Here is a 54,253-nt window from a genome sequence, read left to right on the forward strand (position 1 = left end):
CCGGCCGGCGGCGCGGGCGCCGGCGCGGGGGCGCTGCCGGCCGCCGCCCAGGTCTGCTCCTGCAACGCGGTGACCCGGGCCGACCTGGACGCGGCGATCGCCGGCGGGGCGACCGACGTGCCGGCGTTGAAGGCGTGCACCCGGGCCGGTACGAGCTGCGGCTCCTGCGTGCCGATGCTCAAGCAGCTGCTGGACGCCGCCGGGGTGCGCCAGTCCACCGCGTTGTGCGAGCACTTCGACCTGAGCCGGCAGGAGCTGTTCGACCTGATCCGGGTGCGGGGCATCCGCACGTTCTCCCGGCTCGTCGCCGAGCACGGGCGCGGGAGCGGCTGCGACATCTGCAAGCCGGTGGTGGCCTCCATCCTGGCCTCGCTCGGCGCCGGTCACGTGCTCGACGGCGAGGCGGCGTCGCTGCAGGACACGAACGACCACTTCCTGGCCAACCTGCAACGCGACGGCAGCTACTCGGTGGTGCCCCGGATTCCCGGCGGGGAGATCACCCCGGAGAAGCTGATCGCGATCGGCGAGGTGGCCCGCGACTTCCAGCTCTACACGAAGATCACCGGCGGGCAGCGGATCGACCTGTTCGGCGCGCGGGTCGACCAGTTGCCGCAGATCTGGCGCCGGCTCGTCGACGCGGGCTTCGAGTCGGGCCACGCGTACGGCAAGGCGCTGCGTACCGTGAAGTCCTGCGTCGGCGACACCTGGTGCCGCTACGGCGTGCAGGACTCGGTCGGGCTCGCCGTCGCGCTGGAGCTGCGCTACCGGGGGCTGCGCGCGCCGCACAAGCTCAAGTCCGCGGTCTCCGGCTGCGCCCGCGAGTGCGCCGAGGCCCGGAGCAAGGACTTCGGCGTCATCGCCACTGAGGGCGGCTGGAACCTGTACGTCGGCGGCAACGGCGGCTTCCGGCCCCGGCACGCCGACCTGTTCGCCACCGACCTGAGCACCGCCGAGCTGGTCACGCTGATCGACAGGTTCCTCATGTACTACATCCGCGCGGCCGACCGGTTGCAGCGCACCGCCGCCTGGATCGAGGCGATGGACGGCGGCCTGGACCACCTCCGGTCGGTGATCGTGGACGACTCGCTCGGCCTCTGCGCCGACCTGGACGCGGCGATGGCCCGGCACGTCACGAGCTACTCCGACGAGTGGCGCGACGTGCTGGAGGACCCGGACCGGCTGCGCCGCTTCACCTCGTTCGTCAACGCGCCCGGCGTGCCCGACCCGTCCATCTCGTTCACCCGGGAGCGGGGCCAGCCGGTACCGGCCCGGGACGCCGGGCACCGCCGCCAACCCGTCGCGCTCGGACTGCCGGAGGTACGCCGATGAGCCCCGTCGTCACGCTGGACTGGACGCCGGTCTGCCCGCTGGACCGGCTCGACCTCGACCGGGGCGTGGCCGCGCTCGTCGACGGCGTGCAGGTGGCGGTGTTCCGCACCGCGCACGGCCTGTACGCGGTGGACAACCTCGACCCGGTCGGCGGCGCGTACGTCATGTCCCGCGGTCTCGTGGGCAGCCGGGGCGGCGTGCCGACGCTCGCCTCGCCGCTGCACAAGCAAGTCTACGACCTCACCACCGGGCGGTGCCTGGACCTGCCCGGCGTGACGTTGACGCGGCACCGGGTGCGCTGCCGGGACGGCCAGGTCGAGGTGCGGTTACGGCAGGAGCAGTGATGCGCGACGAGCTGGCCGGTTTCACCATCGGGGTCACCGCGGACCGGCGGCGCGACGAACTGGCCGCGCTGCTCCAGCGGCGCGGGGCGCGGGTGGTGCTCGCCCCGGCGCTGCGGATCGTCCCGCTCGCCGACGACACCGACCTGCGTGAGGCCACCCGGGCCTGCCTGGAACATCCGCCGGACGTGCTGATGGCCAACACCGGCATCGGCATGCGGGGCTGGCTGGAGGCGGCCGAGGGCTGGGGGCTGGCCGAGCCGCTGCGCGCCACGCTCGCCCGCGCGTACGTGGTGTCCCGGGGCCCGAAGGCGACCGGGGCGATCCGCGCCGCCGGACTGCGCGAGCACTGGTCGCCGGGCTCGGAGAGCTGCGACGAGGTGGTGGAGCACCTGGTCGCGCGCGGCGTGGCCGGCCAGGTGGTGGCGATGCAACTGCACGGCGAGCGGCAACCCGAGTGCACCGACGCGCTGGTGGCGGCCGGGGCCACGGTGATCGAGGTGCCGGTCTACCGGTGGGCGCCGCCGGCCGATCCGGCGCCGCTGCACCGGCTCATCGACCTGGTCGCCGGGCGGCTCGTCGACGCGGTCACGTTCACCTCGGCTCCGGCGGCCGAGGCCCTGCTGCGGGCGGCCGGGGACCGTACCGAGACGGTGCTGGAGGCGCTGCGCGGCGACGTGCTGGCCGGGTGCGTGGGCACCGTCACCGCCGAGCCGCTGGTCCGGCGTGGGGTGCCGGTGAGCGCGCCGAGCCGGGCCCGGTTGGGCGCGCTGGTCCGCACCATCGTCGAGGAGCTGCCCCGGCGCACGGTCTCGGTGAAGGCGGCCGGGCACGTGCTGACGCTGCGCGGCCACGCCGCGGTGGTGGACGGGGAACTGCGCCAGCTCGCGCCGGCCCCGATGGCCGTGCTGCGGGCGCTCGCCGCGTCACCCGGCAAGGTGCTCTCCCGCACCGCGCTGCTGCGTACGCTGCCGCGCGGCGCCGACGAGCACGCCGTGGAGATGGCCGTCGCCCGGCTGCGGGTCGGCCTGAAGGCGCCCCGCGTGGTGCAGACGGTCGTCAAGCGGGGGTACCGCCTGCGGGTCGACTGACCCGCAGGCGGTCAGCCCACCGAGGCCGGGTAGCCGTGCTCGGCCTGGAGGCGGAGCATCGCGTGCTCGACCACTGTCACCAGCACCTGCTTGACCGAGTCGCGCCGACGGGCGTCGCACAGGACCATCGGCACGTCCGGGGAGATGGCGAGCGCCTCCCGGATCTCCTCCATCTCGTAGTGCGGCGCGTCGTCGAAGCGGTTCAACGCCACGACGTACGGCAGCTTGCGGTTCTCGAAGTAGTCCAGCGGCGCGAACGCGTCGGTGATCCGCCGGGTGTCCACGAGCACCGCCGCGCCCACCGCGCCCCGGATGATCTCGTCCCACATGAACCAGAAACGGGTCTGGCCCGGGGTGCCGAACAGGTAGAGGATCAGGTCCTCGGCCATGGTGATACGGCCGAAGTCCATGGCGACCGTGGTGGTCTCCTTGCCCGGCACCTTCGACGGGTCGTCGATGCCCACGCCGGCCGCGGTCATCAGCGCCTCGGTGGTCAGCGGCTGGATCTCGGAGATCGCACCGACCAGCGTGGTCTTGCCCACGCCGAAGCCGCCCGCGACCACGATCTTCGCGGAGATGATCTCCCGGCCGCGGTTCACCCCGTCGGGGTCATAGTTCGCGAAGTCCACTTAGCACCCTTCCAAGCAGGTTCATCCGCGCCGCGAAACCCGTCGCGGGAGCGGCAGTGTGTAGCGTCAGCAGGCCCTCGGCCACCATGTCGGCGACCAGCACCCGGGTGACGCCCAGCGGCATCCGGGTGTAAGCGGCGATTTCCGCCAGCGACTGTGCCCGGCCTTCACAGACCGAGGAGATGCGGTACTTGTCGTGCCCGGCGAACCGCGCCTCGGCCGACTGCGTGGGCGTGCTGGACAGCACCGCCTCGAGCGCGATGTTCTGCAACGGCTCGGTGCGGCCCCGGGTGACCGCGTACGGTCGCACCAGCGCGCCACGCGGATCACGTCGCGGTTCCATCTCGCGATCACCTCCCCTCGTACGGAGCGCAGCGGCTCCGGCTCATGTCGGCGGGCCCGGTCAGGACCGGACGGCGTCCCTCGGCAGCGGGACCAGCGCCTGCCCGACCCGTTCCACGAGCAACGCCATCTCGTAGCCGACCTGGCCCACGTCGCAGCTGCGCGCCGCGAGCACGGCCATCGACGAGCCGTCGCTGATGGACATCAGGAACAGGTAGCCGCTGTCCATCTCGATCACGGTCTGCAGCACCCCGCCGGCGCTGAACATGCGCGCCGCGCCCTCGGTCAGGCTCACCACGCCGGAGGTGATCGCGGCAAGCTGGTCGGCCCGGTCCCCCGGCAGATCCCGGGAGGAGGCGAGCAGCAGCCCGTCCGCGGAGACCGCCACCACGTGGGCGATGCCCGCCACGCTGTCGGCGAAGTTGGTGAGAAGCCAACCCATGTCCTGCATGGCCGCCGGCCTGTTCATCGGTTCGTCTCCTTGGTCGAGGTGCTGTTCAGGTCGGCGCCGGCCGTACGGCCCCGCTGGACGCCACGGTGGTAGGCGGAGAGCAGCCCCCGGACCTCGTCCGGCGTGCGCCGGCTGCGGTCCCGGCCGCTCTTCGGCTCTATCCCACCAGGCACGAGCTGGGCCTGCGGCACCCGCTTGGGCAGGCCGGAACGGGTGGTGCCGCCGGTGGTGGGCTCCGCGGCCCGGCTGGCCCGCGTCCAGCCCTCGTCGGCCGCCGTACGCCAGGCGCTCGGGTCGATGGCGGGTGCGGGCTCGGCGGCGGGTGGCGGCGCCGGGGCGGCCGGTGGCGGTGCCGCGGCGGCCGTGGGCGGCGACGCGACGGCGGGGGACGACGGGGCGGCGTCCGCGGGTGACGCGGACGGCACGGCCGGTGCGTGGTACGCGGCCGGCGTGCTCAGCCCCGACGCCTGGGCGCCCGGGGTACGGGTGGGCAGGGGCGGGCGAGCCGACGCCGCGGGCGGCGGCACGGCCGGCTGGGCCGGCGCGGGCGGCTCGTCGAAGGTGGGCCGAGTGAAGATCGTGGTCTCGTCCTCTCCGTGCGAACGGAACCAGACCGCCTCCATCTCCCGGAATATCGGGGCCTCGGCCCGCTGCTCGGGACGGGCCACCACGGGCGTTGCCGGGGTGGTCTCCACCGCCGGCGCCGCGGCGAGCGGCTGGTAGGCCGGAGGTGCGACCGGCTGGGCGGCCTCGACGCCCGGCGACCGCTTGGGCAGCGGGTCCAGCGCCGGGTACGCCACCGTCGGCCCGCCGGCCGACCAGCCCGCCCCGGAGACCGGGGCCGGCGTTGCCGGAGGCGCCGGGACCGCCGGCAACGTGCCGGTCGCCCCGCCCAGTTGTACGGCGGGAGTGGTGTCCCGCGCCTCGGCGGGCGCCTGCCACCTGGCGGGCGGGGCGGTGGTCGCCCCGCGCCACCCGTCGGCGAGCGTCGCGGTGGCGGCGCCCCGGCCGGCGCCGGCAAGCGCGTCGGCGACGCCGACCTGGCTCAGCGGTGACTGCTCGACGGCCAGCGGCTGGCGCGGCCGGGTCAGCGGGGCCTGACCACGGTTGGCCGGCAGCACCACTGTCGAGTTCGGCAGCGTGACCTGGGCGACAGTGCCGCCCTCGACGTTGCGGCGCAGCTCGACCCGGATGCCGTACCGGGAGGCGAGCCGGCTCACCACGGCCAGACCCATCAGCCGGAACGCGGCCACGTCGACGGTCGGCGGCGCGGCCAGTCGCCGGTTGAGCGAGTCGAGCTGTTCGTCGCTGAGGCCGAGCCCCCGGTCCTCGATCTGGATCAGCACGTAGTCGCGGATCCGGCGGCCGTCGGCCACCACTGAGGTGTTCGGCGGCGAGAACCGGGTGGCGTTGTCGAGCAGTTCCGCGACCAGCCGGACGACGTCGTTGACGGCGTGGGCGGCCACCGAGATGTCGGTGTCGACGGTGCCGAACTCGATCCGGTTGTAGAGCTCCACCTCGGACTGCGCGGCGCGCAGCACGTCGACCAGGAGCGCGTCGTCGCGACGCGGCACCGCCGAGTCGGCGCCGGCGAGCACCAGCAGGTTCTCGTCGTTGCGGCGCATCCGGGTGGCCAGGTGGTCCAGCTCGAACAGCTGCGCGAGACGCTTCGGGTCCTCCTCGGACCGCTCGATCGCGTCCAGCTCGCCGATCATGCGGTCGACCAGGCTCTGCGAGCGGCGGGCCAGGTTGAGGAACATCGCCGAGACGCTCGTGCGCAGCGCGGCCTGCTCGGCCGCCACCCGCACCGCCTCCCGGTGGACCACGTTGAAGGCGACGGCCACCTGGCCGACCTCGTCGCGGTTGGTCAGCTTGATCGGGTCCCGGACCTGCTGGACGATCTCGTCCACGCCGCCGTCGCCGATGGCGTTGACGTTCTGCAGCCGGCTCACCGCGTCCGGCAGGTCGTGGTTCGCCACCGCGAGCGCGCCCTCACGCAGCCGGCGCAGCGAGTCGTTCAGCGACCGGGCGAGCACCACGGCGAGCGTCACCGCGACGGCCAGCGTGATCAGCACCAGCAGGCCCTCCACGACCGCCTGCTGGATCACGTCGGCGCGTACCTCGTCGGCGTCGGCGAGCAGGTCGTCCAGGAGCTGGATCTCCGCCCACCGCATCAGCTCGTCGACCGCGCCGATGGCGTCGGACGCCTCCTGGCGGGTGACGAGCGCGGGCCGCCCGACCGAGCGGGACAGGTCGGCGGCGACCCGGTCGGCGAGCTGGACCGCGTCACCGGACACGGTGCGGTCCACCAGGGCCCGCTGGGCCGGCGTCGCGGACCGGGAGAACGTGAGCAGCGCCTCCTGCTGACCGGTCAGGGTGGCCACGAAGGAGGAGAACTGCTCCTCGTCGATCCGGCCGGCGCCGAGCGCGGTGAAGGCGACCGCCTGTTCCTCGGCCACCTCGGCCTTGGCGTGGGCGAACGCGGCCACCGCGCGGCGGGCGTCGGCCAGGCTCTCCGCGCCCGGCTGCTGGGCCAGCGCGTCGCTGTACGCGACCAGGTCGTCCAGGACGATGCCGTAGCGCAGGCTGGCCTCGGCCACCGGCATCTGCGACCGGTCCAGCACCTCCTGGCGCGTGCCGTTCAGCGTGGACAGGTGGGCGTCGATGACCTTGAGCTGGCTGCTCACAGCGCCCGGCACGTCGCCGAGGCGGCGCCGCTCCTCCTGGTACGCCGCGATCCGCTCGTCGGTCTGGCGCACCCGCAGGTTGTACGCGTCCGGCTTCTCGTCCGGCTTGGCCAGGAAGACCGCCGCGGCCATCCGCTCCTTGTGGAGGTCCTGGGTGAGCGCCGAGATGTCGACCGACACGGCCGTCAGCGACCGGACCCGGTCCGCCTCGTACGCGCCCTGCCCCACCGAGACGAGTCGGATAGTTGCCAGTGCGATGACAGCCGCGACCGGAACGACCAGGATGAGGGCGAGTTTCGAGCGGATCCGCGCGTCGCGCAGCCTCGGCAGGCGCCGTCGCCGGTTCCGCTGTTCGGCGTTGGGGCTCCCGGGCAGGGTCGTAGGTCCGGTGCTCACGACATCGCCTCCGTCGTTTCTTCCACGCGCGACCCACTGACCCGTGCCTGGTGCAGCGGCCAGCGCCACGCGCGGCACGGCCGCGATTTCATCAGACGAGATCGTGTTTGGGAAGCCGCAGGGAGGCAGGAAACGGTCGGGGTCGGCGCAACCCGTGATCCGATCACCTAATACCTTCTTTTCTCCAACCCCCTGATCAGGGGATGTCACTCCAGAGTGGTCACACGCTTCTGTGCAGTAATTGTCAGTTAATGTTCCGTGTCCCCAGCATGTGGGATGGCTGTCCCGAAACAGCACTCGAGATCCCGGCTTGACCACAGGCCCCGGCATTGGCAAGGTTTTGCAGGCTTCGCGCACACCGTACGGCACACCAATCCCGTTCCTCCACTGAGGACGGACTAGCGGCGGTGATCGGGCGTCGGCCCGCGCCGCACCTGGAGGACTGAGTTGAGCCCCATCCGCTCCGCGAGCATCGCGGCGCTCGCATCGGCCGTGCTGGCCACCACGCTCACCGGCTGCGGGATCGGCGGGGAACCGCAGGACACCAGCCCCATCGTCATCGCCGCCGACCTGGAACTCTCCGGCGCGTCCGCGCCGGTCGGCAAGGTGTACCAGCGGGCGCTGGAACTGAAGGTCGAGCAGTTGAACTCGTCCGGTGCGCTGGGCGGCCGGAAGATCGATCTGCGGGTCAAGGACAACCGCTCCGACGCTGCGGAGTCCTTGCGGAACATCAATGATTTCAGCGGCGACTCACGGGTGAGCGCCGTCATCATGGGCGGCTGCAACGAATGCGCGGTGGGCGCGGCCCGCACCATCGGCGAGAAGCGCATTCCGACGATCGCACTGGCCTCCTCGAGCGCGGTCACCGAACCGGTGGGCGAACGGCGATATGTCTTCAGGCTCGCCCCGAACGCCGCCGACAGCGCCGCCGCGCTCGCCACCGAACTGGACCGGCGCGACATCCGCAAGGTCGCGCTGCTGCACAGCGCCGACGGTTACGGCCAGGAAGGGCTCACCGCGCTGCGCCGGGAACTGGAAAAGACCACGGTGCGGCTGGTCGGCAACGAATCGGTGCGGCTCACCGACACCGAGGTCGGCACGCAGGTCAACGAATTGATCGCCGCCAAGCCGCAGGCCCTGATCCTCTGGACCACGCCGGAGCAGGCGACGCTGGCCGCGACCACGGCCCGGCAGAGCAAGTTCCGCGGGTCGCTGTTCTTCGACGCCGCGGCCGCCGGCGACCTCTTCCTGGGCCCGTCGGCCCGCTCCACCGAAGAGGCCACGCTGATCTTCACGCAGACCATGGTGATCGACGACGTGATCGCCACCACACCGGCCAAGGCGGCGCGCCGGCAGTGGTTCCAGGAGTACACCGCCCGCTTCGGCGGCTACAACGGCTTCTCCTCGTTCGCGGCCGACGCGGTCCAACTGATCGTCGACGCCGAGCAGCGCGCCGGTGGCGAACCGGGCACTGTCGACCGGGACGCGCTGCGCGACGTGCTGGAGACCTCGCAGCTGGACGGGCTGTCCGGGCCGATCCGGATGACGCCGGACAACCACTCCGGGTTGATGCCGCAGGCGTTGACGACGCTCGTGGCGCGTGGTGGGCGTTGGCGGCTCGCTGGATAGTCGCTGTGGGGGGTGTCGCCCCCGGCACAACCGGCTCCGGGCGGTCAAGCTTGATCCCTGCGCCGGTTGCGCCGGGGGCGACACCTTCGTGGTCGGCTGCGACCCGTGGGTTGAGGTTTCCTTCTGGGTTCTCGGCCGACGTCGGGTTACCTGGTTGTGGTCAGCGGGCTGAGGTGGTGGCCTTCACCCAGGGCAGGGCCAGGCGCTCGACGAGGCTGAGGGCGGCGTAGAGCGCGATGCTCATCAGGGCCACCAGCACGATCGCCGCCCAGGCGGTGGCGGTGTCGCCGACGCCGTTGTACTGCAGGATCTGGTAGCCCAGACCGGGACGGTCCGAGTAGAACTCGCCGATCACCGCGCCGATCGCGGCCAGCGGCATGGCCACCTTGAGCCCGACGAAGATCTGCGGCAGCGCGGACGGGAAGCGCACCTTGCGGAACGACTGCCACCACGAGGCGTTCAGCGACCGGCTCAGCTCCGCCAGGTCCGCCGGCGTGGTGGTCAGGCCGGTGGCGGTGGAGAGCACGATCGGGAAGAAGCAGAGCAGGAACACCATGGTCAGAATGGGTTTCTGACCCCAGCCGACGGCCACCACCAGCAGCGGCCCGAACGCGATCTTCGGGACCGCGTTCACGGCCACCAGCAACGGCGCGAACATCCGCTCGACCCGGCGGGACGCGGCCAGCGCCATCCCGATCAGCACCCCGGCGGCCGACGAGAGCAGGAAGCCGAGCACTGTCATCCAGGTGGTGATGCCCAACGCGGGCAGCAGCACGTCGGTGGCGTTCGCGAGGGACTCCCCCACCGCCTGCGGCGGCGGCAGCGCGGCCGGGTGCACCAGGTTCAGCCCCGAGGTGACCAGCCACCAGCCGGCCACCGCGATCACCAGGCCGAGCGCCGGCAGCCCGACCGCGGCCGGACGTACGGCGAACCCGCGCCGGACCGCCGGGCGCGGCTGTGGCACCTCCGGCCGGGCCTCGGTCAACTGTGTCAACGTGTCCTCCTCTCTGCGCCGGTCGATGCGACCGGCACGGGAAGGGGGTGCGCCCCGCCGGGTGTCCGGCGGGGCGCACCCCCGTTGGCCCGAGCGGACCGGTCAGGCCTTCGGCGCGAGGTCGAAGTCGATGATCTGGTCCGGGGTGAGGTCCTGCTTGAGCGCGCCCGCGCCCTTCAGCAGGGCGATGCTCTTGGCCACCCGGCCGCTGTCCAGCGTGCCGATCGCGGTGCCGGAGTTGCTCGACCGGACGTACGCGGCCATCAGCTGAAGCTCGGCGGAGGCCGCGGCCGGGACGGCGGCCGGCACGTTCTTCTTCAGGATCTCGGCGGCCTCGTCCGGGTTCGCCAGCGAGTACTCCAGGCCCTTGAGCAGCGCGGCGGTGAACTTCTTCACCATCTCCGGCTTCTCCTTGGCGAGCTTCGTGGAAGTGATCAGCGCGTTGCCGTAGAGGTCCTGCATCACGTTGCTGTACGGCAGGATGACCGGCTTCTTCTTGGTCACCGTCTCCACCGTCGGCTGGCCGACGACGAACTGGCCGATGCCGTCCACCGAGCCGGAGCCGAGCATCGGCATCAGGCTCTGCGCCTCACCGTTGACCCAGGTCACCTTGCTGCCGTCGATGCCGGCGAGCCGCGCGTACGTGGGGAAGAGGTTGCGCACGACGGAGGAGGGGGTGTCCGCGAGCTTCTTGCCCTCGAGGTCCTTCGGGGTGGCGATGTTCTTGCCCTCGACCGTGACGATCGCGGCCATGGTGCGCTGCTGGATCGCGGCCACCGCCACGAAGTCCTTCGCCAGGCCGTTGCCGAGCTGGAGGATGCCACCGGTCAGGTCGATCGGGCCGAACTGGGCCTGCCCGCCGGTGATGGTCTGGATGACGGAGCCGGTGCCCTGGCCGGGCTTGATGTCGACGTCGAAACCGGCCTCCTTGAAGAAGCCCTTGTCCTTCGCCACCCAGGCGTAGGAGTCACGGCCGAAGTTGCCGAACGAGGTGAGGTACGTCACCTTTTCCAGCGCGCCGCCGTTTCCGCCGCCGCTCTCGGACTTGTCCGAGTCGCTGCTGCAGCCGCCCACGAGGGCGAGGGCGGTAGCCAGAGCCGCGGCGGCGACCGTACGGGTCAGCCTTCTCATCAGTGCACCATGTCCTTTCCGACCAGGACTTTCTCGCCGGTCGGGTCGTGGGTCCGACGGGGCCGGCAGGAGGGTTGGGCCGACTGGACCGTCGTGAGGGGACTCTTCGCGCGCAACAGCGTACGAGAAGGCGGATGGCGCGCTCCCTCCGTCCCGGTTGCGGAACGGAAACGAAGTTGCGTGACGGAAAGCGGACTGACGTCCACCCCGGACAGTGCTATAAGCACCGTCCGCTACGCTAGCCCGGCTCGCATTAGGGACGACGTGGAAGGGAGCCGGCGGGAGATGATCCGACTGTCCGGGGTGTCCCGCACCTTCGACGGCCGATCCGGGCAGGTGGAGGCGCTGCGCGGCATCGACCTCGACGTCGCCGAAGGCGAGTTCGTCGCCGTACTCGGCCGGTCCGGCTGTGGCAAGTCCACGCTCCTGCGCATGATCGCCGGCCTGCTCCCGGTCAGCGGCGGCGAGATCACCGTGGCCGGTACGCCGATCACGAAGCCCCGCCGCGACGTGGCCATGCTGTTCCAGCGGCCGGCCCTGCTGCCCTGGCGCACGGTGCTGGACAACGTGCTGCTGCCGGTGGAGATCTTCGGCTGGCGCCGGGCCGAGCACCGCGACCGCGCCCGCCAGCTGCTGGAGATGGCCGGGCTGGGCGGCTTCGAGAAGCGGCTCCCGCACGAGCTGTCCGGTGGCATGCAGCAGCGCGTCTCGCTCTGCCGGTCGCTCATCGGCTCACCCCGGGTGATGCTCATGGACGAGCCGTTCTCCGCGCTCGACGCGCTCACCCGCGAGGAGCTCTCCGGCGAACTCCAGCGGGTGCACATGGAGACGAAGGCCACGATCGTCTTCGTCACCCACTCGATCGACGAGGCGGTGCTGCTCGCCGACCGGGTCGTCGTGCTCAGCCCGCGCCCCGGCCGGATCCGCGAGGTGGTCGAGGTGAACGTCCCCCGGCCCCGCACGCTCGGCCGGCACGAACACCTGGCCGATGTCGCGCGGATCAGCGCCGAGCTGCACGAACTGCTGATGGAGCGGGACGCCCCCGGCGTACCCGTGGGAGGACGGTGACCATGCGGGTCTCGGTCTTCACCGAACCCCACCGCGGAGCGGACTACGACGACCAGCTCCGGTTCGCCCGGCTGGTCGAGGAGACCGGCTTCGAGGGCTTCTTCCGGGCCGACCACTACCGGGCGATGGGGGACGAGCCGGCGCTGCCCGGCCCCACCGACGCCTGGCTGACGCTCGCCGCACTGGCCCGGGAGACCTCCCGGATCCGGCTCGGCACGCTCGTCACGTCCGCCACGTTCCGGCTCCCCGGGCCGCTCGCCGTCATGGTCGCCCAGGTCGACCGGATGAGCGGCGGCCGGGTCGAGCTGGGCATCGGCGCCGGCTGGTACGAGCGCGAGCACACCGCGTTCGGCATCCCGTTCCCGCCGGTCAGCGAACGCTTCGACCGGCTCGCCGAGCAGCTGGAGATCGTCACCGGGCTGTGGCGCACCCCGGCCGACGAGACGTACAGCTTCACCGGCGAGCACTACCGCCTGGTCGACGCGCCGACGCTGCCCAAACCGGTGCAGCAGCCCGGCCCGCCGGTGATCGTCGGCGGCCGGGGACCGAAGCGCACGCCCGAGCTGGCCGCCCGCTACGCCGACGAGTTCAACATGCCGTTCAAGAGCGTGGCCGAGACCGCCTCCGCGTACGACCGGGTCCGGGAGGCGTGCGACCGCACCGGCCGGGACGCCTCCGGCCGGGCCCCGCTGACACTCTCCGCCGGCATCGTCGTGGCGATCGGACGCACCGACGCCGAGGCGCAGCGCCGGGCCGCCCCGCTGCACGTCACGAGCGCGCTGCCGCCGGAGGACCCGGTGGTCGGCTCCCCCGCCCAGCTCGTGGACCGGATCGGCGAGTTCGCCGCGATCGGGGCCACCCGGGTGCACCTGCGCCTGATCGACTTCGACGACCTCGACCACGTGGAGCTCATCGCCGCCGAGGTGCTCCCCCGACTGGACGGACCACGATGACCGAACTCTCCGCCGACCTCGAACTCGGCCCGGTGGGCCAGGAGATCGTGTACGAGAACGACCGGGTACGGGTCTGGCACATCCGGCTGGAGCCGGGTGAGCGGCAGCCGCTGCACCGCCACGACCACCCGTACCTGGTGGTGGCGGTCCAGGGCGCAAAGAACGTGGTGCAGACGATCGACGGCACCACCATCGACGCCGACGAGCCGACCGGCGGCGTCGTCTACCGGGATCCGGGCGCGGTGCACATGCTGACCAACGTCGGCGACACCACCTACCTCGCCCGCCTGGTCGAGCTGAAGTAGCCACGCCGGCAGGTTCGCCGCGCCGCGCGGCGGCAAGGTGGCGATCGGGGGCACCGGGCCGTAACGTGCCGGACATGGCCTTTCGGACGTGGGGCAGGCTGCTGCTCACGGCGCTCGGAGTGAGCGTACTGGCCGGGGCCGGCCAGTTGGGCATCGCGTACGGCTTCGGAGTCGTCCGCCTCGACGGCGCGTTCGTCGACGCCTCGGTGAACAGGTGGCCCGCCCAGCTCGTCTGGGTGGGCTGGTTCGCCGTGGTCGCCACGGTCGCCGGAGCCGTCCTCACCGAGCGCTTCGCCCGCCGCGACGACCTCCCCGGCGGCACCACCGAACTGCTCTCCATCGCCGGCGTCAGCGCGCTGGGCGCGACGGTGGTCGCCCCGCTGTGCATGCAACCGGCCCGCGCGGCCGAGCTGGCCGGATCCGTCGACCCGGTCTGGGCCGCCGGTGTCTGCGCCGCGCTCGGCGCGGTGGTCGGCGCGGGCGCGGCGATCGCCGTACTGCTGAAGCCGCCGTTCGGCTGGGGTGTGGCGATCACCGCCGGGATCGTCTGGCTGCTGGCGCTGCTGTCCGTCGCGCCCACCATCGTCTCGGACCGCCCGCTGGCATCCGTCCGGCTCGGCGTCCTCGAACCGTCCTGGCTGGACCCGGCGGCCGCGCAGCGCCTGTCCATGCTGCTGCTGCCCACGCTGGCCCTGCTCGCCGGTGGCGCGGTCGGCGTGCTGGCCCGCCGCGCCGGATGGCCGCCGCTGGTCGGTGGCGCGGCCGGCGCGGCCGGTCCGGTGCTCGTCGCGTTCGCCTACCTGACGGCCGGGCCGGGCGCCGCGACCGACAGGTACCAGCTCGCGCCCTACTACGGCGCGCTGATCGCTGTCGTCGCCGGTGCGCTCGGCTCGACCGCCACCACGATGCTGCCCCGGCCGGTCACCGCCGACGGCGATCCCGACGCGGTCGAGGCCACCGACATCCTCGCGCCGCTGCCGCACTCGGCCGCTCCGGGCGTCCCGGCCGCCCCGCCCGCGCCGCCGGTGACGAGCGGCGCCGCCGCGCCCGCGCACTGGAACTGGCCGGAGCCCGGCGGCTCGGCCACGGCGACGGCTCCGGCCGGTACCGATCTTCCCGCCGCCGGCCGGCCGGCCCTCGCGGATCTGCCCGCCGCCGATCTGCCGACCGCTGCGGAACGGCCGGCGGGTGAGCGCCCGGCCGTCGCCGACACGAGCCACGGCCAGCCCATGCCGGGTCTGCTGCCCCCGGGGCGCCGGACCTCGGCCATCGACGTCCTCGCCGCGGGCCGCCCCGACCCGGTCGCGGGTCCGGGCACGGTCACGGGCACGGGCACGGGTCCGGGCACGGCCCACGCGGACAGCACCGGCGAGGCGGCCACCACGGACCGTCCGGCCGCTCCCGACCCGGCCGCCGGTTCCGAAGCCGCCGATGGAGCGTCCGGGCAGGCCACCGGCATTCCGGCCGACAGCGAGACCGCCACCGCCACCGGCACCGGCACCGGCACCGGCACCGGCACGGACGATGCCGCACCGGCGCCGGAAGCGGCGGCGACCACGCCACGGGTGACCCGGCCGCGCCGCACCCGCGCGGGCCGGTCCAGCGGGACTACCGACGGGCCGGTGTCATCCGCCGACGGCACAGCACCCCGCCCCGGAGACGTCACCACTCCCAGCGCCGGCGCGGGCACCACCGCGAAGGACGCATCACCGGCCACCGCCGACAGCCACGTTCCCGGCCCGCGTACGGACAGCGGCGCCCTCGCCGGGCCGGTCACGGCCGACGCGGGCAGTGACGCCCCCGCCGCGCCACCGGCCGAAGCCCCCGGAGACACCGGCGCGGCCGGCCGCGCCGCCCGCCCCCGGCGTACCCGCACTCCGAAGGCGCCGCGCGCCACCGGTCCGGCCTCCCCCGGCCCGGCCGACACCGCGCCGACGACACCGGGCGGCCGAACCGAAGCTGCGCCGAGCGGGGGAGCCGACGCCGAGCCGACCCCCCAGGCCACGAACCCGGACCGGGACGACACGAGCACCGACTCGAACGTGGTGGCGCCGACCGGGCGCAACTTCTTCTTCGACGACCCGGCGCCCGCCCCGTCGACCCGGCCGCGGTTCGCGATGTTCGAGGACGTGACCGGGCAGCCCGGCGAGGTGCGCCCGGCCTGGCCGATCACCCCGGCGGGCCGGCCGCACCGCGCGACCGCCGAACCGGACACGCCGGACCGGGACGCCGCGGACGCGGTCGCCCCGGGCGAGCCGGCGCCGCGTCCCCGGCACCGTGGTCTGCCCGAGCCGGGTGCGAGCACCGGTTGGGACGCGCTCGCCACGAACGCCCGCCCGGCGGGGCCGCTCGCCCGGCCGGAGGCGGGGATGCCGCTCGCCCGGCCCGAGGCGGCGACTGCCGTACCGGGCGAGGCGGGTGCCGCGCTGCCGGAGGCCACGGAGACGGAGGCGGACTCCCGGCGCGGGCGGCACTCCGGACCGGACGACGCCGACGCGCCCGCCGGGAAGTCGAAGGCCCGGCGTGGCCTGTTCCGGCGCAACCGGGCCAAGGATGAGCCGGAGCCGGCCGAGCGTACGGCCGAACCGACCACCGCGGCCGACGACGAGTACGTGGACTGGGTCGCCGGTCTCGCCTCGGACGACAACGCCGACGACGCCCGCTCGCTGCGTACCGGGCGGCACCACCGCGACTGAACGAGCACCGGGGCGGGCCGGGACACCAGGCCCGCCCCGGCTCCGGTCACGCCAGTGGCAGGTAGACCCGTGACCCGCCGGCGACGAACTCCTCCGACTTGTCGCGCATGCCCCGCGCGGCGTACTCCTTCAACTCCTGCGTGATCTTCATGGAGCAGAACTTCGGGCCGCACATCGAGCAGAAGTGCGCGGTCTTGGCGGGCTCGGCGGGCAGCGTCGCGTCGTGGTACGCCCGTGCGGTCTCCGGGTCGAGCGCCAGGTTGAACTGGTCTTCCCAGCGGAACTCGAACCGGGCCTTGGAGAGCGCGTCGTCCCACGCCTGCGCGCCGGGGTGCCCCTTGGCCAGGTCGGCCGCGTGCGCGGCGATCTTGTACGCGATCACGCCCGCCTTCACGTCGTCGCGGTCGGGCAGCCCGAGGTGCTCCTTCGGGGTGACGTAGCAGAGCATGGCGGTGCCGAACATGCCGATCATCGCCGCGCCGATCGCCGAGGTGATGTGGTCGTACGCGGGCGCGACGTCGGTGGTCAGCGGCCCGAGCGTGTAGAACGGCGCCTCGTGGCACCACTCCTGCTGGAGGTCCACGTTCTCCTTGATCTTGTGCATCGGCACGTGCCCGGGGCCCTCGATCATCACCTGGACGTCGTACTCCCAGGCGATCTTCGTCAGTTCGCCGAGCGTGCGCAGCTCGGCGAACTGCGCCTCGTCGTTGGCGTCCGCGATGGAACCGGGGCGCAGCCCGTCACCGAGGGAGAACGTCACGTCGTACTTCGCGAGCAGCGAACACAGCTCCCGGAAGTTGGTGTAGAGGAAGTTCTCCTCGTGGTGCGCCAGGCACCAGGCCGCCATGATCGAGCCACCCCGGGACACGATGCCCGTCACCCGGTCCACCGCCAGCGGCACGTACGGCAGCAGCACCCCGGCGTGCACGGTCATGTAGTCGACGCCCTGCTCCGCCTGCTCGATGACGGTCTCGCGGAACACCTCCCAGCTCAGCTTCACCGGGTCACCGCCGACCTTCTCCAGCGCCTGGTAGATCGGCACCGTGCCGATCGGCACCGGCGCGTTCCGCACGATCGCCTCGCGCGTCTCGTGGATGCGCTTGCCGGTGGACAGGTCCATCACGGTGTCCGCGCCCCACCGCGTGGCCCAGGTCAGCTTCTCCACCTCCTCGGCCACCGACGAGGTGACAGCCGAGGTGCCGATGTTCGCGTTGACCTTCACCAGGAACGCCTTGCCGATGATCGCCGGCTCGCACTCCGGGTGGTTCACGTTCAGCGGCAGCACGGCCCGCCCGGCCGCGATCTCGTCCCGCACGAACTCCGGCGACACCGACTCCCGGATCGCCACGAACTCCATCTCCGGCGTGACGATCCCGGCCCGCGCGTACGCGAGCTGGGTCGGACGGGTTCCGGCCAGCGGCGTGCCGGCGCCGCGTACCGGGGCGACGTCACCGCGCTCGGCGATCCACGGCCCGCGCAGCGCGGGCAGCCCCACCTCCGGGTCGGAGCCGGGACCGGAGGTGTCGTAGAGCCGTACCGGTGGGTTGTCCCCGGTCAGCGGCACCTCGGCGAACGGCACCCGGATGTCCGGGCGCGACCCTTCCACGTACACCTTGCGACGTGCCTGCATGACAGCCTCCCTGTCGCTCATGCGGACCAGCCGAAGTGGTCCAGCGGGCCGCGTCCCGCGCCCAGCTCCCAGGTCCGCGCGCCGGTCAGCGCGCGGGTGACGTACTCTTTGGCGGCCGCCACCGCGACCGGCACCGCGTCACCCGCGGCGAGCCGGACCGCGACGGCGGCCGAGAACGAACAGCCGGTGCCGTGGTTGTGCCGGGTGTCCACCCGGGGCGCGCGCAGCAGCCGAGTGGTTCCGCCGCCCGACAGGACGTCCACCGACTCGCCGTCGGCGTCCACGTCACCGCCGGTCACCACCACGAACGCCGGTCCGCGCGCCGCCAGCGCCTCGGCCGCCGCCACCATCTCCTCGACCGTGCCCACCGGGCCTCCGGTGAGGGCCGCGGCCTCCGCGCAGTTCGGCGTCGCCACTTCCGCGTACGGCAGGAGCCGCTCGACCGCCTCCACCACGCCGAGCCGGTGCCCACTGGTGGCGACCAGCACCGGGTCGACGACCAGGTGTGGCAGCCGCCCGGCCCGGGCCGCCTCGGCCACCGCGTCGGCGACCGCCGGGGTACCGAGCATGCCGCTCTTCACGGCCCGCACGTCGAAGTCGCCGAGCACGCTGTCCATCTGGTCGCGCACCGTTTGCGGGGGCAGCGGCAGGACGGCGTCCACGCCCCTGGTGCTCTGCGCGGTGACAGCGGTGAGCACGCTCGTGCCGTACGCGCCGAGCGCGGCGAACGTCTTGAGGTCGGCCTGGATGCCTGCTCCTGCTCCGGAGTCGGATCCGGCGATCGTGAGGACTGTTCTCGGCGTCACTGGTCTTCTCCGGTGGTTTGACGGCTGCGGCCGACAGTGGTTGCGGTTCGGGGCTGCGGCCGACCGTGCCCACTCCGGGCGGTCAGGCTTGATCCCTCCGTGGGCACGGTCGGCCGCAGCCCTGTCGCGTGCGGGCTTGCGTCGGATCGCGCGGGGTGGGTGCGCGCCAAGTGGGTGGCCGCCTCCTGGAAGGCTCTGCCCAGCGTGGTGGCGGTTTCTCTCGGGTCGTCCGCGCGCATGATCGCGCCCAGCACGGCTACTCCGGCGGCGCCCGCCTCGACGCATGCGTGGACCTGGTCCGGGTTCTCGATGCCGCCCAGCGCGAGGACGGGCACGGGGCTGACCGCGATCAGCTCGCTCAATCCGCCCGGTCCCAACACAGGGCCGTAGCCGGGTTTTGTCTTTGTCTCGTAGAGCGGGGACAGGGTGGCGTAGTGCTCGGTGGTGAGGCGGGCCAGCTCGGCGGTGTCGTGGCAGGAGCGGCCGACCAGGCCGACGGCGGGCGGCGGGTACGGGCCGGCAGCCGGTAGGTGCACCGCGTCCCCGTCGAGCGGGTCGGGTCCGGCGACGACGAGCGCGCCGCCCGCGTCGGCGAGGATCGCGCGCAGGTCGACGGCGAGCGCGAGGCGTTCGGCGCGCGGCAGGTCCTTCTCCCGCAGCACCACCCACCGCACTCCCCCACCCACGGCAGCCGCGACCACGTCGACGAGCGCCCCCCGGGCCACCCGCCGATCGGTCAGCAGCACGACCCCGCTCGGCCCGCCCTGGATCTTGGTACGCGGCCGCCCCTCCGAGGGCGCCTCCGTACCAAGATCCGCTACGCGTGAGGCGGTCACAGGTCGGGCCGTCCCTCGTCGGGGGTGGACGGCAGGGCGTGGAAGCGGCGGGTGATGCGGCCCGCGCCGTACGCCAGGCGGCCGGCCTCGACCGCGTAGCGCATCGCCGTGGCCATCGCGACCGGGTCGGCGGCCCGGGTCACGGCGCTGGCGAGCAGCACCGCGTCGCAGCCCAGCTCCATGGCGAGGGCGGCGTCGGAGGCGGTGCCGATGCCCGCGTCGAGCACCACCGGCACGTCGACCGCCTGCCGGATCAGCCGGATGTGGTGCGGGTTGCCGATGCCCAGCCCGGAGCCGATCGGCGACCCGGCCGGCATCACCGCCGCGCAGCCCACGTCGGCCAGCCGCCGCGCGAGCACCGGATCGTCCGACGTGTACGGCAGCACGGTGAACCCGTCCGCGACCAGCTCCTCGGCGGCGCGCAGCAGCTCCACCCCGTCGGGCAGGAGCGTGCGCTCGTCGCCGATCACCTCAAGCTTCACCCAGTCGGTGTCGAACGCCTCCCGGGCCAGGTGCGCCGTCTTCACCGCCTCCACCGCGGTACGGCAGCCGGCGGTGTTCGGCAGCAGCCGTACGCCGCACCGCTCCACCAGGTCGAGCAGGCCACCCGACCCGCCGGGCGTGGTGTCGACCCGGCGCAGCGCCAGCGTCACCAGCTCGGTGCCGGACGCGCGGATCGCCGCCTCCAGCACGTGCAGGTTCGCCGCGCCACCGGTGCCGAGGATGAGCCGGGAGCCGAACCCGACCCCGCCGATCTCAAGCGTGGACATCCTGCTCACCCGCCCTGGGTGGCGCTGAGCACCTCGACCCGGTCGCCGTCGCGCAGGACGCTCGCCGACCAGCCGCCGCGCGGCACCACCTCGCCGTTCACCGCCACGGCGAGCCCGCGCTCCCGGTCGGTGACGGTGCGGACCACCTCGGCGACGGTGACGCCCTCGGGCAGCGTCCGGCCGGTGCCGTTGACGATCAGTTCCACGTGCGCTCCTTCCCGAAGCGGTCCGGGGTGAAGGGGGCGAGCGCGGGATCCGGCTCGCCGGTGACGATCAGCTCGGTGACCAGGTCGGCGGTGACCGGGGTGAGCACGATGCCGTGCCGGTGATGTCCGGTCGCGGCGAGCACACCCGGCTGCCCGGGCAGCGGCCCGATGATCGGCGCGTTGTCCGGCGTACCGGGGCGCAGCCCGGCGACTGCCTCCACCAGCTCGTACTCGACGAGTTCCGGCACCAGCTCCGTGGCGGCGCGCAGCAGTGTCAGCACGCCACCGGCGGTGACAGCGGTGTCCGCGCGCTCCTCGACCGTCGCCCCGACCACGACCTCGCCGCTGTCCCGGGGCACCAGGTAGACCGGCTCGCTGTCCGCGTACCCCCGGATCACGTGCCGGAAGCCCGGCGGACCGCCACCCGGCGCGCGCAGCCGCAGCACCTGGCCCTTCACCGGGCGGACCGGCAGGCCGGTCAGCGCCGCCGCGCCGCAGCCGGCCGCGACCACAGTGACCCGCGCGTCCACCTCGGACAGCGCGCCGACGCGCGCCGGGCGCAGCTCCACGCCGGCGCGTTCCGCGGCCGTGCGCAACGCGGCGACCAGCCGCCGCGGGTCGACCTGGTGATCACCGGGGGCCACCGCGCCGCCGCGCACGCGCGGCGCCAACGCCGGCTCGCGGTCGCGCAGCTCCGAGGGACGCAGCGGCGTGATCGGCAGTTCCAGGCCCTGCTGGTACGACCACAGCCGCCTCGCCTCGGCCAGGTCGTCGGCGGTGAGCCCGACGACGAGCGTGCCCTCGGTGCGGTAGCCGATGTCGACGTCGCTCGCCTCGGCCAGCTCGGTCGCGAAGCCGGGCCAGCGGGCGGCGGACTCGACGAGCAGCGCGGTGAGTTCGTGCTCACCGAAGTACGCCTCGGCGACCGGCGACAGCATCCCGGCGGCCACCGACGACGCGCCCGACCCGGGCCGGTCGTCGTGCACCACCACGCGCAGTCCACGTTGCGCGCACCGCCACGCGATCGCCCACCCGACAGGCCCGCCCCCCACCACCGCCACGTCGTTAAGGAAGGGCCCCCTGTTAACGCCTCCGGTAGAGGAAGGGCCCCCTGTTAACACGTCAGGGCCCGCAGCAGCTCGGCGGTGGCGTGCGCGGGATCGGCTGCCCCGCTGAGCGCGCCGACCACCGCCACCCCGTACGTCCCGGCGGCCCGCAGCTCCGGCACGCTTGAGGCGGTCACCCCGCCGACCGCGATCACCGGCACGGTCACCGCTTCGGCGACCGCGCGTATCCCCTCGGGGCCGATCGGTTCCGGCAGGCCGGACTTGGTGGTGGTGACGTGGCACGGGCCCACGCCCAGGTAGCTCGCGCCCGCGTCCACCGCGGCCCGGGCGGTCACCGGTTCGCGGGCGGTCGCCCCGAGCACCGCGTCCGGGCCGAGCACCCGGCGCGCGGCACGCACCGGCAGGTCGTCCGCGCCGACGTGGCCACCGGCGGCGTCCACCGCGAGCGCCACGTGCAGCCGGTCGTTGACCAGGCACTGTGCTCCGTACGGCCGGCAGGCGTCGACCACCAGCCGGGCCAGATCGTACGCCTCCCGGTCGGTGGCGTCGTCCTCCACGCGCACCTGCACGACGAGGTCTGCGCCCGCCACGGGCAGTGCGGCACGCAACACGGCGAGCGGGTCACGCCCCGGCCGGGTGTCGGTGATGAGATGCAGTCGTCCCAGGGACAGCACGGCAACGCTCCTCCCTGCGCCGGCATTACCCGGATCAGGTTCGACGGTCGGGGGCTCCCAGCCCCCCTCTCAGCCCGGTCCGCACCGGGCTCCCGTGGGTCACTTGCGGCCTACCGTACGACGCCTCCCGCCCGTACGGAAGCCCGGGTGAGGTTTTTCCCAGGAACCAGCCGTCCGCCGGATCGGGGCAGCGGGTGACCGTCCCGTCACGACACGCTGCCTGGGTGTCCGTTCCCGCCCGTGTTCCCCGCCGCCTGGCGGTCCTGCCGTTCCGGGGCAGCGACGCCGTCTCCGAAGGGCTACTCACCTGGACGATGCTGCGCGGGCAGACCTGGATCCGCCTGCTGCCGGACGTGTACGTGCACCGCGACGGGTACCGCGCCGACGACCACCGGATGTGGTGCGAGGCGGTGGCGTTGCGCCTGCCGCCGGGGGCCGTGCTGGCGGGGCGCAGCGCCGCGTGGTTGTTCGGCGCGGACGTGCTCCCCCGCGACGCGCCGGTGACAGTACTGTTGCCGACTGCTGCGCGGCTGCGACCGCACCCACGGTTGCGGTTGGTCCGGTCACCGCTGCCGGAGCGGGACCGCACCCTCGTCGGCGGGCTGCCGGTCACCACGCCCCTTCGCACGGCGTTCGACCTGGGCCGGCAGGGCTCACTCGCCGAGGCGTTGGTCGCCGTCGAGGCGCTGCTGCGTCGCCGGGCCGTGAAGCTGCCCGCCCTGCGGGCCTACGCCGCCGCCCGGCCGGGCTGGCCGGGCGCTCCGCTGTTGCGTGAGGTGCTGGCGCTGGCCGAGCCGTTGAGCGAGTCCCCGATGGAGACTCGCCTGCGGCTGCTCCTGCTCGACGCCGGCCTCGGCCCGCTCACCGCTCAGCACGAGGTACGCGCCGGTGGACGCTTCGTGGCCCGGGTGGACCTGGCCTGGCCGGCGCTCCGCCTCGCGGTCGAGTACGACGGCGACCACCACCGCGAACGGGCTCACTTCCGCCGTGACGTGGCTCGCCTGAACGCGCTGCGCGCGGCCGGGTGGCTCGTGCTCCGCTTCACCGCCGACGACGTGCTACGCCGGCCCGACGCCACAGTGGCCCTGGTGCGCCAGGCCTTGGCAGAACGTCGTGCCACCGAGGCGAACCACTGATCCGCGCCCGCCGCCACGAGCCTCACCCCGCTACGCCCCCGGCCCGCCACACGTCACCGCTGGCCCCCATTTCGCCACCTACCACCCACCGGACCACCCACCACCCACCGGGCCCCCATTTCGCCGCCCGCCACCCGTTGGGTCCCCGGCTCGCCACCCGTCGAGCCGCCCGAGACACCACGGGCGTCAGAGGCCCGCCCGCAAACACCCATCGCGTTCCACTCGTCGCCAGATCCAGCCCCGAGTGGAACGCCATGGGTGTCTCAAGGCCCTTATGACACCCATGGTGTTCCACTCGTCGTGAGCGCTGCCTGTGGGTGGCACGCCATGGGTGCCTGACGCGTGGGCGAGCCTTGATGGGGCGCAGGCCGCGCGGGCGCACCCCCAACCGAGGGCGCACAGTCCACGTGCGGGCGGAGCCGAACGCGTGGGTGAGCTGAGCGCGCGGGCAGCCCGGTGTGCGCAGGCCCAAACGGGTGAGCACACGCCCCGACGCACACACCCGACACACGAGCACACGCCCCGACGTGCAAACCCGAGCGCGCCAGCACACGCCCGACGTGCAAGCCCGAGCGCGCGGGCGCGGACAGTCAGAGGATGGCGTCCAAGGCGGCCAGGTCCTCGTCGGACGGCTGCCACGTGCCGGCTTCGGCGTTCGCCTTCACCTGGTCGGGAGTGGTGGCGCCGGCGATCACGGACGTCACCGCGGGACGGGCCGCCAGGCCGCCGATGGCCACGTGCAGCATGCTGATGCCGCGCTCGGCCGCGTACGCATCGATCGCCTCGATGACGTCCCAGCGCGCGGCGGCCAGCCGCTCGGCGTACCGGCCGCCGCCGGCCAGCCGGCTACCGGCCGGGGGCGCCTCGCCACGCTTGTACTTGCCGGTGAGCAGCCCGTTGGCCAGCGGGAAGAACGGCAGCATGCCGAGGCCGAACCGCTCGCACGCCGGGATCACCTCGGCCTCCACCCCGCGTTCCACCAGCGAGTAGTGGTTCTGCGCGGAGATGAACCGGGTACGCCCCTGCGACGACGCGGTCCAGTCGGCGTCGGCGATCTGCCAGCCGGCGAAGTTGGAGTTGCCCAGGTAGCGCACCTTGCCGGCGGTCACCAGGTCGTCGAGCGCGGCGAGCGTCTCGTCGATCGGGGTGCCCGGGTCTGGCTCGTGCATCTGGTACAGGTCGATGTGGTCGGTGCCGAGCCGGCGCAGCGACGCCTCGACGGCGCGGGCGATGTAGCGGCGGGCGCCCCGGGCGTCGTGGTCCGGCCCGTTCGCGCCGTGCATGTCCATGCCGAACTTGGTGGCCACCACCACGTCGTCGCGGCGGCCTTTGAGCGCCTGGCCGAGCAGTTCCTCGGAGGCGCCCTGCGGCTCGCCGTAGATGTCGGCGGTGTCGAAGAAGTTGATCCCGGCGTCGAGGGCGGCGTCGACCACCGCCCGGGTGCCGTCGAGGTCGAGTTTGCGGCCGAAGTTGTTGCAGCCGATGCCGACCACTGACACCACGAGCCCGGAGTCGCCCAGCCGGCGATAGGTCATCTCACTCACGAGATCCACCCTATGCCCGCTCCCCGGGGCCCACCCGGGGAGCGGCTCAGGCCACGTCCCAGACCGGCGCCGGCGTCTCCACCACGTCACCGTCGCCCCGGAACAGCACGAACCGGTCGAAGGTACGGGTGAACCACCTGTCGTGGGTGACCGCGACGACAGTTCCCTCGAACGCGGTCAGCCCGGCCTCCAGCGCCTCGGCCGAGGCCAGGTCGAGGTTGTCGGTGGGCTCGTCCAGCAGCAGCAGCGTCGCGCCGGACAGTTCCAGCAGCAGCACCAGGAAGCGGGCCTGCTGACCGCCGGAGAGCGTGCCGAACCGCTGGTCGCCCTGCCCGGCCAGCTCGTACCGGGACAGCGCCGCCATGGCGGCGTGCCGGTCCATGCCGGCCCGGTGCTCGTCGCCGCGCCACAGCACCTCGACCAGCGTCTTCGCCATCAGCTCGGGGCGGTCGTGGGTCTGCGAGAAGTGCCCGGGCCGCACCCGCGCGCCGAGCCGGACCACGCCGCCGTGCGCGACCGGCGCGAGCGCGGCGGCGCCGTCGACCGGGGTGTTGCCGGGCTCCGGGTCGGTGCCGCCGCGGGCCAGCAGGCGCAGGAAGTGCGACTTGCCGGTGCCGTTCGCGCCGAGCACCGCGACCCGGTCGCCGTACCAGAGTTCCAGGTCGAACGGGTACGTCAGGCCGTCCAGCTCCAACTGCTCGGCGATGACCGCGCGCTTGCCTGTCCGCCCGCCGGTCAGGCGCATCCGGATGTCCTGGTCCTTCGGGGGTACGGGCGGCGGCCCGGCCTCCTCGAACTTGCGCAGCCGGGTCTGCGCGGCCTGGTAGCGGGACGCCATCCCGTCGTTGTACGCGGCCTTCTGCTTGTACATCAGCATCAGCTCGCGCAGCTTCTGGTGCTCCTCGTCCCAGCGTTTGCGCAGCTCGTCGAGGCGGGCGTGCCGGGCGACCCGGGCGTCGTGCCAGCTCGCGAAGCCGCCCGGGTGCACCCAGGCGCTGCCGCCCTCCACCGCGACGACCCGGTCGGCGGTCTGGGCCAGCAGTTCCCGGTCGTGTGAGACGTACAGCACGGACTTGGCCGACTCGCGCAGCCGCCCCTCCAGCCAGCGTTTGCCGGGTACGTCGAGGAAGTTGTCCGGCTCGTCGAGCAGCAGCACCTCGTCCGGGCCGCGCAGCAGCAGTTCCAGCGCGAAGCGTTTCTGCTGGCCGCCGGAGAGCGTGCGCACCGGCCGGTCCCGGGCGCTGTCCCACGGCAGGTCCAGCACGATGGTGGCGACGGTGTCGAAGAGGACCTCCGCGTCGTAACCGCCGGTCTCGCCCCAGGCGGCGAGCGCCTCGGCGTACGCGAGCTGGGCCTTGGCGGCGGCGGAGCTGTACTTGCCGCGGACCTCGGCCGCCCGCATGGCCGCCTCGGTCTCGGCGAGCCGCCGCCCGGCGTCGCGCAGCGCGGGCGGGGCGAGGGAGAGCGCCAGGTCGGCGAGCGTGGACTCGTCGCCGATCATGCCGATGAACTGCCGCATCACGCCCAGCCCGCCGGAGCGCGCGATCGCGCCGGTCTTCACCGGCAGGTCACCGGCGACCATCCGCAGCAGCGTGGTCTTGCCGGCGCCGTTCGGGCCGACCAGCGCCACCTTGGCACCCTCACCGACCCGGAACGAGACGTCGCTGAACAGCTCACGCCCGTCCGGGAGGATGTGCCCGACCGCTGCCACGTCCACGTATCCCACGCGGGCATCCTGCCCGAGCCGGGCCGCTGGACGACACCGGATTACCGGGTGACGCGCAGCACCCGGTAGCCCTTCTGGCTGGCGTGCCGCTCGACGGACCAGCCCTGCTCGACCAGCCAGCGGTGCAGCGAGTCGCCGCCGAGGTGCCGGGCGACGACGAGCCAGGCCACGCCGTCCGGGGCGAGCCGGGGCAGCCAGCGCAGCAGCAGGCCGTGCAGTTCCGGTTTGCCGATGTGGATGGGCGGGTTGGACCAGATCTGGGTGAAGGTGACGTCGTCCGGCAGCTCGTCGGGCGCGACGGCGCGTACCCGGTCGGCGGCGCCGACCCTTGCCGCGTTGGCGGTGGTGAGGGCGCGGGCCCGCTCGTTGACGTCCACGGCCCAGACGGTGGCCTCCGGCGCGACAGTGGCGAGGACGCAGGTGATCGGGCCGAAGCCGCAGCCGATGTCGAGCAGCGCGCCGGTGACGTCGGCGGCCGGCAGGTCGGCCTTGCGCAGCAGCACGGCGGTGCCGGGGTCGAGCCGGTCGGCGGAGAAGACGCCACCGGCCGAGCCGAGCGTGTAGTCGCGCCCGGCGACTGTGAACTCGACCTCGCGCGGGCGGGCCGGGCCCGAGGGCTCAGCGGTGAAGTAGTGGTCGCCGGTCACGCAGGCATTCTCGCACCGGGCCGGGGCGGTTCCGGCAACGGTGTCAGGGGCGGAGCCGGACGCCACTCCGCCAGATTTTCCCGATATTACCCCTGAAAGGGACAATCAGTCCTACTCTATGCCACATGGTGTACCGGTACGAGTCCGATGAGGACGCCTTCCTGGAGTACCCGAAGCCCGGGTCGGCCCCGCACGGGCCCGCAGCCACGACGCCGCCGCCCGCGGGTCCGTCACGCTCCCGGTTCCCCACGCCGTCGCTGCCCCCGCCGCCGCGCCCGCAACCGGCGCTGCCGCCGGCCGGCGCGGCCGGGCAGGACGACCCCGACGGGCAGGCGGTGGCGGACGACACCCGCGCACCCGTTCCGGCGCCACCGGCCCCGGCGCCGACACCGGGACGGCCCGCGCCACCACGGGAGCCGTCCCCGGTGCCGCAGCCCGCGCCACCCATGCCCGCGCCCGTACCGGCGGCGACGAACCGGCCGACAGTGCCGATCCCCGCCAACCCGACCGCCCGCGCCGGCGACGTCTCCGAACTGCCCCGGGCCCGGCGCGCCGACCGCCGCAACGGCGGCAGCCGGTTCTGGCAGGCGCTCGTCGGTGGCGCCGCCGTACTGCTGCTGCTCTCGCTCACCGGGCTCGCCGTCGCGGCGCTGCTGGACGAGCGGACGGCCACGCCGTCCGCCGGCCAGCCGACCCCGCAGCCGAGCGAGTCGAGCACCCCGGCCGGCGGCACCGACCTGGACTCCCGGGACACCGACCAGGCGACGCTCACCGCCAAGGAGGTCTTCCCGACCAAGGACCTGGTGCTCACCGACGGGAAGCCGGCGTACCGGGTGCTCAAGACCCAGGCCAGTACGAAGTGTCAGGTAGCGGCCACCGGCGAGATCGCCGACCTGCTGGTCCGGCTCGGCTGCAACCAGGTCGTGCGGGGCACGCTCCGCTCCCCCGACGGCGACCACCTGATCACCGCCGGTCTGTTCAACCTCACCGACGTGGCCACCGCCCAGCGGGTACGCGACCGCATCCGGCCGCTGCTCGACGCGCGCCAGGGACGGTTCCGTGGCATGGCGGCGGGCGACGACACCGAGGTGGTGGAGAAGGCCGCGGCCCGGGTCGCCTGGCAGGTACGCGGACACTACGTCGCCTACTGCCTGGTCACGCGCGCCGACGGGGAACGCATCCCCAGCGACGACGCAGCCGCCCGCGAGATCATGTACGACATGGTCGAACTGCACCTCAACCGGGCTGTGCTGGACCGTCGTGCGGCGGCCGGAACGGCCGGGCAGCCCGACGCGGAGTCGGCCGGGGACAGCGCCGGTCAGCGGGGCACCGACTGACCTCCGGTCAGCCCTCGGCCACCGGCACCCGCAACCGGCGGGTCAGATCGGCGCGGCGGGCGTACTCGGCCGGGTCGGCCGGGTAGCCCACAGCGACCAGGGCGAGGCCGTGCGCGGGCGCCACTGTCACCTCGCTGGAGCGCTCACGCCGGGTCAGCAGGCCGGCCGGCCACTGCACCGGCCGCCGCCCGTCCCCGGCCACCAGCATCGCCCCGACCAGGCTGCGCACCATGTTCTGGCAGAACGCGTCGGCCTGGACGGTGGCGACCAGGATCCCGTCCGGGTCGCGCCGCCAGTCCAGCCGGGTCACCTCGCGCAGCGTGGTGGCGTTCTCCTTGCGCCGGCAGTACGCGGCGAAGTCGTGCTCGCCCACCAGCCCGGCCGCGGCGGCGTTCAGCGCCGCGAGGTCCAGCGGCTTCGGCCAGGCCAGGGTGTGCCGGCGGCGCAGCGGCTCGGCGCCCCACGGGGCGTCGGTGACCCGGTACTCGTAACGCCGGAACGTGGCCGAGAAGCGGGCGTCGAAGTCGGCCGGCACCTCGGTCATGGCGCGTACCCGCACATCCGGCGGGAGGAGCCGGGCCAGCCGGCGCAGCAGCCGCCCCTCGTGCTCCCGCCACACCGCGGCGGGCAGGTCGAGGTGGCAGACCTGCCCGGTGGCGTGCACCCCGGCGTCGGTACGCCCGGCCACCGTCAGGCCGGTCGCCGTGCCCGCGCCGAGCACCAGGTCCAGCGTCTGCATGAGCACGCCGGCCACGGTGCGCCGGGTCGGCTGGGGCGCCCAGCCGGAGAAGTCCGTGCCGTCGTACGAGACGTCCAGCCGCAGCCGGATCCGCTCGTCCACCTCGTACCTCCTGTCGACGGCGACGGGCCCGGCACCCCCGAGGGGATGCCGGGCCCGGTCGAGCCTGATCTCAGGCCTTGTCGTTCTCGGTGGCCTCGTCGCTGTCCTCGCGGGCGGCGGCGGTGTCACCCGACGCGGAGACCGGGGCCTCGGCGTCCTGGTCGCCCTCGCTGGAGCGCGGCTTCTCCTCGGCCGGGGCCAGGGCCTCGACCTTGTCCTGCTGCGCGGCCTTGCGGGCGGCGGTCTTCTTGTTCGCCTTCGGCTCGGCGACCTGAAGCTCCTCCACCAGCTCGATGATCGCCATCGGAGCGGCGTCACCCTTGCGCGGACCGGTCTTCACGATCCGGGTGTAGCCACCGTTGCGGTTGGCGTACCGGGGCGCGATCTGGTCGAACAGGGCGTAGACCACGTCCTTGTCCTTGACGACGCCCAGCACCCGGCGACGCGAGGCGAGGTCGCCGCGCTTGGCCTTGGTGATGAGCTGCTCGGCCAGCGGACGCAGCCGCCGGGCCTTCGTCTCGGTGGTCTGGATCTTGCCGTGCTGGAACAGCGCGGTGGCCAGGTTGGCCAGCATCAGCCGCTCGTGCGCGGGGCTGCCGCCGAGGCGGGGGCCCTTGGTGGGCGTGGGCATGCTTGGTGCTCCTCAGGTGTGGCGGCAGCGCGGACTAGAGCTGCTCGGTCTCGCGGTAGTCGTCGGTGTCGTAGTCCGCCTCACCGAAGGCGTCCACGACGTGCGCCGGGTCGAAGTTCGGAGCCGAGTCCTTCAGCCCCAGGCCCATCCCGGCGAGCTTCATCTTGACCTCGTCGATCGACTTCTGGCCGAAGTTGCGGATGTCGAGAAGGTCGGCCTCGGTACGCCCGATGAGCTCACCAACGGAGTTGATGCCCTCGCGCTTGAGGCAGTTGTAGGAGCGGACGGTCAGGTCCAGCTCCTCGATCGGCAGGGCCAGGTCGGCCGCCAACTGGGCGTCCTGCGGGGACGGCCCGATGTCGATGCCCTCAGCGGTCTCGTCCAGCTCACGGGCGAGCCCGAACAGCTCCACCAGCGTCGAGCCGGCCGAGGCCAGCGCGGTACGCGGGCCCATCGACGGCTTGGTCTCGACGTCGATGATCAGCCGGTCGAAGTCGGTCCGCTGCTCGACACGGGTCGCCTCGACCCGGTACGTCACCTTGAGCACCGGCGAGTAGATCGAGTCGACCGGGATCCGGCCGATCTCGGCGCCCGCCTGCTTGTTCTGCGCCGCGGTGACGTAGCCGCGACCCCGCTCGACGGTCAGCTCCATGTCGAGCCGGCCCTTGCCGTTGAGGGTGGCGAGCTTCAGGTCCGGGTTGTGCACCGAGACACCGGCCGGGGGCTGGATGTCACCGGCGGTCACGTCGCCCGGGCCCTGCTTGCGCAGGTACATGCTGACCGGCTCGTCGTGCTCGGAGCTGACGCACAGCTCCTTGATGTTCATGACGAGCTCGACCACGTCCTCCTTGACCCCGGGGATCGTGGTGAACTCGTGCAGCACACCGTCGATCTTGATCGAGGTGACCGCCGCACCGGGGATGGAGGACAGCAGCGTACGCCGCAGCGAGTTGCCCAGCGTGTAGCCGAAGCCGGGCTCCAGCGGCTCGATGGTGAACCGGGAGCGGGTCTCGTTGATCGACTCTTCGGAGAGAGACGGTCGCTGGCTGATGAGCATCTTTTCTCTTCTCTTCCGGGGCGCCCGCTATTTGACGCCCACGACACAACTGTTCCGGTGGCCCGCCCCGGAGGACGGGCCACCGCAACGAGCCCTTACTTGGAGTAGAGCTCGACGATCAGCTGCTCCTGGACCTGGGTGTCGATCACCTGGCGGGCCGGGAGCGAGTGCACGAGGATCTTCAGCTGGCTCGGGATCGCCTCCAGCCACGCCGGAACGGTCCGCGAGCCGGCCTCACCCTGCGCCACGAGGAACGGGGTGAGCTCCTTGCTCTTGGCACGCACCTCGACGATGTCGTGCTCCTTGACGCGGTACGACGGGATGTCGACCTTCTTGCCGTTCACCGTGAAGTGGCCGTGCTTGACCAGCTGGCGGGCCATGTCCCGGGACTTGGCGTAGCCGGCCCGGTAGACCACGTTGTCCAGCCGCGACTCGAGGATCTGCAGCAGGACCTCGCCGGTCTTGGCCTCCTTGCTCACGGCCTCTTCGTAGTAGCCGCGGAACTGCTTCTCCAGCACGCCGTAGACACGACGGGCCTTCTGCTTCTCACGAAGCTGGAGCAGGTACTCCGTCTCCTTCGTGCGGCCGCGGCCGTGCTGCCCGGGCGGGAACGGCCGGGACTCGAACGGGCACTTCGGGCCATCGCACTTGCTGCCCTTGAGGAACAGCTTCATCTTCTCCCGCCGGCAACGGCGGCAGTCAGCACCGGTGTAACGAGCCATCTCTCTCTAACCTCTCAGACCCGGCGACGCTTCGGCGGACGGCACCCGTTGTGCGGCTGCGGCGTGACGTCGGAGATCTGCCCGACCTCGAGGCCCACTGCCTGCAGCGAACGGATGGCGGTCTCCCGGCCGGAGCCGGGGCCCTTGACGAACACGTCGACCTTGCGCATGCCGTGCTCCATCGCGCGGCGCGCGGCGGCCTCGGCGGCGAGCTGCGCGGCGAACGGAGTCGACTTGCGGGAGCCCTTGAAGCCGACCTGGCCGGAGGAGGCCCAGGAGATGACCGCACCGGTCGGGTCCGTGATGGACACGATGGTGTTGTTGAAGGTGCTCTTGATGTGCGCCTGCCCGTGGGCGACGTTCTTGCGTTCCTTGCGCCGGACCTTCTTGACGGCGGCTCCGGCACGAGCCTTCGGTGGCATAAGTCTGTGCGCTCCTAGTTACTTCTTGCCGGGCTTCTTCTTGCCGGCCACGGTCCGCTTCGGGCCCTTCCGGGTCCGCGCGTTGGTCTTGGTGCGCTGGCCACGCACGGGCAGACCGCGGCGGTGCCGGATACCGGCGTAGCAGCCGATCTCGACCTTGCGGCGGATGTCAGCGGCGACCTCGCGGCGCAGGTCGCCTTCAACCTTGTAGTTGCCCTCGATGTGGTTCCGGAGCTCGACGAGCTCCTCGTCCGTGAGGTCCCGAACGCGCTTGTCCGGCGAGATGCCGGTCGCGGCGAGCGTCTCCAGGGCGCGGGTGCGACCGACCCCGAAGATGTAGGTGAGCGCGATCTCCATCCGCTTCTCGCGGGGGAGATCCACGCCGACTAGACGTGCCATGTGCGGGCGTACTCCTCGTGATGTTGTGGCGGAGGTGTGGACCCGTCCCACCCCGCTACCCGACCGTCCCTGTCCTTCCGGCGACGAACGCCGGCGACCGGGACGGGTCGCTGCCCGAGCGGGCCCCGGCCTCCGACCGGGGGTCAACCACGAGGGGGTACGCGCTGCGCGCCCGACCGCGGCTGGGACGAGTTGGTGATGTGTGGGGCGTCAGCCCTGGCGCTGCTTGTGGCGCGGGTCGGTGCAGATGACCATGACCCGGCCGTGCCGGCGGATCACCCGGCACTTGTTGCAGATCCTCTTGACGCTCGGCTTGACCTTCACGGTTGCCTTACTTCCCATCTGGCCCGGAGGCGCGACGCAGCGCGACCCGGACGTCGAAGACGGACACGGGAACGTCCCGGCCGCCGTCAGGCTTACTTGTAGCGGTAGACGATGCGCCCGCGGGTCAGGTCGTACGGCGAGAGTTCGACGACGACCCGGTCCTCCGGCAGGATGCGGATGTAGTGCTGCCGCATCTTGCCGCTGATGTGAGCCAGCACCTTGTGACCGTTCGCGAGCTCCACCCGGAACATGGCGTTCGGCAGGGGCTCGATGACCCGACCCTCGATCTCGATGGCTCCGTCTTTTTTCGGCATGTCCTCCGCTGTCCTGACGTCGGTTACTCCGGACGGCCCACAACGTCTTACACGGGAGAACTGACCAAGATCAGGAAACCCGCGCCAGCCGCGGCTCCGACTCCCACCGAAGCGCAGGGTGGGCATGGCGGAGTGGACGCTGTGCGCCGATCTGAAAGTGTACGCCGACCCGCGCGCGCTCGCCAAACCGACCGGCGGGACCGTCACCCGCAGGGCGTGAATATGACGCAGCTCACGTCTCCGGCAGCTCCCGCTTCGCCCGGCGGCGCGCCTCCCGCTCGACCTGCTTGCGCCGCCGGCGCTCCGCGTCCTTCTCCGGCGCGCCGTGCGCCAGCCCCTGGATCGTCTGGTAGAGCACCACGGCGCCCCACGGGCCGAGCACCCAGATCGGCCAGTAGTCGTCGAACTCGCCCTCACCCAGCTGGGAGACGAACCAGATCGCGGTGAGGATCAGGGCCACCTTCAGCCAGGGCCCCCACACCCCCAGCAGCCAGACGCTGCGCGTGCTCTCGGCCGCCTGGTCCCGATCAACCGCCGGGCTCTTCCCGGCCGTGCGCGGAGCCGGCAGCGAAGTCTCCGCCGGCCGGGAACCGGGCAGGTCGGTCAGCAGCTCGTCCAGCTCGCCGTAGGTCTTCGCCCCGTACGCCCGGCGCAGCCGCTCGTCGTACTCGTTCAGGTCGAGCCGGCCCTCGTTCAGCGCCGCCCGGAGACGATCCGCGGTGGCCTCCCGGTCCGCGTCGGCCGCCCGCATCCGGTTGCGCTCATCCATGGGAGCAAGCATGTCATCCGGCCGCCAGGCCCGCAGCCCGGCGCCCGGGAAGGGCGTGCGCCCGCTCAGACCGCCGGAGAGTCGACAGACGTCTGCCGGGCGGTCACCAGGTCGCCCAGGCGACCCCGTCCGCCGTCCTCGGCGGTCAGCACCCACACGCCGTCGTCCAGCAGCGCCATCGAGTGCTCCACGTGCACCGCCATGGAGCCGTCCCGGGTCACCACGGTCCAGCCGTCGGCCAGCTCGACCGTACGCGGCGAACCCATGGTGATCATCGGCTCGATGGCGAGCGCCAGGCCCGGCACCAGACGCGGCCCCTTGCCGGGGCGCCCGTGGTTGAGCACATGCGGGTCCTGGTGCATCTCAGTGCCGATGCCGTGACCGCCGTAGCCGTCGACGATGCCGTACCGGCCGCCCTTGCGGACCGCGCTCTCGACCGCGTGGGAGATGTCGGTGAGCCGGCCCTTGCCCGAGGCCGCCCCGCGCGCCGCCGCCGCGATCCCGGCCCACATCGCGTCCTCGGCCACCGCCGTCATCCTCAGCAGCGCCGGGTCGACCTCGCCGACCGGCACCGTGACAGCCGCGTCGCCGTGCCAGCCGTCCAGCACCGCGCCGCAGTCGATCGAGATCAGGTCACCCTCGCGCAGCACCTGCTGGGGCGACGGGATGGCGTGCACCACCTGCTGGTTGACCGAGGAGCAGATCGACGCCGGGAAGCCGTGGTAACCCTTGAAGGACGGCACCGCGCCGGCCTCGCGGATCGTCGACTCGGCGATCGCGTCCAGGTCTGCCGTCGACACGCCCGGCGCCACCGCTTCCCGCATCCGGCGCAGGGCACGGGCGACGACCAGACCGGCGGCCCGCATCAGCTCGATCTGCTCGGGGGTCTTCAGCTGGATGTCCAGCTGGTGACGGCGCATGGTGGTGGTTACCTTTCGTCGCGCGTACGCGGAGCAGCGGGGCACGTCGCACGTACCCCGCTGTTCGCACTCTATCCGCCGGGTGGCGGGTGGGACCTCAGCCGCCGTACGAGCGCAGCGCGTCGATGGCGCGGACGGTGACGTCCTCCACCGGACCGGTCGCGTCGATGCCGACCAGCTTGCCCTGGGCGCCGTAGTAGTCGACCAGCGGCGCGGTCTTCTCGGCGTACTCGCGCAGCCGGGCGGCGATGGTCTCCGGCTTGTCGTCGTCCCGCTGGAACAGCTCCGCGCCGCAGCGGTCGCAGATGCCCTCCCGGCTGGTCGCGTCGAACTCGACGTGCCAGATCTTGCCGCAGCCCCGGCAGGTGCGCCGGCCGGACAGCCGCCGGATCACCTCGTCGTCGTCGACGACCAGTTCCAGGACCAGGTCCAGCGCGGTGCCGAGGTCGGCAAGGAGCTTGTCCAGCGCGGCGGCCTGCGGCGTGGTCCGCGGGAAGCCGTCGAGCAGGAAGCCCTCGCTCGCGTCCGGCTCGGCGAGCCGGTCACGCACCATGTTGATGGTGACCTCGTCCGGGACCAGCTTGCCGGCGTCCATGTACCGCTTGGCCTCGACTCCCAGGGGCGTGCCCTGGGAGACGTTCGCCCGGAAGATGTCACCGGTCGAGATCTTCGGCACCGAGAGGTGAGCGGCGATGAACTCCGCCTGTGTGCCTTTGCCCGCGCCCGGCGGGCCAACCAGAACGAGTCGCATCTACCGCAGGAACCCTTCGTAGTTCCGCTGCATGAGTTGGCTTTCGATCTGCTTCACGGTCTCCAGACCGACGCCAACCATGATCAGCACAGCGGTGCCGCCGAACGGGAAGTTCTGGAACTGCTGGTTGTCCAGCCAGATGAAGAAGAAGTTCGGCAGGATCGCGACGATGCCCAGGTAGAGCGCGCCCGGCAGGGTGATCCGGCTGAGGATGAAGTCGAGGTACTCGGCGGTCGGCTTGCCGGGGCGGATACCCGGCACGAAGCCGCCGTACTTCTTCATGTTGTCCGCGACCTCGGTCGGGTTGAACGTGATCGACACGTAGAAGTACGTGAAGAAGATGATCAGCAGGAAGTAGATCGCGATGTGCTCCGGCGCGCTCGCCTTCACGATGTGGTTCTGGATCCACGCCTGGACCTTGCCCGGGTCGTTCTGATCGAAGAACTGGAGCGCGAGCTGCGGCAGGTAGAGCAGCGACGAGGCGAAGATGACCGGGATGACGCCGGCCTGGTTCACCTTCAGCGGAATGTAGGTCGAGGTGCCGCCGTACATCCGCCGGCCGATCATGCGCTTGGCGTACTGCACCGGGATGCGGCGCTGCGCCTGCTCGATGAACGTGACAGCGGTGATGACCACCAGCACCAGGGCGATGACGAGGAGGAACATCCCCCAGCCCTTGGTGGTCTTGATCTTCCAGCCCTCACTGGGGAGCCGGGCCGCGATCGAGGTGAAGATCAGCACGGACATGCCGTTGCCGACGCCCCGGTCGGTGATCAGCTCGCCGAGCCACATCACCACGCCGGTGCCGGCGGTCATGGTCATGACCAGGATCGTCAGCGTCAGCCAGTCCGGGATGCCGGTGCCGCGGGGCACGATCGGGAACTGGTCGCACTGGTTGTTGAACAGCTGCCCGGAGCGGGCCAGCGCCACGAACGCCGAGGCCTGCAGAACGCCCAGACCCAGCGTCAGGTAGCGGGTGTACTGCGTGATCTTGGCCTGCCCGGCCTGGCCCTCCTTGCGGAGCTGCTCCAGGCGCGGGATCACCACCGTCAGCAGCTGCAGGATGATCGACGCGGTGATGTAGGGCATGATGCCCAGCGCGAAGACCGAGAGCTGGAGCAGCGCGCCACCGGAGAAGAGATCCAGCAGGTTGAGCACGCCGGTGCTGCCACCCTGGATGGTGTCGAGACACTTCTGCACGTTGCCGTACGAGACGCCTGGGCTGGGCATCGTGGCGCCCAGCCGGTAGACCGCGATGATGCCTACTGTGAACAGCAGCTTCTTGCGCAGGTCAGGCGTACGGAACGCACTGAGAAAGGCGGACAGCAACTTCTTCCTCCTGCGCGACGCGGGCCGCCGGTGACGAATCCTGGCGGGGCGGGGTGGTGTGGCCGGGCGGCGTGCCCGGATTCCATGGCTGGGAACGGACTCTAACAGTCCGATCCCCCTCCGGGCAGATGTGCCCGGCTACATAAAACGAATCCGATGTTACCCGGCGCACACGTGGCCGGTAGACCATGGCGCCCGCCCAGTTGCGAACAACTGAGCGGGCGCCATGAACATCGCCTTACAGCTCGGTGACCGAGCCACCGGCGGCGGTGATCTTCTCCTTGGCCGACGCGCTGAACGCGTGCGCCGAGACCTGGAGAGACACGCCACCGAGGTCGCCGGTGCCGAGCACCTTGACCGGGTGACCCTTGCGGACCGCGCCGGCCTCGACCAGCTCGACCGGGCCGACCTGGCCGCCGTTCGGGAACAGCTCGGCCAGCCGGTCCAGGTTGACCACCTGGAACACGACCTTGAACTTGTTCTTGAAGCCCTTCATCTTCGGCAGGCGCATGTGGATGGGCATCTGCCCACCCTCGAACGCCGGCGAGATGTTCTTCCGGGCCTTCGAACCCTTGGTACCGCGACCGGCGGTCTTGCCCTTCGAGCCCTCACCGCGACCCACGCGGGTCTTGTCGGTCTTGGCACCCGGAGCCGGACGCAGGTGGTGCACCTTGATCGTCATTACTCGACCTCCTCGACCTTCACGAGGTGGTTGACCGTGAAGATCATGCCGCGGATCTCCGGCCGGTCCTCCTTGACCACCACGTCGTTGATCCGCTTGAGACCGAGCGAACGCAGCGAGTCACGCTGGTTCTTCTTGGTCCCGATCTCGGACCGGACCTGGGTGACCTTCAGGCGTGCCATCAGGACGCCACCCCCGCCCGCGACGCCAGCATGGCGGCCGGCGCGACGTCCTCGACCGGCAGACCACGACGGGCCGCGACCTGCTCCGGGGACTCGAGCCCCTTCAGGGCCGCCACCGTGGCGTGCACGATGTTGATCGGGTTGGACGAGCCGAGGCTCTTGGAGAGCACGTCGTGGATGCCCGCGCACTCCAGCACGGCACGCACCGGACCACCGGCGATGACACCCGTACCGGCGGAGGCCGGCTTGAGCAGCACCACACCGGCCGCGTCCTCGCCCGTGACCGGGTGCGGGATCGACTGACCGATCCGCGGCACCTTGAAGAAGTGCTTCTTGGCCTCCTCGACACCCTTGGCGATCGCCGCGGGCACCTCCTTGGCCTTTCCGTAGCCCACACCGACGGTGCCGTCGCCGTCGCCCACGATCACCAGGGCGGTGAAGCTGAAGCGACGACCACCCTTCACGACCTTGGCGACGCGGTTGATCGCGACGACCCGCTCGAGGTGCGGGGTCTTCTCGACGGGCGCGTTTCCGCGGCCGCCCTCACGGCGGTTGTCGCGGCGACCACCCTCGTTGCCACCGGACCCGCCGCCACGGCGCTGTTGACCTGGCATCAGCAGCCTTCCTTCTCTCTCGTGACGGGGTTTCTAGAACTCGAGCCCGGCTTCGCGGGCGGCGTCGGCAAGCGCGGCGACACGCCCCGCGTACCGGTTGCCACCGCGGTCGAAGACGACCTTCGAGACGCCGGCGGCCTTGGCGCGCTCGGCGAGCAGGGCGCCGACCTTGCCGGCCAGGGCGCTCTTGTCGCCCTCGGCGCCGCGCAGCGAGGCGTCCATGGTCGAGGCCGACGCCAGGGTGTGACCCTTGGTGTCGTCCACGACCTGGGCCACCATGTGCCGCAGGGAGCGGGTGACGACGAGGCGGGGACGCTCGGCGGTGCCGCTGACGTTCTTGCGGACCCGGAAGTGCCGACGCGCACGCCCGACGGCACGCTTGGCGGCGACGCCGCGGCGGCGCTTGAGCAGCGTGGCGCTCACTTCTTACCTGCCTTTCTCACGGCCTCACGGCCGGCGGACGACCTCGCCCGGGTGTTGATGGCCGCGGTCACTTCTTGCCCGCCTTACCAGCCTTGCGGCGGATGACCTCGCCCTGGTACTTCACGCCCTTGCCCTTGTAGGGCTCCGGCGGGCGGATCTTCCGGATGTTGGCGGCGACCTCACCGACCTGCTGCTTGTCGATGCCGGCCACGTGGAACAGCGTCGGCTTCTCGACCGTGAAGGTGATGCCCTCCGGCGCCGGCACGAGGACCGGGTGCGAGAACCCGAGCGCGAACTCCAGGTCCTTGCCCTTGGCGGTCACGCGGTAACCGGTGCCGGCGATCTCCAGGCTCTTGCGGTAGCCCTCGGTCACGCCGACGATCATGTTGGCCACCAGCGTCCGGCTCAGGCCGTGCAGCTCCTTGGCCTTGCGCTCGTCGTTGGGCCGGTTGACGTGCAGCTCGCCGTCCTCGCCCCGCTCCGCCGTGATCGGCTCGGCCAGCACGTGGCTCAGTTCGCCCTTGGGGCCCTTGACCTTGACGGTCCGGCCGTCGATCGTGATGTCGACGCCGGCAGGCACCGGGATCGACTTACGTCCAATACGCGACATTTCTACCTGTCTCCCGTTACCAGACGAAGGCGAGGACTTCCCCGCCAACGCTCCGCTTGCGGGCCTGCCGGTCGGTGAGCAGCCCCTGGGACGTCGAAATGATCGCCACGCCCAGCCCGCCGAGCACCCGCGGGAGCCCGTCCGACTTGGCGTACACCCGGAGACCGGGCTTGGACACGCGCTTGATGCCGGCCAGGCTCCGCTCGCGGTTCTGGCCGTACTTCAGCTCGACGACCAGTCGCTTGCCGACGGCGCCCTCCTCGGGCTCCTCGACCGACCAGGTGGCGATGTAACCCTCGGCCTTGAGGACCTCGGCGATGTTCGCCTTGATCTTCGAGTAGGGCATCGTCACCCGGTCGTGGTACGCCTGGTTGGCGTTACGCAGACGCGTGAGCATGTCTGCGATCGGGTCGGTCATCGTCATGAAAACTCGTCAACCTTTCTCGCCGGGGTTCCCCGGGCCAGGCCCGGGGCCTACGGCGAAGAGACAGTTCAGCTGACGCGCCGGAGCGCGCCGGGCTATTACCAGGAAGCCTTGGACACGCCGGGCAGCTCACCGCGGTGGGCCATCTCCCGGATGCACACCCGGCAGAGACCGAACTTGCGGTAGACCGCCTTCGGACGCCCGCACCGCTGGCAGCGGGTGTACGCGCGAACCGAGAACTTCGGCTTCGCGGCCGCCTTGAGGATCAGCGCCTTCTTGGCCATCTCAGTTCTCCTTGAACGGGAAGCCCAGGAGCTTGAGCAGCGCCCGGCCCTCGTCGTCGGTCGTGGCGGTCGTGACCACCGTGATGTCCATGCCCCGCTGGCGATCGATCTTGTCCTGATCGATCTCGTGGAACACCGACTGCTCGGTCAGGCCGAACGTGTAGTTGCCGTGCCCGTCGAGCTTGCGCCCGTCCAGGCCGCGGAAGTCGCGGATACGCGGCAGCGCGATCGAGAGCAGCCGGTCCAGGAACTCCCACATCCGGTCGCCGCGGAGGGTGACCTTCGCGCCGATCGGCATGCCCTCGCGGAGCTTGAACTGCGCGATGGACTTGGTGGCCCGCCGGACCTGCGGCTTCTGGCCGGTGATGGTGGCCAGGTCGCGAACGGCCCCGTCGATCAGCTTGGCGTCGCGAGCAGCCTCGCCGACACCCATGTTGACGACGATCTTGACCAGCCGCGGCACCTGCATCGGGTTGGCGAACTCGAACTGCTTCTGCAGCTCGGCCACCACCTCGTTGCGGTACCGCTCCTTGAGGCGCGGCAGGGTCTTGGTTTCGGTAGCCGTGGTCATCAGAGGTCCTTACCGGTGCTACGCGCGATGCGGACCTTCTGGCCGTTGTCGTCGATCCGGTAGCCGACGCGGGTCGGCTTGCCGTCGGAGTCCAGGACCATCACGTTCGAGACGTGGATCGGGGCCTCCTGGGTGACGATGCCACCGGTCTTGGCGCCACGCTGGGTGGTGCTGATACGGGTGTGCTTCTTGACCCGGTTCACGCCCTCGACCAGGACCTTGTCCTGCCGCGGGTAGGCCGCGATGACCTTGCCCTTGGCACCCTTGTCCTTGCCGGCGATGACGACGACCGTGTCGCCCTTCTTGACCTTCACGGTCACAACACCTCCGGCGCGAGAGAGATGATCTTCATGAACCGCTTGTCCCGCAGCTCCCGGCCGACCGGGCCGAAGATACGGGTACCGCGCGGGTCCCCACCGTCCTTGATGATGACGGCGGCGTTCTCGTCGAAGCGGATGTACGACCCGTCCGGCCGCCGCTTCTCCTTGGCGGTCCGAACGACGACAGCCTTGACGACGTCGCCCTTCTTCACACCGGCACCGGGGATCGCGTCCTTGACGGTCGCCACGATGACGTCGCCGATGCTCGCGTAGCGCCGACCGGAGCCGCCGAGCACCCGGATGCACAGGATCTCCCGGGCACCCGTGTTGTCGGCGACGCGCAGTCGCGACTCCTGCTGAATCACGTCTATCTCCTATGTCTGCCGGTTCTCCGGCCGCTCAGGGCGGCCGGAGCCTGGCGGAACCTGCGCCCGACCGAGACCCGGCCGAGCTCGAGCCTTCGCTACTTGGCCTTCTCGAGGATCTCCACGAGCCGCCAGCGCTTGGTGGCGGACAGCGGCCGGGTCTCCATGATCAGGACCCGGTCGCCGATGCCGGCCGAGTTCTGCTCGTCGTGCACCTTCAGCTTGCTCGTACGGCGCATGATCTTGCCGTACAGCGCGTGCTTGACGCGGTCCTCGACCTCGACCACGACGGTCTTGTCCATCTTGTCGCTGACCACGAGGCCCTCGCGAACCTTGCGGCGGGCCCGCGCGGGGGCGGTGGTGTTCTCACTCATGATGCAGTCACCTCAGTCGGCGCGGCCGAGAGACCCAGCTCACGCTCACGCATGATCGTGTAGATCCGGGCGATCTCCCGACGGATGACCTGCAGCCGCCGGTTGTTGTCCAGCTGCCCGGTTGCGGCCTGCACGCGGAGGTTGAACAGCTCCGCCTTAGCCTCGCGCAACTTCGTGACCAGCTCCTCCTCGGAGAGCTCACGCAGCTCGGAGGGCTTGACGCCCGCTGCCATCAGGATTCACCCACTTCGCGCGTAACAATGCGGCACTTCATCGGGAGCTTGTGGATCGCGCGACGCATCGCCTCTCGCGCGATCTGCTCGTTGGGGAAGGACATCTCGAAGAGGACCCGCCCCGGCTTCACGTTGGCGACCCACCACTCGGGCGAACCCTTACCGGAACCCATCCGGGTCTCGGCCGGCTTCTTGGTGAGGGCCTGGTCCGGGAAGATCGTGATCCAGACCTTGCCGCCACGCTTGATGTGACGGGTCATCGCGATACGCGCCGACTCGATCTGGCGGTTGGTCACGTACGCCGGCTCGAGAGCCTGGATCCCGAACTCGCCGAACACCACCCGGTTACCACCCTTGGACGCGCCGCTGCGGTCCGGGTGGTGCGGCTTGCGGAAGCCCTTCGGGGGCTTGCGCGGCATCAGCATCTGTCAGCCCTCCTGCTGCGTTTCTGCCGGCTGGTTACCGACCGGAGCCGAGGCGGCTGCGGCGACAGCGCTGCTGTCGACCGGCTCACCGGCCGGCGTCTCCGCCTGCTGCGCGATGGTGGTCGCGGCAGCCCGGCCGGCCTCGGTGCCACCGGCGGTCGTACCGGACGAGCCCGAGCGGCCACGGCGCGGCCGGTCCGGCCGGTCGCCACGGTCGCGGCGCGGGCCGCGCGACGGGGCGGCCTCGGCCGGGGCCTCGCGGCCCGGGACGGCGTCGCCCTTGTAGATCCAGACCTTCACGCCGATCCGGCCGAAGGTGGTACGGGCCTCGAAGAAGCCGTACTCGATGTTGGCCCGCAGCGTGTGCAGCGGAACCCGGCCCTCGCGGTAGAACTCGGTCCGGCTCATCTCGGCGCCGCCGAGACGGCCCGAGACCTGAACCCGGATGCCCTTGCAGGCGGGGTTCTTCATCGCGGACTGCATCGCCTTGCGCATGGCCCGACGGAAGCTGACCCGGCTGGACAGCTGCTCGGCAACGCCCTGCGCGACCAGCTGCGCGTCCGACTCGGGGTTCTTGACCTCGATGATGTTCAGCTGGACCTGCTTGCCGGTGAGCTTCTCCAGCTCGCCGCGGATCCGGTCGGCCTCCGCACCCTTACGGCCGATGACGATGCCCGGCCGGGCGGTGTGGATGTCGACGCGGACCCGGTCCCGGGTGCGCTCGATGTCGACCTTGGAGATGCCGGCGCGCTCGAGGCCCTTGGACATCATGCGGCGGATCTTGACGTCCTCGCCGATGTAGTCCTTGTAGAGCTTGTCCGCGAACCAGCGGGACTTCCAGTCGGTCGAGATGCCGAGCCGGAACCCGGTCGGGTGAACCTTCTGACCCATTACTCGGCACCCTCCGTCGTGCTCTGCTCCTCGGCGGCCGGCTTGGCCGGAGCGGCCTTCTTCGCCGACTTCTTCGGCGCGGCCGGCGCGACCGCCTCGACCGCCACGGTGATGTGGCAGGTGCGCTTGCGGATCCGGTACGCCCGGCCCTGCGCACGCGGCCGGAACCGCTTCATGGTCGGGCCCTCGTCGACGAACGCCTCACTGACGAGCAGCGCGTCGGGGTCCAGCCGCTCGTTGTTCTCCGCGTTGGCGATCGCGCTCGCGAGCACCTTGTACACCTGCTCGCTCGCAGCCTGCGGCGCGAACTGCAGCACCGTGAGCGCCTCCTTCGCGGGCAGGCCGCGGACGAGGTTGACCACCCGGCGCGCCTTCATCGGCGAGATGCGCACGTGCCGCGCAACCGCCCGCGCGCCCGGAAGCACCGGAGCGTCGCCCTTTCCTGGCATCGCTGTAACCCCTTGTTCCTCTATCCGTATGCCCGCGGCGTCAGCGCCGGCGGCTCTTCCGGTCGTCCTTCTCGTGACCCTTGAACGTGCGGGTCAGCGCGAACTCGCCGAGCTTGTGCCCGACCATGGCCTCGGTCACGAAGACCGGGACGTGCTTGCGTCCGTCGTGCACGGCGATCGTGTGACCCAGCATCTCCGGGATGATCGTCGAGCGGCGCGACCAGGTCTTGATCACGTTCTTCGAGCCCTTGTCGTTCTGCGTCTCCACCTTCTTGAGCAGGTGGTCGTCGACGAACGGGCCCTTCTTCAGGCTGCGAGGCATGTCTTATCTCCCTCAGCCGCGCTTACGCGTGGCGTAGCGGCGGCGGACGATCAGCCGGTCGCTCGGCTGGCCCTTACGACGGGTGCGGCCCTCGGGCTTACCCTGCGGGTTGACCGGGTGGCGACCACCGGAGGTCTTACCCTCACCACCACCGTGCGGGTGGTCGACCGGGTTCATCGCGACACCACGGACGGTCGGGCGCTTGCCCTTCCACCGCATACGGCCGGCCTTACCCCAGTTGATGTTCGACTGGTCGGCGTTGCCGATCTCGCCGATGCTGGCGCGGCAGCGCACGTCCACACGCCGGATCTCACCGGACGGCATACGCAGGGTCGCGTACGCGCCCTCACGGCCGAGCAGCTGGATGCCGACGCCGGCCGAGCGGGCCAGCTTGGCGCCGCCACCCGGACGCAGCTCCACGTTGTGGATGGTGGTACCGACCGGGATGTTGCGCAGCGGCAGGTTATTGCCCGGCTTGATGTCGGCGCCCGGACCGGACTCGACGCGGTCGCCCTGCTTCAGGTCCTTCGGCGCGATGATGTAGCGCTTCTCGCCGTCGGCGTAGTGCAGCAGCGCGATGCGCGCGGTGCGGTTCGGGTCGTACTCGATGTGAGCGACCTTCGCCGGCACGCCGTCCTTGTCGACCCGCTTGAAGTCGATCAGACGGTACTGACGCTTGTGACCGCCGCCGTGGTGCCGCGTGGTGATCCGGCCGTGGGCGTTGCGTCCGCCCTTCTTCGGCAGCGGAGCCAGCAGCGACTTCTCGGGCGTCGACCGGGTGATCTCGGCGAAGTCGGCAACGCTCGAGCCACGCCGGCCCGGCGTCGTCGGCTTGTACTTACGGATAGCCATTGTCTACACCCCTCAGCTGACCGGGCCGCCGAAGGCCTCGATACGGTCACCGTCAGCCAGCTTCACCATCGCGCGCTTGGTGTCCTTGCGCTTGCCGAACCCGGTACGGGTCCGCTTGCGCTTGCCCTCGCGGTTGAGCGTGTTGACCGTCAGGACGCGGACGTTGAAGATCTGCTGAATAGCGATCTTGATCTCGGTCTTGTTGGCGTCCGGGTGCACCAGGAAGGTGTACCAGTTGCGGTTCAGCTCGCTGTAGCTCTTCTCCGAGACGACCGGCGCGACGATGACGTCACGCGGATCGGCGATCGTGCTCACTTGCCATCCTCCTCGGTGGTCTCGGCGGGAACGCCCAGGAACTCGTCCAGGGCCTCCTTGGTGAAGACCACGTCGTCGGCCACCAGCACGTCGTAGGTGTTGAGCTGGCCGGCCTCGATCAGGTGCACCCGGCTGTCCCGCGCGTTGCGCAGGTTCCGCAGCGACACCCAGTTCAGCTCGTCGGTGCTGCTCAGCACGACCAGGACCCGACGGGCCTGGGTCAGCTTGGTCAGCGTGGCCAGGGCCGCCTTGGTGGACGGCTTCTCGCCCGAGACGAACGCCTCGACGACGTGCACCTGGCCGGCGCGGGCCCGGTCGGAGAGGGCGCCACGCAGGGCGGCGGCCTTCATCTTCTTCGGGGTGCGCTGGCTGTAGTCGCGCGGCACCGGGCCGTGGACCACGCCACCGCCGGCGAACTGCGGCGCGCGGGTCGAGCCCTGGCGGGCACGACCGGTGCCCTTCTGCTTGTACGGCTTCTTGCCTCCACCGGAGACCTCGCCGCGGGTCTTCGTCTTGTGCGTGCCCTGGCGGGCCGCCGCGAGCTGGGCCACCACGACCTGGTGCATCAGGGCGATGTTGGCCTGCGCGTCGAAGATGTCGGCCGGCAGCTCCACGGAGCCGCTCTTGGCGCCTTCGACGTTGATCACGTCAACGGTGGTCACTTGGCCGCACCGCCCTTCTTCACCTTCGCCTTGGCCGCGGTGCGGACCAGGACCAGCGCGCCCTTCGGGCCAGGGATGGCGCCGCGGACGAGCAGGAGGTTGTTCTCGGTGTCGACCGCCTGGACGGTCAGGTTCTGGACGGTGTAGCGCACGCCACCCATCCGGCCCGCCATCCGGGTGCCCTTGAAGACGCGACCCGGGGTCGCGCAGGCGCCGATCGAGCCGGGCGAGCGGTGCTTGCGCTCGACACCGTGGCTGGCGCGCAGACCGTGGAAGCCGTGCCGCTTCATCGGGCCGGCGTAGCCCTTGCCCTTGGTCTTGCCGGTCACGTCGATCACGGCGCCGGCCGGGAACTCCTCGACCGTGACCTCCTGGCCGGGCGCGTAGTCCGCGGCGTCGGAGGTGCGCAGCTCGACGATGTGCCGGCGCGGCGCGACGTCCGCCTTGGCGTAGTGCCCGGCGATCGGCTTCTTGACCTTGCGCGGGTCGATGACCCCGTACGCCAGCTGGACCGCGGAGTAGCCGTCCTTGTCGGCGCTACGAACCTGGCTCACGACGCACGGGCCGGCCTGAACCACGGTCACGGGCACAACCTTGTTGTTGTCCCAGACCTGGGTCATGCCGAGCTTGGCGCCCAGGATCCCCTTGACTTGCCTGTCCATTTGTCCGGTCCCTACAGCTTGATCTCGATGTCGACGCCAGCCGGCAGGTCGAGGCGCATGAGCGAGTCGACCGTCTTCGGGGTCGGGTCGATGATGTCGATCAGACGCTTGTGCGTACGCATCTCGAAGTGCTCGCGCGAGTCCTTGTACTTGTGCGGCGAGCGGATGACGCAGAAACGGTTGATCTCCGTGGGCAGCGGCACCGGGCCAGCGACCTGCGCCCCGGTACGCGTCACCGTCTCGACGATCTTCCGAGCCGAGGAGTCGACGACCTCGTGGTCATAGGCCTTGAGCCGGATGCGGATCTTCTGTCCCGCCATGGTGGCTTCTGTTCCTTCTCTCGATGCCGCTGTGTTGCGGGCGCCTGTACCGGCTGGCACAGGCCCACTTCCGCCGACCCCCGCGGTCGGGCGTGTCGCGCCCGTGGGCCAGGCCCGCCCCGGGACTCCGGAGCGATTCTCTGACCACGCGGTGGGTCATGGCGCCGATCGCGGGGGCCGCGACCTGGACGCCGCGCGAGGGTGGTTGACCGCCGATGGCGATCAACCACCCTACGCGAGACAGTCTGACTCCCGGAGGTCCAGCGTCAACCGGACGCAGGCGACCGACTGTCGTTACGCAACCTGACTAGTATGCCGCACGACCGGCGGCGACGCTAATCGGGGTTACCCAGCTCACTTGATGATCTTGGTGACGCGACCCGCGCCGACCGTACGACCACCCTCGCGGATCGCGAACTTCAGGTTCTCCTCCATGGCGATGGGCTGGATCAGCTTCACCGTCATCGAGGTGTTGTCGCCCGGCATGACCATCTCGGTGCCCTCGGGCAGCGTGACGACGCCGGTGACGTCCGTGGTCCGGAAGTAGAACTGCGGGCGGTAGTTCTGGAAGAACGGGGTGTGCCGGCCGCCCTCCTCCTTGGAGAGGATGTAGACCGTCGCCTCGAACTCCGTGTGCGGGGTCGTGGTGCCCGGCTTGATGACGACCATGCCGCGCTCGACGTCCTCGCGCTTGATGCCGCGCAGCAGCAGACCGACGTTCTCACCCGCGCGGGCCTCGTCGAGCAGCTTGCGGAACATCTCGATGCCGGTGCAGGTGGTCTTCATCGACTTCTCACGGATGCCGACGATCTCCACCTCCTCGTTCGGCTTGAGGATGCCGCGCTCGGCGCGACCGGTCACCACGGTGCCGCGACCGGTGATCGTGAAGACGTCCTCGATGGGCATGAGGAACGGCTTCTCGGTCTCGCGCTCCGGCTGCGGGATCGCGGTGTCCACGGCGTTCATCAGGTCCAGGAGCTTCCCGGTCCACTCCGGGTCACCCTCCAGGGCCTTCAGCGCCGAGACCCGGACGACCGGCAGGTCGTCACCCGGGTACTCCTGCGAGGAGAGCAGCTCACGGACCTCGAGCTCGACGAGCTCCAGGAGCTCCTCGTCGTCGACCATGTCGCTCTTGTTGAGCGCCACGACGATGTACGGCACACCGACCTGACGGGCCAGCAGCACGTGCTCGCGGGTCTGCGGCATCGGGCCGTCGGTCGCCGCCACCACCAGGATCGCGCCGTCCATCTGCGCGGCACCGGTGATCATGTTCTTGATGTAGTCGGCGTGACCGGGGCAGTCGACGTGCGCGTAGTGACGCGCCTCGGTCTGGTACTCGACGTGCGCGATGGAGATCGTGATGCCGCGGGCCTTCTCCTCCGGCGCCTTGTCGATCTCGTCGAACGGCGTGTACGGGTTCAGGTCCGGGTACTGGTCGTGCAGGACCTTGGTGATGGCCGCCGTCAGCGTCGTCTTACCGTGGTCGATGTGACCAATGGTGCCGATGTTGACGTGCGGCTTAGTCCGCTCGAACTTCGCCTTCGCCACTGGTGTCCTCCTGTGGACTTTCTTGGTTCGTTCGCCCCGGCGCGCCGTTCGGCGCTTAGGACTCTGTCGACAGCCTTTCCGGCCGGAAGGCCGGAGAGCTTTTGTGGGTTCTGCGGCGATGAAGCCTACAGGCCCGGTCTCACGCAATCCGATCGAGGTGGCCGCGGGCGGGAGAACCCTCCCGCGACCGCCCTCGTGTCATCGGATCAGCCGAGGGTGAGTGTCACTCACCCGTCGCCTTGGCGATGATCTCCTTGGCCACCGAGTTCGGAACCTCGGCGTAGGAGTCGAACTGCATGCTGTAGCTAGCCCGGCCCTGGGTCTTCGACCGCAGGTCGCCGACGTAGCCGAACATCTCCGACAGCGGCACCAGGGCCCGGACGACGCGAGCGCCGCTGCGCTCCTCCATCGCCTGGATGATGCCACGCCGGGAGTTGAGGTCGCCGATGACGTCACCCATGTTCTCCTCAGGAGTGGTGACTTCAACGGCCATCATCGGCTCGAGGAGAGCGGGGTCGGCCTTGCGGGCCGCCTCCTTCATCGCCATCGAGCCGGCGATCTTGAACGCCATTTCCGACGAGTCGACCTCGTGGTACTGGCCGTCCACCAGGGTGAGCTTGACGCCCACCAGGGGGAAGCCGGCGAGGATGCCGTACTGCATGGCGTCCTGCGCGCCCGCGTCCACCGAGGGGATGAACTCCCGGGGGATGCGGCCACCGGTCACGGCGTTGGCGAACTCGTAGGTCGGGGCCTCGTTGCCGAGCGGCAGCGGCTCCACGCTGATGATCACGCGGGCGTACTGGCCGGAGCCACCGGTCTGCTTCTTGTGGGTGTACTCGACCTTCTCCACCGCGCGGCGGATGGTCTCGCGGTACGCCACCTGCGGCTTACCGATGTTCGCCTCGACGTTGAACTCGCGGCGCATCCGGTCGACCAGGATGTCCAGGTGCAGCTCGCCCATGCCGGAGATGACCGTCTGACCGGTCTGGTCGTCCAGCTTGACGCGGAAGGTCGGGTCCTCCTCGGCCAGCCGCTGGATGGCGGTGCTGAGCTTCTCCTGGTCGGCCTTGGTCTTCGGCTCGATGGCCACCTCGATGACCGGCTCCGGGAAGGTCATCGACTCCAGGATGACCGGGTTCGCCGGGTCGCACAGGGTGTCACCGGTGGTGGTCTGCTTCAGACCCTGCACCGCGATGATGTCGCCGGCCTGGGCGGAGCTGCGCTCCTCCCGCTTGTTGGCGTGCATCTGGTAGATCTTGCCGATCCGCTCCTTGCGGTCCTTGGTGGAGTTGATCACCTGAGAACCGGACTCGAGCGTGCCGGAGTAGATCCGGACGTACGTCAGCTTGCCGAGGTGCTTGTCGGTCTGGATCTTGAAGGCCAGGCCGGAGAACGGCTCGGAGACCGAGGGCTTCCGCTGCAGCGGGGTCTCGCCGTCGGTGGCCGTACCCTCGATCGCCGGGATGTCCAGCGGCGAGGGCAGGTACGCGACGACCGCGTCCAGCATCGGCTGGATGCCCTTGTTCTTGAAGGCGGTACCGGTGAGGACCGGGTTGGCCTTGCCGGCGATGGTGGCCCGGCGGATGGCGGCCTTGATCTCGTCGGCCGAGATCTCCTCGCCCTCGAGGTACTTCTCCATCACCGAGTCGTCGACGTCGGCGAGGGTCTCCATCAGCTTCTCGCGCCACTCCGCGGCGGAGTCGGCGAGGTCGGCCGGGATCTCCTCGACCGCGTAGTCCTCACCCTTCTGGGTCTCGCCGCGCCAGGTGAGCGCACGCATCTCGACCAGGTCGACCACGCCGATGAAGTCGGACTCGGCGCCGATCGGGATCTGGAGCACCAGCGGGGTGGCGTTGAGCCGGTCGATCATCATCTGCACGCAGCGGAAGAAGTCGGCGCCGGTCCGGTCGAGCTTGTTGACGAAGCACATCCGGGGGACGTTGTACTTGTCCGCCTGCCGCCAGACGTTCTCCGTCTGGGGCTCCACGCCGGCCACGCCGTCGTAGACCGCGACCGCACCGTCCAGAACCCGCAGCGACCGCTCGACCTCGACCGTGAAGTCGACGTGGCCGGGCGTGTCGATGATCTGGATCGTGTGGCCCTTCCACTCGCACTTGGTGGCGGCGGAAGTGATGGTGATACCGCGCTCCTGCTCCTGCTCCATCCAGTCCATGACGGCGGCGCCCTCGTGGACCTCACCGATCTTGTACGTGATGCCGGTGTAGAACAGGATTCGCTCGGTGGTAGTGGTCTTACCGGCATCGATGTGGGCCATGATGCCGATGTTGCGTACGTTGGCGAGCGCGTCTGCGGCGGCCACTTCAATCCCTACTTATCGTCGTCTCGACACAACTGGTGGCGGTTCCGGCGCCTGCCGGCGCCGGAACCTCAGGTGTTACCAGCGGTAGTGCGCGAAGGCCTTGTTGGACTCGGCCATCTTGTGCGTGTCCTCACGCCGCTTGACGGCGGCGCCGAGGCCGTTGCTCGCGTCCAGCAGCTCGTTCATCAGCCGCTCGACCATGGTCTTCTCGCGCCGGGCCCGGGAGTAGGTCACCAGCCAGCGCAGACCGAGCGTGGTCGCGCGGGACGGCCGGACCTCGACCGGAACCTGGTAGGTGGCGCCACCGACACGGCGGCTGCGCACCTCGAGGGTCGGCTTGACGTTGTCCATCGCGCGCTTGAGCGTGACGACGGGGTCGGTGCCGGACTTCTCGCGGCAGCCCTCCAGGGCGGCGTACACGATGCGCTCGGCGAGCTGACGCTTGCCGCGCAGCAGGATCTTGTTCACCAGCTGGGTGACCAGGGGCGAGTTGTACACCGGGTCAGCGACCAGCGGCTTCCGCGGAGCGGGTCCCTTACGCGGCATGTCAGCTCTTCTCCTTCTTCGCGCCGTAGCGGCTGCGAGCCTGCTTGCGGTTGCGGACACCCTGGGTGTCCAGCGAGCCGCGCACGATCTTGTACCGCACGCCGGGGAGGTCCTTCACACGACCGCCGCGCACGAGCACGATCGAGTGCTCCTGAAGGTTGTGGCCGACGCCCGGGATGTAGGCGGTCACCTCGATCTGGCTGCTGAGCTTGACACGAGCGACCTTGCGCAGCGCCGAGTTCGGCTTCTTCGGGGTGGTGGTGTACACGCGGGTGCACACGCCGCGCCGCTGGGGAGACCCCTTGAGCGCCGGGGTCTTGGTCTTGGTCGTCTTGGCCTGACGGCCCTTTCGGACCAACTGCTGAATGGTGGGCACCGGGTTTCTCCGCTCCCTTCGGCCGCTGCGAGGCGACCGCGCCGTCTGCTCCAGCCGTCCGGATGGGCGGCTCTCCTACATTCCAACCGGGGCCGCCTGACGGCGTCCCAGCACCCGCGGTCGGGCGTGTCGCCCAAGTCACGGTCCCGGTGCCGGCCGCTGGCGCGTCGTACCGGGTTGTTTGGTCTTGATGGTGCGACCGCGCGATTCACCGGCTGACCGGTTCCAGCGCACGCACGCATTGCCCGGGCGAGCCCGGGCACAAGGGGAAAGAGTACCTACCACAGCCGCGCCGGTCAAAACGGATGGGTCGGGAGGACCGCTGCCGCGGTCCGCCGGGCCGATCTCCGGATCGCCGACGCGCCCATGATGGGCACCTACAGTGACAAGTGTACCGGCTCGTCCGCCGCGCGGCCCGGCGGCCCCGACACAGCCCACCCCCCGGGCACCCGGACATACCGGTCGCGGCAGGTCACCGGCCGCACCGGCCCCACCGGGGACCTCAGGTGATCTGCACCACGAGGGCCAGCCCGAGCCCGACCAGGCTGAACAGCAGCCCCACCCCGCCGCAGGAGAGCCCGGCCACGGCCAGGCCGGCGCCGGTGAACCGCACCGCCGGCGGCGGCGCCGGCCGCCGGATCTGCCGCCGGGCCAGCAGCCCGGCGACCACCGCGCCGACCCCGATCAGCGCGCCGAGCACGGTGAACGCGCCGGCCGCCCAGGCGCCACCGTAGTCCGGCCCGGCGATACCGAAGCAGAAGACCAGAAGAGAAACCAGAATCGCGGCGATCCCCGCGATCAATGAGCCGATGGCGAGCCCCGAGGTGACCGGCGGCACGTCCAGGTGGACCACCCCGAACGGCGTACCCGGCACCGCGTCGACCCGCTTCGGCGGCCGCGGCGCCTCGGCCGGCGGCGGCGGGAACGCCGGCCCCCAGCCCCCGTGGCCGGGCGCGCTTCCCGGCGCCGGCCACCCGCCGCCGTGGGCCGGCGCGTTCCCCGGGTACGCCCCGTGCGGGTGATGCGCCGGCGCGGACGCGGAACCCGGCGGATACGGCCCCGGGCGGTTCGGGTCGCCTCCCGGCGCGGCCGGTTCCGTCACGGTTCCTCCTGTCCACACCCGCCCGCCACCCGGCGGACACCGGCCAGGCTACCGTCGCCGGTCACGGCCGGGTGGGCGGGCGCGGCTCCGCTCCCCCGCCCGGTCAGTCGAAGTTCGGCGCGAAGTCGTGGCCGAACGAGCCGTCGGCGTACCGGACCACGCCGATCACCACCGCCGCCACCACCGCCGCCGCGGTCAGCACCAGCCCGGTCCGCGCCATCTGCTCGCCGCGCCGCAGCCAGTCGCCGCCGGTGAGATAACCACCAGATGTGTACGCCTCGCGGCGCGCCTGCCGGGCCAGCGTGAGCGCGATCGTGGCCGGCACCGCGCCGCCGATGAACAGACCGGTGAGCGCGCCGATCAGGCCGAGCGCGAAGACCGCCCGCGCCTTGGTGGAGCGGACCGGCTCCGGGTCGTGCGGATGGCGGTGCGCCTGCGGCACGACGGGCGCCGGCCCGGGCACTGTCGTCATGCCCTCCATCATGCCCCGGATCCGGTTCCCCGGTCCCGGCAAGCCGGCCCGGACGCGACGAGGCCCCCGGCTGCTGCCGGGGGCCTCGTCGTTTCCTGGTGCTTAGCGGTACGACCCGAAGTCGAAGTCGTCCAGCGGAACCGCCTGGCCGCTGGCCGGCCCGAAGCCGTAGTCGGTCTCCGGGTAGCCGGTCATCGAGTAGACCTTGGCCTTCGCCTCCTCGGTCGGCTCGACCCGGACGTTGCGGTACTTGCTGATGCCCGTACCGGCCGGGATGAGCTTACCGATGATCACGTTCTCCTTGAGGCCGATCAGCGAGTCGCTGCGGGCGTGGATCGCCGCGTCCGTCAGCACCCGGGTGGTCTCCTGGAAGGAGGCCGCCGACAGCCAGGAGTCGGTGGCCAGCGAGGCCTTGGTGATACCCATCAGCACCGGGCGACCGGCGGCGGGCTCGCCACCCTCGCCGACGAGCCGGCGGTTCTCCGACTCGAACAGCGCCCGGTCGACCAGCACACCCGGCAGGAACTCGGTCGAGCCGGAGTCGATGACCGTCACCCGCTTGAGCATCTGGCGGATGATGATCTCGATGTGCTTGTCGTGGATGAGCACACCCTGCGAGCGGTAGACCTCCTGGACCTCCTGGGTCAGGTGGACCTGGACCGCGCGCGGGCCGAGGATGCGCAGCAGCTCGTGCGGGTCGATGGTGCCCTCGGTGAGCTTCTCGCCGACCTCGACGTGGTCGCCGTCGTGCGCCCGGAGCCGGACCCGCTTCGAGATCTTGTCGTAGACGATCTCGTCGCTGCCGTCGTCCGGGATGACCACGATCTTGCGGGACCGCTCGCCGTCCTCGATCCGGATGCGACCGGGGGTGTCGGCGATGGGCGCCTTACCCTTCGGCACCCGGGCCTCGAAGATCTCCTGGACACGGGGCAGACCCTGGGTGATGTCCTCACCCGCGACACCACCGGTGTGGAAGGTACGCATCGTCAGCTGCGTACCCGGCTCACCG

Annotated in this window: 66 protein-coding genes and 1 riboswitch (2 of these 67 cut by a window edge); of the genes, 10 read left to right on the top strand and 56 right to left on the bottom strand. The window is 71.4% G+C overall.

Annotation, left to right across the window (positions count from 1 at the left end; translation table 11 throughout):
• The 3 genes in view from nirB to KBX43_RS06845 are tightly spaced (each overlapping or abutting the next) and all read left to right on the top strand, a layout consistent with a single transcriptional unit that may run on beyond the window.
• Window positions 1–1,329: the 3' portion of a nitrite reductase large subunit NirB gene (gene nirB, locus KBX43_RS06835; RefSeq protein ID WP_210883809.1), read on the top strand. The gene continues 1,179 nt to the left of window position 1, outside the view; 1,329 of the gene's 2,508 nt are visible here — the last part of the coding sequence; the start codon falls outside the window, past its left edge; it ends in the stop codon at window positions 1,327–1,329.
• Window positions 1,326–1,673: a nitrite reductase small subunit NirD gene (gene nirD / locus KBX43_RS06840; RefSeq protein ID WP_064446599.1), complete on the top strand. Its 348-nt coding sequence runs from the start codon at window positions 1,326–1,328 to the stop codon at window positions 1,671–1,673. The genes nirB and nirD overlap by 4 nt, the downstream gene beginning before the upstream one ends.
• Window positions 1,673–2,761, top strand: coding sequence for a uroporphyrinogen-III synthase (locus tag KBX43_RS06845; protein WP_030501576.1), 1,089 nt, complete (start codon window positions 1,673–1,675; stop codon window positions 2,759–2,761). Before nirD ends, KBX43_RS06845 begins: the two co-directional genes overlap by 1 nt.
• Window positions 2,762–2,772: 11 nt before the next feature.
• Here the strand turns inward: KBX43_RS06845 and KBX43_RS06850 are convergent, their stop codons facing one another.
• The 4 genes from KBX43_RS06850 to KBX43_RS06865 are packed head-to-tail and all read right to left on the bottom strand — an operon-like array spanning window position 2,773 to window position 7,266.
• On the bottom strand, window positions 2,773–3,390 hold the full coding sequence (locus KBX43_RS06850) for an ATP/GTP-binding protein (protein ID WP_030501577.1): 618 nt from the start codon (window positions 3,388–3,390) through the stop codon (window positions 2,773–2,775).
• Complete coding sequence (locus tag KBX43_RS06855) at window positions 3,371–3,733, bottom strand: DUF742 domain-containing protein (protein WP_030501578.1); 363 nt, start codon at window positions 3,731–3,733, stop codon at window positions 3,371–3,373. The genes KBX43_RS06850 and KBX43_RS06855 overlap by 20 nt, the downstream gene beginning before the upstream one ends.
• Before the next feature lie 60 nt (window positions 3,734–3,793).
• Window positions 3,794–4,201 (bottom strand): roadblock/LC7 domain-containing protein, encoded by a 408-nt coding sequence (locus KBX43_RS06860; RefSeq protein ID WP_013288588.1) that lies wholly within the window; start codon window positions 4,199–4,201, stop codon window positions 3,794–3,796.
• Window positions 4,198–7,266, bottom strand: coding sequence for a nitrate- and nitrite sensing domain-containing protein (locus KBX43_RS06865; RefSeq protein WP_064446601.1), 3,069 nt, complete (start codon window positions 7,264–7,266; stop codon window positions 4,198–4,200). The genes KBX43_RS06860 and KBX43_RS06865 overlap by 4 nt, the downstream gene beginning before the upstream one ends.
• A 447-nt stretch (window positions 7,267–7,713) precedes the next feature.
• Between KBX43_RS06865 and KBX43_RS06870 the strand changes: the two genes are divergently transcribed.
• On the top strand, window positions 7,714–8,895 hold the full coding sequence (locus KBX43_RS06870; protein ID WP_043328278.1) for an ABC transporter substrate-binding protein: 1,182 nt from the start codon (window positions 7,714–7,716) through the stop codon (window positions 8,893–8,895).
• Between the two features lie 160 nt (window positions 8,896–9,055).
• Here the strand turns inward: KBX43_RS06870 and KBX43_RS06875 are convergent, their stop codons facing one another.
• Window positions 9,056–9,859, bottom strand: a complete 804-nt coding sequence (locus tag KBX43_RS06875) for an ABC transporter permease (RefSeq protein WP_280841742.1) — start codon at window positions 9,857–9,859, stop codon at window positions 9,056–9,058.
• 132 nt (window positions 9,860–9,991) lie between these two features.
• Window positions 9,992–11,020 (bottom strand): ABC transporter substrate-binding protein, encoded by a 1,029-nt coding sequence (locus KBX43_RS06880; RefSeq protein WP_043328275.1) that lies wholly within the window; start codon window positions 11,018–11,020, stop codon window positions 9,992–9,994.
• A 285-nt stretch (window positions 11,021–11,305) separates the two neighbouring features.
• On the opposite strand from KBX43_RS06880, the gene KBX43_RS06885 reads away from it, so the two are divergent.
• From KBX43_RS06885 to KBX43_RS06900, 4 genes are all read left to right on the top strand, one after another.
• Entirely contained in the window at window positions 11,306–12,088 is a 783-nt protein-coding gene (locus KBX43_RS06885; protein WP_064446604.1) for an ABC transporter ATP-binding protein, read from the top strand.
• Window positions 12,089–12,090: 2 nt separating this feature from the next.
• The gene (locus tag KBX43_RS06890) at window positions 12,091–13,041 is read left to right on the top strand and encodes an LLM class F420-dependent oxidoreductase (RefSeq protein WP_064446605.1); all 951 of its coding nucleotides are present in this window, start codon (window positions 12,091–12,093) and stop codon (window positions 13,039–13,041) included.
• Window positions 13,038–13,346 (top strand): cupin, encoded by a 309-nt coding sequence (locus KBX43_RS06895; RefSeq protein WP_069087953.1) that lies wholly within the window; start codon window positions 13,038–13,040, stop codon window positions 13,344–13,346. The genes KBX43_RS06890 and KBX43_RS06895 overlap by 4 nt, the downstream gene beginning before the upstream one ends.
• Before the next feature lie 74 nt (window positions 13,347–13,420).
• Window positions 13,421–16,042, top strand: a complete 2,622-nt coding sequence (locus KBX43_RS06900; RefSeq protein WP_210883811.1) for a hypothetical protein — start codon at window positions 13,421–13,423, stop codon at window positions 16,040–16,042.
• A gap of 46 nt (window positions 16,043–16,088) precedes the next feature.
• Here KBX43_RS06900 and thiC read toward each other — a convergent pair whose 3' ends face one another.
• The 7 genes from thiC to thiE form a co-directional block, all read right to left on the bottom strand.
• Window positions 16,089–17,672 (bottom strand): phosphomethylpyrimidine synthase ThiC, encoded by a 1,584-nt coding sequence (gene thiC / locus KBX43_RS06905; protein WP_104113831.1) that lies wholly within the window; start codon window positions 17,670–17,672, stop codon window positions 16,089–16,091.
• A gap of 17 nt (window positions 17,673–17,689) precedes the next feature.
• The gene (gene thiD / locus KBX43_RS06910; protein ID WP_187694339.1) at window positions 17,690–18,478 is read right to left on the bottom strand and encodes a bifunctional hydroxymethylpyrimidine kinase/phosphomethylpyrimidine kinase; all 789 of its coding nucleotides are present in this window, start codon (window positions 18,476–18,478) and stop codon (window positions 17,690–17,692) included.
• Window positions 18,475–19,248: a thiamine phosphate synthase gene (locus KBX43_RS06915; RefSeq protein ID WP_113974787.1), complete on the bottom strand. Its 774-nt coding sequence runs from the start codon at window positions 19,246–19,248 to the stop codon at window positions 18,475–18,477. The genes thiD and KBX43_RS06915 overlap by 4 nt, the downstream gene beginning before the upstream one ends.
• A 62-nt stretch (window positions 19,249–19,310) precedes the next feature.
• Window positions 19,311–20,084, bottom strand: coding sequence for a thiazole synthase (locus KBX43_RS06920; protein ID WP_069087957.1), 774 nt, complete (start codon window positions 20,082–20,084; stop codon window positions 19,311–19,313).
• Window positions 20,085–20,089: 5 nt separating this feature from the next.
• The gene (gene thiS / locus KBX43_RS06925; RefSeq protein ID WP_013288601.1) at window positions 20,090–20,290 is read right to left on the bottom strand and encodes a sulfur carrier protein ThiS; all 201 of its coding nucleotides are present in this window, start codon (window positions 20,288–20,290) and stop codon (window positions 20,090–20,092) included.
• Complete coding sequence (gene thiO, locus KBX43_RS06930; protein WP_210883813.1) at window positions 20,281–21,411, bottom strand: glycine oxidase ThiO; 1,131 nt, start codon at window positions 21,409–21,411, stop codon at window positions 20,281–20,283. Before thiO ends, thiS begins: the two co-directional genes overlap by 10 nt.
• The gene (thiE, locus tag KBX43_RS06935) at window positions 21,405–22,031 is read right to left on the bottom strand and encodes a thiamine phosphate synthase (protein WP_210883821.1); all 627 of its coding nucleotides are present in this window, start codon (window positions 22,029–22,031) and stop codon (window positions 21,405–21,407) included. The genes thiO and thiE overlap by 7 nt, the downstream gene beginning before the upstream one ends.
• Window positions 22,026–22,137, bottom strand: a riboswitch (TPP riboswitch). It overlaps the preceding gene by 6 nt.
• A 118-nt stretch (window positions 22,138–22,255) precedes the next feature.
• On the opposite strand from thiE, the gene KBX43_RS06940 reads away from it, so the two are divergent.
• A complete protein-coding gene (locus tag KBX43_RS06940) occupies window positions 22,256–23,167 on the top strand; it encodes a DUF559 domain-containing protein (RefSeq protein WP_210883823.1) in 912 nt (303 codons plus the stop codon).
• A gap of 590 nt (window positions 23,168–23,757) precedes the next feature.
• Here KBX43_RS06940 and KBX43_RS06945 read toward each other — a convergent pair.
• The 3 genes from KBX43_RS06945 to KBX43_RS06955 are packed head-to-tail and all read right to left on the bottom strand — an operon-like array spanning window position 23,758 to window position 27,084.
• Window positions 23,758–24,720, bottom strand: coding sequence for an aldo/keto reductase (locus KBX43_RS06945; protein WP_176722774.1), 963 nt, complete (start codon window positions 24,718–24,720; stop codon window positions 23,758–23,760).
• A gap of 37 nt (window positions 24,721–24,757) precedes the next feature.
• Complete coding sequence (locus KBX43_RS06950) at window positions 24,758–26,437, bottom strand: ABC-F family ATP-binding cassette domain-containing protein (protein WP_210883825.1); 1,680 nt, start codon at window positions 26,435–26,437, stop codon at window positions 24,758–24,760.
• Window positions 26,438–26,478: 41 nt separating this feature from the next.
• Window positions 26,479–27,084, bottom strand: coding sequence for a class I SAM-dependent methyltransferase (locus tag KBX43_RS06955; RefSeq protein WP_064446615.1), 606 nt, complete (start codon window positions 27,082–27,084; stop codon window positions 26,479–26,481).
• Between the two features lie 125 nt (window positions 27,085–27,209).
• Here KBX43_RS06955 and KBX43_RS06960 point away from each other — a divergent pair, with 125 nt between their 5' ends.
• A complete protein-coding gene (locus KBX43_RS06960) occupies window positions 27,210–28,421 on the top strand; it encodes a hypothetical protein (protein WP_240925837.1) in 1,212 nt (403 codons plus the stop codon).
• 7 nt (window positions 28,422–28,428) lie between these two features.
• Here KBX43_RS06960 and truA read toward each other — a convergent pair whose 3' ends face one another.
• The 40 genes from truA to KBX43_RS07160 all read right to left on the bottom strand — a co-directional run.
• On the bottom strand, window positions 28,429–29,262 hold the full coding sequence (gene truA / locus KBX43_RS06965) for a tRNA pseudouridine(38-40) synthase TruA (RefSeq protein ID WP_210883826.1): 834 nt from the start codon (window positions 29,260–29,262) through the stop codon (window positions 28,429–28,431).
• 70 nt (window positions 29,263–29,332) lie between these two features.
• Window positions 29,333–29,893, bottom strand: a complete 561-nt coding sequence (gene rplQ / locus KBX43_RS06970) for a 50S ribosomal protein L17 (protein ID WP_030501600.1) — start codon at window positions 29,891–29,893, stop codon at window positions 29,333–29,335.
• Window positions 29,894–29,927: 34 nt separating this feature from the next.
• Complete coding sequence (locus KBX43_RS06975; protein WP_007073009.1) at window positions 29,928–30,950, bottom strand: DNA-directed RNA polymerase subunit alpha; 1,023 nt, start codon at window positions 30,948–30,950, stop codon at window positions 29,928–29,930.
• 95 nt (window positions 30,951–31,045) lie between these two features.
• Window positions 31,046–31,672, bottom strand: coding sequence for a 30S ribosomal protein S4 (rpsD, locus tag KBX43_RS06980; RefSeq protein ID WP_018784565.1), 627 nt, complete (start codon window positions 31,670–31,672; stop codon window positions 31,046–31,048).
• Window positions 31,673–31,686: 14 nt separating this feature from the next.
• Window positions 31,687–32,094, bottom strand: coding sequence for a 30S ribosomal protein S11 (rpsK, locus tag KBX43_RS06985; protein ID WP_013288613.1), 408 nt, complete (start codon window positions 32,092–32,094; stop codon window positions 31,687–31,689).
• An 18-nt stretch (window positions 32,095–32,112) separates the two neighbouring features.
• Window positions 32,113–32,493: a 30S ribosomal protein S13 gene (rpsM, locus tag KBX43_RS06990; RefSeq protein ID WP_013288614.1), complete on the bottom strand. Its 381-nt coding sequence runs from the start codon at window positions 32,491–32,493 to the stop codon at window positions 32,113–32,115.
• A gap of 210 nt (window positions 32,494–32,703) precedes the next feature.
• A complete protein-coding gene (gene rpmJ / locus KBX43_RS06995) occupies window positions 32,704–32,817 on the bottom strand; it encodes a 50S ribosomal protein L36 (RefSeq protein ID WP_012184307.1) in 114 nt (37 codons plus the stop codon).
• A 92-nt stretch (window positions 32,818–32,909) separates the two neighbouring features.
• Window positions 32,910–33,131 (bottom strand): translation initiation factor IF-1, encoded by a 222-nt coding sequence (infA, locus tag KBX43_RS07000; protein WP_007073013.1) that lies wholly within the window; start codon window positions 33,129–33,131, stop codon window positions 32,910–32,912.
• 232 nt (window positions 33,132–33,363) lie between these two features.
• Complete coding sequence (locus tag KBX43_RS07005; protein ID WP_113973624.1) at window positions 33,364–33,882, bottom strand: DUF1707 domain-containing protein; 519 nt, start codon at window positions 33,880–33,882, stop codon at window positions 33,364–33,366.
• Between the two features lie 83 nt (window positions 33,883–33,965).
• The gene (map, locus tag KBX43_RS07010) at window positions 33,966–34,820 is read right to left on the bottom strand and encodes a type I methionyl aminopeptidase (RefSeq protein ID WP_030501602.1); all 855 of its coding nucleotides are present in this window, start codon (window positions 34,818–34,820) and stop codon (window positions 33,966–33,968) included.
• 97 nt (window positions 34,821–34,917) lie between these two features.
• Window positions 34,918–35,571, bottom strand: coding sequence for an adenylate kinase (locus tag KBX43_RS07015; protein ID WP_030501603.1), 654 nt, complete (start codon window positions 35,569–35,571; stop codon window positions 34,918–34,920).
• Window positions 35,572–36,900, bottom strand: a complete 1,329-nt coding sequence (secY, locus tag KBX43_RS07020) for a preprotein translocase subunit SecY (RefSeq protein WP_043328244.1) — start codon at window positions 36,898–36,900, stop codon at window positions 35,572–35,574.
• A 238-nt stretch (window positions 36,901–37,138) separates the two neighbouring features.
• A complete protein-coding gene (gene rplO / locus KBX43_RS07025) occupies window positions 37,139–37,582 on the bottom strand; it encodes a 50S ribosomal protein L15 (RefSeq protein WP_018784561.1) in 444 nt (147 codons plus the stop codon).
• Window positions 37,582–37,764, bottom strand: coding sequence for a 50S ribosomal protein L30 (gene rpmD / locus KBX43_RS07030; RefSeq protein WP_013473693.1), 183 nt, complete (start codon window positions 37,762–37,764; stop codon window positions 37,582–37,584). The genes rplO and rpmD overlap by 1 nt, the downstream gene beginning before the upstream one ends.
• Window positions 37,764–38,378 (bottom strand): 30S ribosomal protein S5, encoded by a 615-nt coding sequence (gene rpsE / locus KBX43_RS07035; protein WP_013288621.1) that lies wholly within the window; start codon window positions 38,376–38,378, stop codon window positions 37,764–37,766. The genes rpmD and rpsE overlap by 1 nt, the downstream gene beginning before the upstream one ends.
• A 33-nt stretch (window positions 38,379–38,411) precedes the next feature.
• Window positions 38,412–38,801 (bottom strand): 50S ribosomal protein L18, encoded by a 390-nt coding sequence (rplR, locus tag KBX43_RS07040; RefSeq protein ID WP_030501605.1) that lies wholly within the window; start codon window positions 38,799–38,801, stop codon window positions 38,412–38,414.
• A 67-nt stretch (window positions 38,802–38,868) separates the two neighbouring features.
• Window positions 38,869–39,411, bottom strand: coding sequence for a 50S ribosomal protein L6 (rplF, locus tag KBX43_RS07045; protein WP_013288623.1), 543 nt, complete (start codon window positions 39,409–39,411; stop codon window positions 38,869–38,871).
• A gap of 16 nt (window positions 39,412–39,427) precedes the next feature.
• Window positions 39,428–39,835 carry a 30S ribosomal protein S8 gene (gene rpsH, locus KBX43_RS07050; protein WP_013288624.1) on the bottom strand — a complete coding sequence of 136 codons (408 nt, stop codon included), beginning with the start codon at window positions 39,833–39,835 and terminating at the stop codon, window positions 39,428–39,430.
• A gap of 98 nt (window positions 39,836–39,933) precedes the next feature.
• Entirely contained in the window at window positions 39,934–40,119 is a 186-nt protein-coding gene (locus KBX43_RS07055; protein ID WP_007073023.1) for a type Z 30S ribosomal protein S14, read from the bottom strand.
• Between the two features lies 1 nt (window position 40,120).
• The gene (gene rplE, locus KBX43_RS07060) at window positions 40,121–40,690 is read right to left on the bottom strand and encodes a 50S ribosomal protein L5 (protein WP_018784556.1); all 570 of its coding nucleotides are present in this window, start codon (window positions 40,688–40,690) and stop codon (window positions 40,121–40,123) included.
• Entirely contained in the window at window positions 40,690–41,010 is a 321-nt protein-coding gene (gene rplX, locus KBX43_RS07065) for a 50S ribosomal protein L24 (RefSeq protein WP_013288626.1), read from the bottom strand. The genes rplE and rplX overlap by 1 nt, the downstream gene beginning before the upstream one ends.
• Window positions 41,007–41,375, bottom strand: a complete 369-nt coding sequence (rplN, locus tag KBX43_RS07070; protein WP_007073026.1) for a 50S ribosomal protein L14 — start codon at window positions 41,373–41,375, stop codon at window positions 41,007–41,009. Before rplN ends, rplX begins: the two co-directional genes overlap by 4 nt.
• A 98-nt stretch (window positions 41,376–41,473) precedes the next feature.
• Complete coding sequence (gene rpsQ, locus KBX43_RS07075) at window positions 41,474–41,749, bottom strand: 30S ribosomal protein S17 (RefSeq protein WP_030501606.1); 276 nt, start codon at window positions 41,747–41,749, stop codon at window positions 41,474–41,476.
• Window positions 41,746–41,982 carry a 50S ribosomal protein L29 gene (gene rpmC, locus KBX43_RS07080; RefSeq protein WP_013288628.1) on the bottom strand — a complete coding sequence of 79 codons (237 nt, stop codon included), beginning with the start codon at window positions 41,980–41,982 and terminating at the stop codon, window positions 41,746–41,748. Before rpmC ends, rpsQ begins: the two co-directional genes overlap by 4 nt.
• Window positions 41,982–42,407 carry a 50S ribosomal protein L16 gene (gene rplP, locus KBX43_RS07085; protein WP_007465292.1) on the bottom strand — a complete coding sequence of 142 codons (426 nt, stop codon included), beginning with the start codon at window positions 42,405–42,407 and terminating at the stop codon, window positions 41,982–41,984. Before rplP ends, rpmC begins: the two co-directional genes overlap by 1 nt.
• A gap of 3 nt (window positions 42,408–42,410) precedes the next feature.
• Window positions 42,411–43,298 (bottom strand): 30S ribosomal protein S3, encoded by an 888-nt coding sequence (gene rpsC / locus KBX43_RS07090; protein ID WP_013473694.1) that lies wholly within the window; start codon window positions 43,296–43,298, stop codon window positions 42,411–42,413.
• The gene (gene rplV, locus KBX43_RS07095; RefSeq protein ID WP_018784552.1) at window positions 43,298–43,747 is read right to left on the bottom strand and encodes a 50S ribosomal protein L22; all 450 of its coding nucleotides are present in this window, start codon (window positions 43,745–43,747) and stop codon (window positions 43,298–43,300) included. Before rplV ends, rpsC begins: the two co-directional genes overlap by 1 nt.
• 40 nt (window positions 43,748–43,787) lie before the next feature.
• Window positions 43,788–44,069 (bottom strand): 30S ribosomal protein S19, encoded by a 282-nt coding sequence (gene rpsS / locus KBX43_RS07100; RefSeq protein WP_007073032.1) that lies wholly within the window; start codon window positions 44,067–44,069, stop codon window positions 43,788–43,790.
• A 12-nt stretch (window positions 44,070–44,081) separates the two neighbouring features.
• Complete coding sequence (rplB, locus tag KBX43_RS07105; RefSeq protein WP_013288631.1) at window positions 44,082–44,921, bottom strand: 50S ribosomal protein L2; 840 nt, start codon at window positions 44,919–44,921, stop codon at window positions 44,082–44,084.
• A 12-nt stretch (window positions 44,922–44,933) separates the two neighbouring features.
• On the bottom strand, window positions 44,934–45,236 hold the full coding sequence (rplW, locus tag KBX43_RS07110) for a 50S ribosomal protein L23 (RefSeq protein ID WP_013288632.1): 303 nt from the start codon (window positions 45,234–45,236) through the stop codon (window positions 44,934–44,936).
• Window positions 45,233–45,898 (bottom strand): 50S ribosomal protein L4, encoded by a 666-nt coding sequence (gene rplD, locus KBX43_RS07115; protein WP_013288633.1) that lies wholly within the window; start codon window positions 45,896–45,898, stop codon window positions 45,233–45,235. The genes rplW and rplD overlap by 4 nt, the downstream gene beginning before the upstream one ends.
• Window positions 45,895–46,560, bottom strand: a complete 666-nt coding sequence (gene rplC / locus KBX43_RS07120; RefSeq protein ID WP_030501609.1) for a 50S ribosomal protein L3 — start codon at window positions 46,558–46,560, stop codon at window positions 45,895–45,897. Before rplC ends, rplD begins: the two co-directional genes overlap by 4 nt.
• A gap of 11 nt (window positions 46,561–46,571) precedes the next feature.
• The gene (rpsJ, locus tag KBX43_RS07125) at window positions 46,572–46,880 is read right to left on the bottom strand and encodes a 30S ribosomal protein S10 (RefSeq protein ID WP_007073037.1); all 309 of its coding nucleotides are present in this window, start codon (window positions 46,878–46,880) and stop codon (window positions 46,572–46,574) included.
• Window positions 46,881–47,234: 354 nt separating this feature from the next.
• Window positions 47,235–48,428: an elongation factor Tu gene (gene tuf, locus KBX43_RS07130; protein WP_013288635.1), complete on the bottom strand. Its 1,194-nt coding sequence runs from the start codon at window positions 48,426–48,428 to the stop codon at window positions 47,235–47,237.
• Between the two features lie 223 nt (window positions 48,429–48,651).
• Window positions 48,652–50,748, bottom strand: coding sequence for an elongation factor G (fusA, locus tag KBX43_RS07135; protein WP_030501610.1), 2,097 nt, complete (start codon window positions 50,746–50,748; stop codon window positions 48,652–48,654).
• 75 nt (window positions 50,749–50,823) lie between these two features.
• The gene (gene rpsG, locus KBX43_RS07140; RefSeq protein WP_013288637.1) at window positions 50,824–51,294 is read right to left on the bottom strand and encodes a 30S ribosomal protein S7; all 471 of its coding nucleotides are present in this window, start codon (window positions 51,292–51,294) and stop codon (window positions 50,824–50,826) included.
• A gap of 1 nt (window position 51,295) precedes the next feature.
• Window positions 51,296–51,670, bottom strand: a complete 375-nt coding sequence (rpsL, locus tag KBX43_RS07145; protein WP_007465318.1) for a 30S ribosomal protein S12 — start codon at window positions 51,668–51,670, stop codon at window positions 51,296–51,298.
• A gap of 502 nt (window positions 51,671–52,172) precedes the next feature.
• A complete protein-coding gene (locus tag KBX43_RS07150; protein ID WP_176722859.1) occupies window positions 52,173–52,544 on the bottom strand; it encodes a hypothetical protein in 372 nt (123 codons plus the stop codon).
• Between the two features lie 331 nt (window positions 52,545–52,875).
• A complete protein-coding gene (locus KBX43_RS07155) occupies window positions 52,876–53,244 on the bottom strand; it encodes a hypothetical protein (protein ID WP_030501612.1) in 369 nt (122 codons plus the stop codon).
• A gap of 102 nt (window positions 53,245–53,346) precedes the next feature.
• Window positions 53,347–54,253, bottom strand: partial view of a DNA-directed RNA polymerase subunit beta' gene (locus tag KBX43_RS07160; protein WP_043328234.1) — the 3' end only. The gene runs 2,981 nt beyond the window's last position; only the last 907 of its 3,888 coding nucleotides appear in the window; its start codon lies off the right edge, out of view; the stop codon is at window positions 53,347–53,349.

Origin of the sequence: Micromonospora sp. C41, from assembly GCF_018070485.1 — a bacterium.
In the GTDB taxonomy this organism is placed as follows: Bacteria; Actinomycetota; Actinomycetes; order Mycobacteriales; family Micromonosporaceae; genus Micromonospora; species Micromonospora chalcea.

What these genes read in the sequence shown, in the direction of transcription:
- nirD (WP_064446599.1), top strand. Translation starts at nt 1,326, where the DNA reads ATGAGCCCCGTCGTCACGCTGGACTGGACGCCGGTCTGCCCGCTGGAC.
- KBX43_RS06845 (WP_030501576.1), top strand. Translation starts at nt 1,673, where the DNA reads ATGCGCGACGAGCTGGCCGGTTTCACCATCGGGGTCACCGCGGACCGG.
- KBX43_RS06855 (WP_030501578.1), bottom strand. Translation starts at nt 3,733, where the DNA reads ATGGAACCGCGACGTGATCCGCGTGGCGCGCTGGTGCGACCGTACGCG.
- KBX43_RS06860 (WP_013288588.1), bottom strand. Translation starts at nt 4,201, where the DNA reads ATGAACAGGCCGGCGGCCATGCAGGACATGGGTTGGCTTCTCACCAAC.
- KBX43_RS06880 (WP_043328275.1), bottom strand. Translation starts at nt 11,020, where the DNA reads ATGAGAAGGCTGACCCGTACGGTCGCCGCCGCGGCTCTGGCTACCGCC.
- KBX43_RS06885 (WP_064446604.1), top strand. Translation starts at nt 11,306, where the DNA reads ATGATCCGACTGTCCGGGGTGTCCCGCACCTTCGACGGCCGATCCGGG.
- KBX43_RS06890 (WP_064446605.1), top strand. Translation starts at nt 12,091, where the DNA reads ATGCGGGTCTCGGTCTTCACCGAACCCCACCGCGGAGCGGACTACGAC.
- KBX43_RS06895 (WP_069087953.1), top strand. Translation starts at nt 13,038, where the DNA reads ATGACCGAACTCTCCGCCGACCTCGAACTCGGCCCGGTGGGCCAGGAG.
- KBX43_RS06900 (WP_210883811.1), top strand. Translation starts at nt 13,421, where the DNA reads ATGGCCTTTCGGACGTGGGGCAGGCTGCTGCTCACGGCGCTCGGAGTG.
- thiC (WP_104113831.1), bottom strand. Translation starts at nt 17,672, where the DNA reads ATGCAGGCACGTCGCAAGGTGTACGTGGAAGGGTCGCGCCCGGACATC.
- KBX43_RS06920 (WP_069087957.1), bottom strand. Translation starts at nt 20,084, where the DNA reads ATGTCCACGCTTGAGATCGGCGGGGTCGGGTTCGGCTCCCGGCTCATC.
- KBX43_RS06960 (WP_240925837.1), top strand. Translation starts at nt 27,210, where the DNA reads ATGGTGTACCGGTACGAGTCCGATGAGGACGCCTTCCTGGAGTACCCG.
- rplQ (WP_030501600.1), bottom strand. Translation starts at nt 29,893, where the DNA reads ATGCCCACGCCCACCAAGGGCCCCCGCCTCGGCGGCAGCCCCGCGCAC.
- KBX43_RS06975 (WP_007073009.1), bottom strand. Translation starts at nt 30,950, where the DNA reads ATGCTCATCAGCCAGCGACCGTCTCTCTCCGAAGAGTCGATCAACGAG.
- rpsD (WP_018784565.1), bottom strand. Translation starts at nt 31,672, where the DNA reads ATGGCTCGTTACACCGGTGCTGACTGCCGCCGTTGCCGGCGGGAGAAG.
- rpsK (WP_013288613.1), bottom strand. Translation starts at nt 32,094, where the DNA reads ATGCCACCGAAGGCTCGTGCCGGAGCCGCCGTCAAGAAGGTCCGGCGC.
- rpsM (WP_013288614.1), bottom strand. Translation starts at nt 32,493, where the DNA reads ATGGCACGTCTAGTCGGCGTGGATCTCCCCCGCGAGAAGCGGATGGAG.
- infA (WP_007073013.1), bottom strand. Translation starts at nt 33,131, where the DNA reads ATGCCGAAAAAAGACGGAGCCATCGAGATCGAGGGTCGGGTCATCGAG.
- KBX43_RS07005 (WP_113973624.1), bottom strand. Translation starts at nt 33,882, where the DNA reads ATGCGGGCGGCCGACGCGGACCGGGAGGCCACCGCGGATCGTCTCCGG.
- map (WP_030501602.1), bottom strand. Translation starts at nt 34,820, where the DNA reads ATGCGCCGTCACCAGCTGGACATCCAGCTGAAGACCCCCGAGCAGATC.
- KBX43_RS07015 (WP_030501603.1), bottom strand. Translation starts at nt 35,571, where the DNA reads ATGCGACTCGTTCTGGTTGGCCCGCCGGGCGCGGGCAAAGGCACACAG.
- rplO (WP_018784561.1), bottom strand. Translation starts at nt 37,582, where the DNA reads ATGACGATCAAGGTGCACCACCTGCGTCCGGCTCCGGGTGCCAAGACC.
- rpmD (WP_013473693.1), bottom strand. Translation starts at nt 37,764, where the DNA reads ATGGCACGCCTGAAGGTCACCCAGGTCCGGTCCGAGATCGGGACCAAG.
- rpsE (WP_013288621.1), bottom strand. Translation starts at nt 38,378, where the DNA reads ATGCCAGGTCAACAGCGCCGTGGCGGCGGGTCCGGTGGCAACGAGGGT.
- rplF (WP_013288623.1), bottom strand. Translation starts at nt 39,411, where the DNA reads ATGTCGCGTATTGGACGTAAGTCGATCCCGGTGCCTGCCGGCGTCGAC.
- rpsH (WP_013288624.1), bottom strand. Translation starts at nt 39,835, where the DNA reads ATGACGATGACCGACCCGATCGCAGACATGCTCACGCGTCTGCGTAAC.
- KBX43_RS07055 (WP_007073023.1), bottom strand. Translation starts at nt 40,119, where the DNA reads ATGGCCAAGAAGGCGCTGATCCTCAAGGCGGCCGCGAAGCCGAAGTTC.
- rplE (WP_018784556.1), bottom strand. Translation starts at nt 40,690, where the DNA reads ATGACCACGGCTACCGAAACCAAGACCCTGCCGCGCCTCAAGGAGCGG.
- rpsQ (WP_030501606.1), bottom strand. Translation starts at nt 41,749, where the DNA reads ATGAGTGAGAACACCACCGCCCCCGCGCGGGCCCGCCGCAAGGTTCGC.
- rpmC (WP_013288628.1), bottom strand. Translation starts at nt 41,982, where the DNA reads ATGGCAGCGGGCGTCAAGCCCTCCGAGCTGCGTGAGCTCTCCGAGGAG.
- rplP (WP_007465292.1), bottom strand. Translation starts at nt 42,407, where the DNA reads ATGCTGATGCCGCGCAAGCCCCCGAAGGGCTTCCGCAAGCCGCACCAC.
- rpsC (WP_013473694.1), bottom strand. Translation starts at nt 43,298, where the DNA reads ATGGGTCAGAAGGTTCACCCGACCGGGTTCCGGCTCGGCATCTCGACC.
- rplV (WP_018784552.1), bottom strand. Translation starts at nt 43,747, where the DNA reads ATGCCAGGAAAGGGCGACGCTCCGGTGCTTCCGGGCGCGCGGGCGGTT.
- rpsS (WP_007073032.1), bottom strand. Translation starts at nt 44,069, where the DNA reads ATGCCTCGCAGCCTGAAGAAGGGCCCGTTCGTCGACGACCACCTGCTC.
- rplB (WP_013288631.1), bottom strand. Translation starts at nt 44,921, where the DNA reads ATGGCTATCCGTAAGTACAAGCCGACGACGCCGGGCCGGCGTGGCTCG.
- rplC (WP_030501609.1), bottom strand. Translation starts at nt 46,560, where the DNA reads ATGGACAGGCAAGTCAAGGGGATCCTGGGCGCCAAGCTCGGCATGACC.
- rpsJ (WP_007073037.1), bottom strand. Translation starts at nt 46,880, where the DNA reads ATGGCGGGACAGAAGATCCGCATCCGGCTCAAGGCCTATGACCACGAG.
- rpsG (WP_013288637.1), bottom strand. Translation starts at nt 51,294, where the DNA reads ATGCCGCGTAAGGGACCCGCTCCGCGGAAGCCGCTGGTCGCTGACCCG.
- KBX43_RS07155 (WP_030501612.1), bottom strand. Translation starts at nt 53,244, where the DNA reads ATGACGACAGTGCCCGGGCCGGCGCCCGTCGTGCCGCAGGCGCACCGC.